Origin of the sequence: Clostridium aestuarii (genome assembly GCF_026735135.1) — a bacterium.
In the GTDB taxonomy this organism is placed as follows: domain Bacteria; phylum Bacillota; class Clostridia; order Clostridiales; family Clostridiaceae; genus Clostridium_H; species Clostridium_H aestuarii.
Window position 1 is genome coordinate 576,714 of record NZ_JAPQER010000002.1, and the last position, 57,671, is coordinate 634,384.

General features: G+C 28.1%; 56 protein-coding genes, 1 pseudogene and 1 riboswitch (2 of these 58 cut by a window edge). Of the genes and pseudogenes, 5 read left to right on the forward strand and 52 right to left on the reverse strand.

The genetic code is table 11. The features are described 5' to 3' along the window. From OW763_RS06955 to OW763_RS06980, 6 genes are all read right to left on the reverse strand, one after another. Window positions 1-398, reverse strand: the 5' portion of a protein-coding gene (locus OW763_RS06955) for a DUF5680 domain-containing protein (RefSeq protein WP_268040361.1). The gene continues 283 nt to the left of window position 1, outside the view; only the first 398 of its 681 coding nucleotides appear in the window; the start codon lies at window positions 396-398; the stop codon falls past the left edge of the window. A 131-nt stretch (window positions 399-529) separates the two neighbouring features. After that, window positions 530-676, reverse strand: a complete 147-nt coding sequence (locus OW763_RS06960) for a hypothetical protein (protein ID WP_268040362.1) — start codon at window positions 674-676, stop codon at window positions 530-532. A gap of 39 nt (window positions 677-715) precedes the next feature. Continuing rightward, complete coding sequence (locus tag OW763_RS06965) at window positions 716-1,093, reverse strand: DUF2500 domain-containing protein (RefSeq protein WP_268040363.1); 378 nt, start codon at window positions 1,091-1,093, stop codon at window positions 716-718. A 586-nt stretch (window positions 1,094-1,679) separates the two neighbouring features. Continuing rightward, complete coding sequence (gene thiM, locus OW763_RS06970) at window positions 1,680-2,498, reverse strand: hydroxyethylthiazole kinase (protein ID WP_268040364.1); 819 nt, start codon at window positions 2,496-2,498, stop codon at window positions 1,680-1,682. A gap of 35 nt (window positions 2,499-2,533) precedes the next feature. Further along, a complete protein-coding gene (thiW, locus tag OW763_RS06975) occupies window positions 2,534-3,037 on the reverse strand; it encodes an energy coupling factor transporter S component ThiW (RefSeq protein ID WP_268040365.1) in 504 nt (167 codons plus the stop codon). Window positions 3,038-3,055: 18 nt separating this feature from the next. Next, window positions 3,056-3,355 (reverse strand): thiamine-binding protein, encoded by a 300-nt coding sequence (locus tag OW763_RS06980; protein WP_268040366.1) that lies wholly within the window; start codon window positions 3,353-3,355, stop codon window positions 3,056-3,058. 203 nt (window positions 3,356-3,558) lie between these two features. Further along, a riboswitch (TPP riboswitch) is annotated at window positions 3,559-3,657 on the reverse strand. Between the two features lie 165 nt (window positions 3,658-3,822). On the opposite strand from OW763_RS06980, the gene OW763_RS06985 reads away from it, so the two are divergent. After that, window positions 3,823-4,314, forward strand: a complete 492-nt coding sequence (locus OW763_RS06985) for a hypothetical protein (RefSeq protein ID WP_268040367.1) — start codon at window positions 3,823-3,825, stop codon at window positions 4,312-4,314. A gap of 528 nt (window positions 4,315-4,842) precedes the next feature. On the opposite strand, the gene OW763_RS06990 is transcribed toward OW763_RS06985, so the two are convergent. From OW763_RS06990 to OW763_RS16975, 5 genes and pseudogenes are all read right to left on the reverse strand, one after another. Beyond that, a complete protein-coding gene (locus OW763_RS06990) occupies window positions 4,843-6,120 on the reverse strand; it encodes an FAD-dependent oxidoreductase (protein WP_268040368.1) in 1,278 nt (425 codons plus the stop codon). Next, on the reverse strand, window positions 6,117-7,100 hold the full coding sequence (locus tag OW763_RS06995) for a sulfide/dihydroorotate dehydrogenase-like FAD/NAD-binding protein (protein ID WP_268040369.1): 984 nt from the start codon (window positions 7,098-7,100) through the stop codon (window positions 6,117-6,119). The genes OW763_RS06990 and OW763_RS06995 overlap by 4 nt, the downstream gene beginning before the upstream one ends. A 173-nt stretch (window positions 7,101-7,273) precedes the next feature. Beyond that, complete coding sequence (locus tag OW763_RS07000) at window positions 7,274-8,092, reverse strand: CPBP family intramembrane glutamic endopeptidase (RefSeq protein WP_268040370.1); 819 nt, start codon at window positions 8,090-8,092, stop codon at window positions 7,274-7,276. A gap of 308 nt (window positions 8,093-8,400) precedes the next feature. Continuing rightward, window positions 8,401-8,988 (reverse strand): flavodoxin family protein, encoded by a 588-nt coding sequence (locus OW763_RS07005; RefSeq protein WP_268040371.1) that lies wholly within the window; start codon window positions 8,986-8,988, stop codon window positions 8,401-8,403. A 104-nt stretch (window positions 8,989-9,092) separates the two neighbouring features. Continuing rightward, window positions 9,093-9,223 (reverse strand): annotated as a pseudogene (locus OW763_RS16975) (methyl-accepting chemotaxis protein); the annotation flags it as partial. Between the two features lie 160 nt (window positions 9,224-9,383). On the opposite strand from OW763_RS16975, the gene OW763_RS07010 reads away from it, so the two are divergent. Then, the gene (locus tag OW763_RS07010; protein WP_268040373.1) at window positions 9,384-10,478 is read left to right on the forward strand and encodes a GerAB/ArcD/ProY family transporter; all 1,095 of its coding nucleotides are present in this window, start codon (window positions 9,384-9,386) and stop codon (window positions 10,476-10,478) included. Window positions 10,479-10,656: 178 nt separating this feature from the next. On the opposite strand, the gene deoD is transcribed toward OW763_RS07010, so the two are convergent. Both deoD and OW763_RS07020 read right to left on the reverse strand, forming a co-directional pair. Beyond that, a complete protein-coding gene (gene deoD / locus OW763_RS07015; RefSeq protein WP_268040374.1) occupies window positions 10,657-11,358 on the reverse strand; it encodes a purine-nucleoside phosphorylase in 702 nt (233 codons plus the stop codon). A gap of 235 nt (window positions 11,359-11,593) precedes the next feature. Further along, complete coding sequence (locus OW763_RS07020; RefSeq protein ID WP_268040375.1) at window positions 11,594-12,526, reverse strand: tetratricopeptide repeat protein; 933 nt, start codon at window positions 12,524-12,526, stop codon at window positions 11,594-11,596. A 236-nt stretch (window positions 12,527-12,762) separates the two neighbouring features. Between OW763_RS07020 and OW763_RS07025 the strand changes: the two genes are divergently transcribed. After that, window positions 12,763-13,110 (forward strand): hypothetical protein, encoded by a 348-nt coding sequence (locus tag OW763_RS07025; protein WP_268040377.1) that lies wholly within the window; start codon window positions 12,763-12,765, stop codon window positions 13,108-13,110. Window positions 13,111-13,186: 76 nt separating this feature from the next. Here OW763_RS07025 and OW763_RS07030 read toward each other — a convergent pair whose 3' ends face one another. The 7 genes from OW763_RS07030 to OW763_RS07060 all read right to left on the reverse strand — a co-directional run bounded on the left by OW763_RS07030 (window position 13,187) and on the right by OW763_RS07060 (window position 22,517). Then, window positions 13,187-13,882, reverse strand: a complete 696-nt coding sequence (locus tag OW763_RS07030) for a transglycosylase domain-containing protein (protein WP_268040378.1) — start codon at window positions 13,880-13,882, stop codon at window positions 13,187-13,189. A 257-nt stretch (window positions 13,883-14,139) separates the two neighbouring features. After that, window positions 14,140-14,595, reverse strand: a complete 456-nt coding sequence (locus OW763_RS07035) for a nucleoside 2-deoxyribosyltransferase (RefSeq protein ID WP_268040379.1) — start codon at window positions 14,593-14,595, stop codon at window positions 14,140-14,142. Between the two features lie 17 nt (window positions 14,596-14,612). After that, window positions 14,613-15,800 carry a VWA domain-containing protein gene (locus OW763_RS07040; protein ID WP_268040380.1) on the reverse strand — a complete coding sequence of 396 codons (1,188 nt, stop codon included), beginning with the start codon at window positions 15,798-15,800 and terminating at the stop codon, window positions 14,613-14,615. Between the two features lie 2 nt (window positions 15,801-15,802). Continuing rightward, window positions 15,803-18,121 carry a DUF5682 family protein gene (locus OW763_RS07045; RefSeq protein ID WP_268040381.1) on the reverse strand — a complete coding sequence of 773 codons (2,319 nt, stop codon included), beginning with the start codon at window positions 18,119-18,121 and terminating at the stop codon, window positions 15,803-15,805. Next, window positions 18,121-19,212, reverse strand: coding sequence for an ATP-binding protein (locus OW763_RS07050; protein ID WP_268040382.1), 1,092 nt, complete (start codon window positions 19,210-19,212; stop codon window positions 18,121-18,123). Before OW763_RS07050 ends, OW763_RS07045 begins: the two co-directional genes overlap by 1 nt. A gap of 31 nt (window positions 19,213-19,243) precedes the next feature. Next, entirely contained in the window at window positions 19,244-21,100 is a 1,857-nt protein-coding gene (locus OW763_RS07055; protein WP_268040383.1) for a HEAT repeat domain-containing protein, read from the reverse strand. 13 nt (window positions 21,101-21,113) lie between these two features. Beyond that, the gene (locus OW763_RS07060) at window positions 21,114-22,517 is read right to left on the reverse strand and encodes an SWIM zinc finger family protein (RefSeq protein WP_268040384.1); all 1,404 of its coding nucleotides are present in this window, start codon (window positions 22,515-22,517) and stop codon (window positions 21,114-21,116) included. Between the two features lie 456 nt (window positions 22,518-22,973). Between OW763_RS07060 and OW763_RS07065 the strand changes: the two genes are divergently transcribed. Then, on the forward strand, window positions 22,974-23,930 hold the full coding sequence (locus OW763_RS07065) for a DUF2167 domain-containing protein (RefSeq protein ID WP_268040385.1): 957 nt from the start codon (window positions 22,974-22,976) through the stop codon (window positions 23,928-23,930). A gap of 154 nt (window positions 23,931-24,084) precedes the next feature. Here the strand turns inward: OW763_RS07065 and OW763_RS07070 are convergent, their stop codons facing one another. From OW763_RS07070 to mnmA, 6 genes are all read right to left on the reverse strand, one after another. Next, window positions 24,085-24,543, reverse strand: a complete 459-nt coding sequence (locus tag OW763_RS07070; protein WP_268040386.1) for a chemotaxis protein CheX — start codon at window positions 24,541-24,543, stop codon at window positions 24,085-24,087. Continuing rightward, window positions 24,543-25,397: a response regulator gene (locus OW763_RS07075; RefSeq protein WP_268040387.1), complete on the reverse strand. Its 855-nt coding sequence runs from the start codon at window positions 25,395-25,397 to the stop codon at window positions 24,543-24,545. The genes OW763_RS07070 and OW763_RS07075 overlap by 1 nt, the downstream gene beginning before the upstream one ends. A 159-nt stretch (window positions 25,398-25,556) precedes the next feature. Beyond that, complete coding sequence (locus OW763_RS07080; protein ID WP_268040388.1) at window positions 25,557-26,873, reverse strand: TolB family protein; 1,317 nt, start codon at window positions 26,871-26,873, stop codon at window positions 25,557-25,559. 64 nt (window positions 26,874-26,937) lie between these two features. Further along, window positions 26,938-28,452 carry a sensor histidine kinase gene (locus OW763_RS07085; protein ID WP_268040389.1) on the reverse strand — a complete coding sequence of 505 codons (1,515 nt, stop codon included), beginning with the start codon at window positions 28,450-28,452 and terminating at the stop codon, window positions 26,938-26,940. A 19-nt stretch (window positions 28,453-28,471) separates the two neighbouring features. Further along, window positions 28,472-29,161 (reverse strand): response regulator transcription factor, encoded by a 690-nt coding sequence (locus OW763_RS07090; protein WP_268040390.1) that lies wholly within the window; start codon window positions 29,159-29,161, stop codon window positions 28,472-28,474. 139 nt (window positions 29,162-29,300) lie between these two features. After that, window positions 29,301-30,386, reverse strand: a complete 1,086-nt coding sequence (mnmA, locus tag OW763_RS07095) for a tRNA 2-thiouridine(34) synthase MnmA (RefSeq protein WP_268040391.1) — start codon at window positions 30,384-30,386, stop codon at window positions 29,301-29,303. A gap of 216 nt (window positions 30,387-30,602) precedes the next feature. Between mnmA and OW763_RS07100 the strand changes: the two genes are divergently transcribed. Further along, window positions 30,603-31,970, forward strand: coding sequence for a YjiH family protein (locus OW763_RS07100; RefSeq protein ID WP_268040392.1), 1,368 nt, complete (start codon window positions 30,603-30,605; stop codon window positions 31,968-31,970). 146 nt (window positions 31,971-32,116) lie between these two features. On the opposite strand, the gene OW763_RS07105 is transcribed toward OW763_RS07100, so the two are convergent. From OW763_RS07105 to OW763_RS07230, 26 genes are all read right to left on the reverse strand, one after another. After that, window positions 32,117-33,253, reverse strand: a complete 1,137-nt coding sequence (locus tag OW763_RS07105) for a DHHW family protein (RefSeq protein ID WP_268040393.1) — start codon at window positions 33,251-33,253, stop codon at window positions 32,117-32,119. Window positions 33,254-33,291: 38 nt separating this feature from the next. Further along, a complete protein-coding gene (locus OW763_RS07110; protein WP_268040394.1) occupies window positions 33,292-34,695 on the reverse strand; it encodes an MBOAT family O-acyltransferase in 1,404 nt (467 codons plus the stop codon). A gap of 44 nt (window positions 34,696-34,739) precedes the next feature. Then, window positions 34,740-35,240, reverse strand: coding sequence for a DUF4358 domain-containing protein (locus OW763_RS07115; protein ID WP_268040395.1), 501 nt, complete (start codon window positions 35,238-35,240; stop codon window positions 34,740-34,742). A 30-nt stretch (window positions 35,241-35,270) separates the two neighbouring features. Continuing rightward, complete coding sequence (locus tag OW763_RS07120; protein ID WP_268040396.1) at window positions 35,271-36,065, reverse strand: GDSL-type esterase/lipase family protein; 795 nt, start codon at window positions 36,063-36,065, stop codon at window positions 35,271-35,273. A 234-nt stretch (window positions 36,066-36,299) separates the two neighbouring features. Continuing rightward, window positions 36,300-38,222 carry a histidine kinase N-terminal 7TM domain-containing diguanylate cyclase gene (locus tag OW763_RS07125; RefSeq protein WP_268040397.1) on the reverse strand — a complete coding sequence of 641 codons (1,923 nt, stop codon included), beginning with the start codon at window positions 38,220-38,222 and terminating at the stop codon, window positions 36,300-36,302. A 294-nt stretch (window positions 38,223-38,516) separates the two neighbouring features. Further along, on the reverse strand, window positions 38,517-39,095 hold the full coding sequence (locus tag OW763_RS07130) for a hypothetical protein (RefSeq protein ID WP_268040398.1): 579 nt from the start codon (window positions 39,093-39,095) through the stop codon (window positions 38,517-38,519). Next, entirely contained in the window at window positions 39,092-39,628 is a 537-nt protein-coding gene (locus OW763_RS07135; RefSeq protein ID WP_268040399.1) for a molybdopterin-binding protein, read from the reverse strand. Before OW763_RS07135 ends, OW763_RS07130 begins: the two co-directional genes overlap by 4 nt. Continuing rightward, complete coding sequence (locus tag OW763_RS07140; protein ID WP_268040400.1) at window positions 39,618-39,980, reverse strand: hypothetical protein; 363 nt, start codon at window positions 39,978-39,980, stop codon at window positions 39,618-39,620. The genes OW763_RS07135 and OW763_RS07140 overlap by 11 nt, the downstream gene beginning before the upstream one ends. A gap of 14 nt (window positions 39,981-39,994) precedes the next feature. After that, window positions 39,995-41,017, reverse strand: coding sequence for a hypothetical protein (locus OW763_RS07145; RefSeq protein ID WP_268040401.1), 1,023 nt, complete (start codon window positions 41,015-41,017; stop codon window positions 39,995-39,997). Between the two features lie 12 nt (window positions 41,018-41,029). Continuing rightward, window positions 41,030-41,404 carry a hypothetical protein gene (locus OW763_RS07150; RefSeq protein ID WP_268040647.1) on the reverse strand — a complete coding sequence of 125 codons (375 nt, stop codon included), beginning with the start codon at window positions 41,402-41,404 and terminating at the stop codon, window positions 41,030-41,032. A 21-nt stretch (window positions 41,405-41,425) separates the two neighbouring features. Further along, on the reverse strand, window positions 41,426-42,655 hold the full coding sequence (locus OW763_RS07155) for a nickel pincer cofactor-dependent isomerase, group 22 (RefSeq protein WP_268040402.1): 1,230 nt from the start codon (window positions 42,653-42,655) through the stop codon (window positions 41,426-41,428). Window positions 42,656-42,780: 125 nt separating this feature from the next. Then, window positions 42,781-44,058 carry a TRAP transporter large permease gene (locus OW763_RS07160; protein WP_268040403.1) on the reverse strand — a complete coding sequence of 426 codons (1,278 nt, stop codon included), beginning with the start codon at window positions 44,056-44,058 and terminating at the stop codon, window positions 42,781-42,783. Window positions 44,059-44,080: 22 nt separating this feature from the next. Beyond that, entirely contained in the window at window positions 44,081-44,548 is a 468-nt protein-coding gene (locus OW763_RS07165) for a TRAP transporter small permease (protein WP_268040404.1), read from the reverse strand. A 78-nt stretch (window positions 44,549-44,626) separates the two neighbouring features. Then, the gene (locus tag OW763_RS07170) at window positions 44,627-45,631 is read right to left on the reverse strand and encodes a TRAP transporter substrate-binding protein (protein ID WP_268040405.1); all 1,005 of its coding nucleotides are present in this window, start codon (window positions 45,629-45,631) and stop codon (window positions 44,627-44,629) included. A gap of 63 nt (window positions 45,632-45,694) precedes the next feature. After that, entirely contained in the window at window positions 45,695-46,714 is a 1,020-nt protein-coding gene (gene pdxA / locus OW763_RS07175; RefSeq protein WP_268040406.1) for a 4-hydroxythreonine-4-phosphate dehydrogenase PdxA, read from the reverse strand. Next, a complete protein-coding gene (locus OW763_RS07180; RefSeq protein WP_268040407.1) occupies window positions 46,701-47,990 on the reverse strand; it encodes a four-carbon acid sugar kinase family protein in 1,290 nt (429 codons plus the stop codon). The genes pdxA and OW763_RS07180 overlap by 14 nt, the downstream gene beginning before the upstream one ends. A gap of 12 nt (window positions 47,991-48,002) precedes the next feature. Next, window positions 48,003-48,764 (reverse strand): DeoR/GlpR family DNA-binding transcription regulator, encoded by a 762-nt coding sequence (locus tag OW763_RS07185; protein WP_268040408.1) that lies wholly within the window; start codon window positions 48,762-48,764, stop codon window positions 48,003-48,005. Between the two features lie 387 nt (window positions 48,765-49,151). Then, window positions 49,152-50,255, reverse strand: coding sequence for a GerAB/ArcD/ProY family transporter (locus OW763_RS07190; RefSeq protein ID WP_268040409.1), 1,104 nt, complete (start codon window positions 50,253-50,255; stop codon window positions 49,152-49,154). 304 nt (window positions 50,256-50,559) lie between these two features. After that, window positions 50,560-51,129: a GDYXXLXY domain-containing protein gene (locus tag OW763_RS07195; protein WP_268040410.1), complete on the reverse strand. Its 570-nt coding sequence runs from the start codon at window positions 51,127-51,129 to the stop codon at window positions 50,560-50,562. Beyond that, window positions 51,122-52,195: a DUF2157 domain-containing protein gene (locus OW763_RS07200; protein WP_268040411.1), complete on the reverse strand. Its 1,074-nt coding sequence runs from the start codon at window positions 52,193-52,195 to the stop codon at window positions 51,122-51,124. The genes OW763_RS07195 and OW763_RS07200 overlap by 8 nt, the downstream gene beginning before the upstream one ends. A 160-nt stretch (window positions 52,196-52,355) precedes the next feature. Beyond that, window positions 52,356-52,778, reverse strand: a complete 423-nt coding sequence (locus OW763_RS07205; protein ID WP_268040412.1) for a PPC domain-containing DNA-binding protein — start codon at window positions 52,776-52,778, stop codon at window positions 52,356-52,358. 154 nt (window positions 52,779-52,932) lie between these two features. Then, entirely contained in the window at window positions 52,933-53,190 is a 258-nt protein-coding gene (locus tag OW763_RS07210) for a GIY-YIG nuclease family protein (RefSeq protein WP_268040413.1), read from the reverse strand. A gap of 31 nt (window positions 53,191-53,221) precedes the next feature. Beyond that, on the reverse strand, window positions 53,222-54,589 hold the full coding sequence (locus tag OW763_RS07215; protein ID WP_268040414.1) for an MATE family efflux transporter: 1,368 nt from the start codon (window positions 54,587-54,589) through the stop codon (window positions 53,222-53,224). Between the two features lie 79 nt (window positions 54,590-54,668). Further along, window positions 54,669-55,103 carry a MarR family winged helix-turn-helix transcriptional regulator gene (locus tag OW763_RS07220; RefSeq protein WP_268040415.1) on the reverse strand — a complete coding sequence of 145 codons (435 nt, stop codon included), beginning with the start codon at window positions 55,101-55,103 and terminating at the stop codon, window positions 54,669-54,671. Window positions 55,104-55,276: 173 nt separating this feature from the next. Then, on the reverse strand, window positions 55,277-56,230 hold the full coding sequence (locus OW763_RS07225) for a DegV family protein (protein WP_268040416.1): 954 nt from the start codon (window positions 56,228-56,230) through the stop codon (window positions 55,277-55,279). A 375-nt stretch (window positions 56,231-56,605) separates the two neighbouring features. Continuing rightward, window positions 56,606-57,671: the 3' portion of an ABC-F family ATP-binding cassette domain-containing protein gene (locus OW763_RS07230; RefSeq protein WP_268040417.1), read on the reverse strand. The gene runs 491 nt beyond the window's last position; the window shows 1,066 of its 1,557 coding nt (coding positions 492-1,557); its start codon lies beyond the right edge, outside the window — the gene reads right to left on this strand; the stop codon is at window positions 56,606-56,608.

Consider the following 57,671-nt stretch of genomic DNA (forward strand, 5'->3'; position numbering starts at 1 on the left):
AATTGTTCTCCGCCTAAATAGGTATCAATATATCTTAAATTTCCTTCAATATACTGTAAATCATGTGAATTAGGTCTAAACGATTCAACCTCAGCACCTTTATCTGCATATGTAGATTTTTTTGCTGTACATAAAAATTGTATTATATCTTCATTTATATAATCTTCCTTATTCTCTTCTATATGTAAACGGCAATTTTCTTCATAATCATTTACCAATTTATCAATACTTACTTTAAAAAAATCACTTAATGCAATTAATCTAGCAATATCAGGGTATGACTGTCCAACTTCCCATTTTGCAACTGCTTGCCTTGATATTCCAATAATTTCTGCTAATTTTTCTTGTGTTAATCCTTTTTCTTTTCTCAATCTATGCAATTGTTCTTGAAAGCTCATTTTAATCACCTCTAAGTCAAGTATACTAATAAAATTATTACACTTCTACCAATCGAACATAACAATTTTGTCAACCAGCAGTTGCTTTTATTTTAAATATAATTTTCTTTATATTATTCAATAAATATATGCTAAACAAAACTTCCTATAACCACCAATATCATTGGAATTAAAAAAATAACACCTATTACTTTTGAAATATTATTATTCTTCTTACATCCTATATAAATTAATAAAATACCAACTAGTGTTATTAATGAAAATATTAAAGTTTTCATTTTTCCACCTCTATACCTTTTTTTACTTATAACAAAAATCTAAATCACTTCTCTCTTAAATTGCTTAAACCATTCACCTTGATATGTAACCATTCCACAATCACCTTCTGCTAACATACCGTACTCTTTACCACTTATAGTTAGCTCTATTCGCTGACCTGCATCAGTTTCAAAAGTAACATAATAATAAGTATGACTGCTACTTCTATGATTATTACTATTACAGTGATGAGTTACACTAGTACGTTTAGTAATTACTTTTCCATGTTGTGTTAATATTGGCGAAGTAGCATTTTTGTGATACCTATTAGCTGAAGTTACTACGCCGTAAATAATCATCCCCATTACAATTAAAAAGAACAACATAAAAAAAGGTGGCATACCGCAAAAAAAGCCTTCATCAAAACCCATTCCCATTATAATACCCCCTATTAAATCATTTAAATAATCCTTATTACAATATATTTTAAAATCTTCTAATATAAATACTTTATCTATTAGAACAATGTTATCTTCATTAATTACATCTACCTAATGTTTTTTTATAAATTTTGATATAAAACTATACACTATATTCTAGTAACGTAATTTCTTTAAATTATATCCCAATTATATTATATATTACATAAATATAGGAATCAGTACCCCTATTTTATTGGTTTTGAAAAAACTATGATAAATACTCTAAACTTATATTATATGATTATCCTAATATCATTAAAAACTAGAGAAACAAAAACGATTTAAGTTTACGAACTACAGCTAAAATTTTAAGAATAGGACCAACCCTCTTAGTAGTTGGAAAAATGGAGTTCATACCATTAATAAAAATAAATTCAAGAAACTAAAGAAAATATTATAAATCAATTAGTAACCTAAAAAAGGAGCTTGGCTCCTTTTAATTAATTCATACTATCTTCTTATCAATCCCTAACTCTTTCTCTAAACATGTGAAATATGGTTCAATAAATTTAGGATATCATCCATATCAAAGATAGCATATCTATATTTCCTCAATATTAATTCCTCCATTTATAATATCTAAAGTCATATTGCTTATACTATCAATTAAAAACATACGAAACATCATAGTACCGCCTTCAAATATTTTCATTTTTTTAAAAGCTATATCTCCACTTATTCCCATTGTTGCTACTGCACATGCTGTAGCTTCTAAGATATTATCTTTATTTGCTCCACAAAAGGTACCTATTAGCGCCGTAGACATACATCCTGTTCCAGTTATTTTTGCCATAATAGGATGTCCATTTCGAATTATATATGTTTTTTCTTTGTCTGATACAATATCTATGGAGCCTGAAATGGCAATAATGCTTCCCAATTTTTTGCTCATCATCTTTGCCATTTCCACTGTTTCTTTAAGATTTTCTTCTGTAACCTTATCTTTCTCATTGGCATCCACTCCTTTTGTAATACCTTTTCCGTTTGCTATTGCTTTAATTTCTGATATATTTCCTCTTATAACAGAAAACTTTATATTTTCAGAAAGATTTATAAATGTTTCATTTCTTAGCTTTGAAGCTCCTATTCCTACTGGATCTAAAACTACTGGATGTTTCAAAGAATTGCTTTTTTCCCCTGCTAAAATCATGGAAGATACTTCGTGCACATTTCCCATATTAAGTACAAGACTTTGGCTATTTTGAGTAATTTCTTCCACCTCATCTTTGTGATGTGCCATGGTAGGAGATCCTCCCCCAGCTAGTATAATATTTGCACAATCATTTACTGTAACAAAGTTTGTTATACAATGAACGATAGGCTTACTGTTTCTTATATTTTGAAATATTGATTCAAACATTTTTGATTTCCTCCTATTTTTTATTTCACTAAAATTTAGTTATCTAAAAGAGATTTTAAACTTAAAAGTACGTTAGATCTATCTAATGTCTTTAATAATGCATAACCTAATACTGCTCCCATAAAAGAAGATGGAATGAAAAATGGAACATATGTAAATATGGACATATCTGGTAAGCCATAAAATATTCTCATAAATGGATATGCAATAATTGCACTTAAGACTCCTGTTCCAATTACTTCTCCAACAACTGCAAATATTAATTTATTGGATATTTTATACAATAAACCTGATAAAAATGCACCCACAACAGCACCTATGACTGCCAAAATAGTACAACCATTTAACGTCATTCTCATAAGTCCAGTCATTAATGCACATGAAAACCCCCAAAATGGTCCTAAAAAAACTGCTGCTATAACATTAATAAAATGCTGAAATGGTGCCATCCTTGGAAAAGATACAAAGGTACTTAGTATATATCCCATGCTTGCTAAAACTGCTGTAAATATCTGTTTTTTAAAGATTTCTTTTTTCATTTTATTTGACCTCACTTCTTATTTTATTTCTAAATGATGTTTTTTTATTTTCTTTTCAATTGTCCATATACCCTTGGGATTATAGTTTATTTTAACGTAAGCCATTACACTTGGCGCTCCCTTATCTATACAGATTTTTTGGCATTCCTTTACAATATCCATGAGTTCATCATAATCCCCTTCGATTGTGGTTTCAAAAGGACCAACGGACATATTTAAGCCTGTGCTCTTAATATAAGCAATAACCTCATCAACAATGCCAATCAGTTCTTCCCCTTCCACCTTTGGTAATACTTGAATTGCTACACTTGCATTCATTTTTTATTCCTCCTATTTTATTTATTAATAAAAAAAAGCATAAAAAGTAAATACACCCAAGGTGGTGTACCCCTTTTTATGCTTTTCTAAATTCACATAAAAGTTATGTTCTTCTTTACATTAAGTTTTCTATTTCAAATTTACCATTTTATTAGCATTAAAAAAATGCTTCAATCGTATAGATTAAAACACCTTTATCTAATCAAGATTCATGCTTAACTCCCTACGACAGTATTAACTGACAGGTTTTTAAGGGTTAGGTTTTAACCTTCTCAACTATATAAGTTCCCCTGCAATTTATATCAAATTTTACTTAAGTATAATACTAATTCATTTATATATCAATACTTTTATTTATAATATCTTTCATTTCAATTAAAAATTGTCTGTTTTAGTAGTAAATGTAACACAAAATATTAAAAATTCATAAGCTATATAGGATATAAATTTTAATAAGGACGGCAAAAATGAAAAATTTTCTATCTTTCAAGGGTGTTGTTACCATGATTATGGATCTGTATCCAGGAGGAAATGATGCAGAAATAGGATGTTATAAATTAATGTCTGTGGAAAATGAATATGGGGCTTTAGTAAATTTCGTTGTGGCACCAAGTACTTACTTTGTAGACCACATAATGGTGGTACCAGGAGATGTGGTAACTGGATTTTATGATGAAAATGTACCTGTTCCTCTCATTTTCCCACCACAATATAATGCCATTGTAATGGCAGAAGATACACCATATCAAAATGTAAAAGTAGACTATTTTAATAATCAATTAGTGAGTAGCGATAATATGTTAAAATTAAACATTGCCCCCTTTACTCACATAATACTTGAAAATGATCAAGCCTTTATCGAAAATCCTTCAAACCGATATCTAATTGTTATATATGGTGCTACTACAAAGAGTATCCCAGCCCAAACCGTACCATACAAAATTATTGTTATGTGTTAGATGTTATTTAATATTTTTTACTATACACACTATGTGATAATTCTCTCAGACTTATAGGATGAGGAAATTATCACATTTCAAATTTCCTGTTCCTTTTAAAAAATGACTTGCTTTCTCTTCTGCAATAATAACCATTTCTCTACCTATACTAAACAAATATCAGTTAGCTTTATATATTTATAACAGGTCTAAAAAACGCTTAAGAAATGGCTCAAACAACATCCAACAATAAAAATTATAACTAGGGATAGAGCTAATACTTATTCAGTTGTTGTAACTAATATTTTGCCAAAAGCCATTCAGCTACAAAAATATATAAAATTATAAAAGAACAAGGATTCAAAGGTAGTTATTCTTTAGTAAAAATGTCAGCTAGTAAAATCAAACGTAATACACGTTGTATAAATCATAATATAAAAAATATTAAAATTGATAAACAAAAGCACCCTGTATACACAAAATGCTTTTGTTACTATAAACATATTTTTATATTCCTAACTTCCTAAACTCTTTATTACGTTTTTTAGTCTATACTAATTTTTCTCCAAATATATTGTTTAATCCTACCTTCTGAATTCTATTTTTAATTTCTGTTTTATCAATAGTATACAACCCTAATTTTTGCATTCTTTCAAAGTAAATAGAACCTGCAAATGTAAATCTGCTTCTCTTATCTTTTTCTTCTAGTAATCTATGATTTGCATAATTAATGATGTCTCCTATTACTGTTTTCTTTGGAAGTTCTAATAATGGTTTATTAATTGCATATCTAACAGCATTGTGCCCCGCAAGAGTCCCTGTACATATAGCTTCAGTATGCCCTACAAATAATCCAGCTTTTTCTCCTGCACAGAATAAATTATCTAGCCCTTTTACTTTCATACCATTATCTCTAGGGGTTATTGCCAAATATCTTATTGAATTTCCTTTACCCCCAGCATATGGATCTAGATATCTAGCATATTCTAATCCTTTAATCTTTCTGAGTTTTTCTAAAGGATAATAAGATGTCATAAGTTTTACATGTCCAGTATCCAAAAGAACTACATTTTCAGCAAATTCTTTTAAAGCATATTGCTGACAAACTTTTATCTTTAATTTATCCATATTTATATCCTCAGAAGGAATCTTTAAAACAGCTACTCCTTTTTCTTCTAATTCTTTAAGTACCTCTGGTGATATACTCTCCTTGCACAACTTACACGAGCCGCTGAAAGCTCCATATACTTCTTCTGCTCTTTCTCCTTGAATATCTTCTATACCTGCTCTTTTACTTATACTTATTCTAGGTCCAAAAGCTGGACATCTCAAAATACACATCGAACATCCATTTCCATATCTTAAACAATTCCCCATAGGACCTGTAGTTCCAGTAGTCTCTACAAAAACATCAGCTTCTTGATAACTACCATCATACAAATATATTCCCTTTATTTTATTTCCTTCTTTTTCAACATTTATAACTCTATTAATAAGTTTTAACTCAATACCCATATTCTTTAAATATTTTCTAACTTCAGGTTCTATTTTGTTTACATCGTAAAGCCATGCATGTTTATGCCCAGGAAAATCTATATTTTTATGTCTGCTGTTTTTATCTGTTAAATTTATCAAATCTCCGCCACCTAAAGCTATAAGCTCTTCGCTAGCAGTATATCTTCCGTTATTTCTCATTATTCCTCCAACATTTCCAAGTCCTAAAAGTAAATCTGTTTTTTCATATACTGTTACATCTGCTCCTGCCTTTTTAGCTGCAATTGCTGCAGCACATCCAGACCAACCTCCACCAATTACAATAACCTTCATATTAGTCTCCTCCCTTCAAAAATGTACCTAGGATCAGTTTGAAGTTTGCATAATCTTTTAAGCTTATGTCCTTTAAATCTAACTGTACATGCTCCACAGGTTCCTTCACCACAACACATTTTTGCATTATTACAGCAAGAATAATTTATATCCTCATCTATAAATTCTAATATCTTATAAATAAGAATATCTACAGCAGAACAATGTATTAAATTTATTTCCTCCTTATCAATTATTTTAGATAATATATTTTTTAATTCTTCTGTTATCTCTCCAGCGTTAAATGTACAACATTCTATAACCTCAGCATCATACTTTTCTAAATACTTTTTAACAAAGTTGTTTTTATAATTAGCCTTATCAAATATAACAGTAACTTTATTACCATTAGAATGTAATTTTCTAAGCACAGGTATCATTGGAGCAATTCCTATACCTCTTGCAATTATAATAGAATGCCCATTTTTAGCATTATATACATGCTTTACTCCTAAAACTCCATTCCAAAACGGACCTTTTACTAAAACATTGTCATTTTCTTTTAATTCATCTATCTTTTTTGTTTTTGTTCCTTTTACCTCTATAGCTACTTTTATTATTTCTGCTGTTCTATCTGCTTCCATAATAGAAATCGGTGAATCATAATATTGATTGCTTGAAGGATTTCTTAGGAAAACAAAGCTTCCTGGGTAAACTAATTCTTGTACTAAACCATGAGAAACTTTTATAGTAAGTATTATCAAATCTCCTTCAACTGGTTCTTTTTTTACTATTCTACACAAATAATTTTTTCTTCCCTCTTTTGCCTTACTTCCATTTAAAATATATTCCTGGTATATGCAAGTACCATTCCAGTTTACACAATCACAAAATTTCTTATCAGAAAGTTCTGAACATAAAATACAATCTCCTGTTTCTGCTAAATGACAAGGACAGTACTCAGTTCCAGCATCTATACAATCAATTATTTCACATTTCATAATTCTGCCTCCCTTAACCACTATAATATTAAAATATTTTGATATTATGTCTTTTGTTACAATACAAACGATAAAAACTTCTAATAAAGTTAAGTTTTTCGATTATAAATAAAAAACACCTACTTATTTGTAGATGTTTTCTCATAAAATAAAAAGCTCAGATTAAATCCTATTTAGGATAAATCTGAGCTACATATATTAAATTTTGCATTTTTATTGTACCATAGACATGCAATAAGCATAAATATAGCTCCAATAATTGTTACTGTAGATTGAAGTACTAAAGTATTTCCAAATCCTAGTTGTTCTATTATGCTACCAATAATAATTCCAAAAGAATTATTAATAAAATGAGCAAAAATGCTTAAATATATTGATTTTGTTTTTATATAAATAAATCCAAATAAAATACCTAGGAAAAATGTATTTATACCCTGAATTAAATTCATATGCATTACAGCAAATAACAAAGCTGATATAACAACAGCAACTTTAATATTGATTTTTTTAGCCAAGCCGTTTAGTATAATTCCTCTAAAAATCATTTCTTCATATATAGGTGCAATAAAGACAATTGAAATGATTAAAACAATAGGTGAAATCGCAAGTTCTTCGAATGCTTTTTCAATTATAGGATTCATTTTTATATGTCTAGTAATACCTCCTACACTATATTCATAAAATAAGCGATATCCTATAACCATAACAAAAATATAAATATAATATTGTAAACCTGGAGCATTATATTTATACTCTTCTGAAGATTTTCTGCTAAATAGTTTTAAAATCACCAACAACGCTAAAAATTTAAATATCACATCAATAACAAGTTTCATATAATGTTCTGCATTTCCCAAAGTGCTTGTCCAACCATCAAAGAAAAATCCACCTGTTTCTATAAAAATTGAAATAACTACAACTAATAAAGCTTTTAAAATTCCCATTCTATTGATACTTTTTTTTCCTGTTTCTATACTTTTTACAAGATTCAAAGTTTTCCCTCCCACGCTACTTAAAATTCAGCATAAAAAATTATAACAATTAGTTCTTAAATTGAAATTAAATTATTATTAAATTTATCTTAAATATATTCTAGTCATTCTGTTTACTCTATTAATATTCAATATAACATATGCTTAATAAATATCAAAACTTATATTGGTGTTTATAGTGATTTTGTGTCCGAAAATATTTGGAATAATATTAAATTTTATTTTTTTACAAAGTAAAACTCTGCTGAATATATTTCTGCAGAGTTTTACTTTGTAAATGCTCTCAATATCTTTATTGTACTATATTATCATAAAATAGTTTGTTTTTTTACCAATAAATTTATTAATTTTTTTATATCATCCTTTGTACATTCATCTAATCTATTATCTCCCATATCTCCTGAACAATGCATCATTCCATAAGCTGGATAACTTTTTTTAGAACTTAAATTTGCTGGAATGGGAATTGGTAGCATCCCCATATGCTGTGCAAAAGTATTTATTGAACGCAGACAAACTTGTCCCCCACCTTGAGGATCACCACATGAGGTAAAAGCAACCAGTTTTTTACCAAACAATTTTCCATCAGACCATAAAGGCGAAAAAGAATCCATAAAAGCTTTCATTTCAGCAGATACATTTCCAAAATAAGTTGGAGAACCTAAAAAGATGTAATCACTTTCCAAAATAGTCTCTAAATCTATAATTGGTATTTGTAAGATTTCATCTAAGTACTCATTAATTATTGGATAATTATGTGAAAGTTCTTTTAAATCATCATCTTTTACTCTATATATTCCAGCATCTATTCCCTTTCTTAAAAAATTTTTATAAATTTCTTTTGCCATAAGATATGTGTTTCCACATACACTATGGAAAACAACAGTTACCTTCATAGTATTTATCCCCCTTAATTTTACTAAATTAAAATAATTTTAAAAATTATCAAAATAACTCCTTTTATAATTATAGTATAAACTTATTTATTTCTTCATGTAAACTTTTTGATATCATTTATTTTTTGTCTTATTTCTTCTGTAGAAATAGATGTTTGTTCTGAAAGCTTTCTAATCTCATCAGCAACTACTGCAATTTTTTTACGGTTTCTCCTACTCTTGCCGCTTCTATTGATAAATAGTTAATACGGTTGAATAATAATTAAATATTATAGTAGGAAGAAATTTACTATAATATTTAGTTATTTGGTTAAACTATTTAAGTAAATATATTTAATTATTTTAAATAAAATAATTATCAATTTACTCAATAATTTTGATGGGTGGAACAACTAATGAATAAAGAAGTTATTTCTGATAAGCAAGGTATATCTCTTATTGTTTTGTTTATAATAGGTGAATCTTCAATACTGGTAATGGGACTTGAAGCTGAAAAAGATTTATGGCTAGCTATTATTTTAGCCATTTTTATGGCATTACCTATAATGGCTGTATATTCGAAAATCCACTATCTTTTTCCACATAAAGATTTTTTTGATATTATAGAATTTTGTTTTGGTAGGTTTATTTCAAAAGCAATTATAGTATTATTTACTTGGTATATGATTGATTTAACATCTTTAATTTTAAGGGATTTTGGTAATTTTATTAAAACTGTTTCACTTCCTGAGACACCTATAATTATCATAATGATGAGCCTAATAATACTATGTATTTGGGCAGTAAAGGAAGGAACCGAAGTTATGGGTAGATGGGCAGAATTTTTCCTACCTATAGTTATTATTGTTATGTTTAGTATTGTATTATTATTAATTCCTAATATGAATATAAATAATATTCGACCTGTTTTATATAATGGTATAAACCCAGTTGTAAAAGGAGCATTCGGACCACTTTCAATACCTTTTGTTGAAACTGTATCATTTACAATGGCTTTTTCTAAATTTAAAACACAAAAATCGCCTTATAAAGTTTATATTATAGGTTTATTGCTAGGAGGAATAATATTGCTCATGACCTCTTTAACTAATACTCTAGTCTTAGGAATAAATTCGTCTTTAACATTACATTATCCTTCTTATTCCACTGTTAAAAAAATAAATATTGGTGAAGTTTTACAAAGATTAGAAGCATTAGTTGCTCTGGTATTTATGTTAGGAGGCTTTATTAAAATAAGCATAACATTGTTGGCTGCCTGTAAAGGATTTACTAGAATTTTTGGATATAATCATTACCAATTTATTGTAACTCCTATAGCTTTATTTATACTTAATTTATCTTATTTTGAATTTGATAGTGTAATGGATTATATGGAGTGGAATAAAGGAATATATCCATATTACGCCTTCCCATTTCAAGTGATTTTTCCAATTGTTATATGGGGTATTGCTGAAATAAAAAAGAAACGATTAGCAAATCAATTCAAATAGAATTCTTGGAATTAGAATAGAACTTTAAAATCTTAATTGATTTTAGGGTTCTTTTTTATTGTATAACGAATACCACAGGCTATGCCTGTGGTTATAAAAAACTTTTTTAATTATTAAGATTTATACTTATACATAATAAGTTTTTCTACAAATAACTTTATTTTACTAATTTATCCATTTATTCTGCTATTTCAAGTGCAATTTCCATCATCTTTGTAAATGAAGTTTGACGTTCATATGAAGTTGTTTCTTCTCCAGTCACTAAACTGTCACTAACAGTTAAAATTGTAAGAGTATTTACGCCATATTTTGCTCCAAGTGTATACAAACCAGCAGTTTCCATTTCTATAGCTAATGCACCAAAATCTGCCCATTGTTTCCATGAATTTGGATCATCATTATAAAACAAGTCGCTAGTAAGTACACTTCCTACTTTAACGTTAACCTCTTTGCTTTTAGCAATATCATAAGCTTTCTTTAGCAAATCAAAGTTAGCTGTAGGAGCAAAATCCATTCCTTTAAAACGTATTTTATTAATACCTGAGGTAGTTGAAGCACTCATAGCTAAAATTACATCTCTTACTTTTACATCTTCTTGTATAGAACCACAACTACCTACTCTTATTAGATTCTTAACACCATAGCTTTCTATAAGCTCATTTGCATATATAGATATCGATGGAACTCCCATACCTGTTCCTTGAACTGAAATTCTTTTCCCCTTATATGTTCCTGTAAACCCATACATTCCTCTTACTTCATTGTAACAAACTACATCTTCCAAATAATTCTCTGCAATATACTTTGCTCTCAACGGATCTCCTGGTAATAAAACGGTTTTTGCTACTTCATTCTCCTTTGCTCCTATATGTACACTCATTTGTATACCTCCCTTTTTCTTAACATGAAATTATACCTTATTATACCATATAATAAATTTGATATACATATATCTAAAATTCTCTTTTATCATAAACCTTTCTAGATATCTGAAAAGAAATAAATAATACTGCAATAGTTACAATTAAAAATATTAAACTAATTTTATTAGTCTACTATACAATCATATGAATATTCTTACATAAAACTAGAAAAAGAACCCCATAACATTGCGGTTACAGACGCTCTTTATTATTAAAAATTTCTTTATATTCTTTCAGTTTCTTTACTGGATTTAATTCATCGTCTTCTTTTATATATTTAATAAACCCAGGATAAAGTTCAACTGCTTTAATAAGATCATTTAGTGAATGTTCTAAAAGATTTTCATGTACATAAAAACAAGCCCTATTATAGTATAAAAAATCCGTTTTTAAATTATATTTTATGCCTTCACTAATAACTTCAATCGCTTTTTTATAGTTTTTCTGCTCCTTATAAAAAACAGCCAGATTCAAAAAACTAGATGGGTAATGAGGATTTTTTTCAATAGCCTGCTTATAATAACATACAGCTTCTGAGTTACAACCTAATTTTTTCAAAATCACTCCCATGTTATACAAAGCCATATATTGGTCGGGAATAATTTCTAAAGCTTTTTTCATAATTTCTAAAGCTAACTCATTTTTATTTAATTCTTCATAAATAGAACCTAAATTTACATAAGCCCAAAAATCTTCTGGTTGAAGTTCTATTACTTTTTTATAATATGTAATGGCTTTATCCTTTTCTTTAATTTCATCATAAGCATTAGCTAAAAAGAAATAAGCTCTATCATAATTAGGATTAATTTCTATAGCTTTTTTATAATAATCTATAGCCTTTAAGTATTTCTTTTGATTATCATATAGAACTGCTAAACCATAATAAGCCCTAGCATCTTCTGAATTAATAGCTAACACTTCATAATATTTTTCTTGTGCCAAAGTATAATTTTCAAGTTCATCATGTAATAACGCAATATCTAACAGTAACTCAACATCTCTATTTCCTTCTTTATAGGAATATGCCTTGTCATAAAATTTCAGTGCTTTCAATAACTGATTTTCTTCTTTAAATTTTTCAGCAATATTTTTATAGTTGTTAATCATATATGTTTTATTATTCATTTTATATTACCTCTCTAGTTATACTAAGTCTTATTATCACAACAAAATCACTTTAAATTTTATATAATTATAATATTAAATCTTTATCCCCATATTTTATCATGTAACTCTATACTTTTCTAATTGTATTTTTAATCTTTTGCTGATAAAATGGATTTTGTGTTTATTTATGTATAAATATAATTAAATTAATATAGAATATACTTCACTAAATATATAAAGGAGTGACAAAAACAATGGATGAAAACTTCGATGGGATTCAGTATAAAGAGGTTAATACAGCTGTAATTAAGGAGTTTAAAAAAAGAAAAAAACGTCAGGTGATAACTACTATACCAGTAATAGCTATAATATTAATAGGATTTATTATAAGAATAACTCATCCTGAGCTTAGTAATGCTCGAATTGATGAAACTTCTTTTTTGGGAATTCCTGGAATAGTTATTTGTATTATTGTTGGAGTAATTATTATAGGTTCTGTAATATTTTCATTTTTAAATTGGAGATGCCCTGCATGTAAAGCATATTTAGGGAAAAATACTGATATTAAATTTTGTCCAAAATGTGGGACAAAATTTGAATAAAACAAATAACATTAACCTAAAATACCCTTCATATTAAATGAAGAGTATTTTAGGTTATAAAAACTTGTATTTAAAATTATTCAGCAGCTAATATCATTTCCTTTTGACTTTTTTGTTCTACTTGATTATCAATAAAACCATTTTTTCTCATTAAAGCTAGTACAATTTCTTGTCTTTTTTTAGCTCTATCATAATGTTTATTAGGATTATAAGCACTCGGAGCCTGAGGTAACCCTGCTAACATAGCACACTCTTCTAATGAAAGTTCCCATACATTTTTACCAAAGAATCCTTTACTTGCATTTTGAATTCCATATTGTCCCGAACCATAATAAATAACATTCAAATACATTTCTAAAATTTGATCTTTTGTATATTTATTTTCTAACTTGATTGCTAAAATTAATTCTTTAAACTTTCTAGACATTTTTTTGTCTGCTGATAAAAATAAATTTTTAGCTAACTGCTGAGTAATAGTACTTCCTCCTTGCTTAAATTTACCTTCTTTTATGTCTTTATAAACAGCTCTTGAAATTGCTAAAACATCAAACCCATAATGCTTAAAAAACCTTTTATCTTCAACAGATACAATAGCATTTTTTAAGTTCTCTGGAATCTTATCTATTGAAACATAGTTAGGTATATTATCAGAAATTTGTTTAACTAAATCTTCATTCATAGAATACTTATTGTCCTTAATTTGATATGCGGAGCTGCTTATTCCAATAAGCAAAATAATTGGTATTATTGAACCAATAATCACTTTTTTCATTTTTACTCACTCCTTTAAATGTTCTTTTGTTCATCTTTAACTTTATTCTACAGATAAAACAAAACACAATCCATTCAATTAGATTACAATAATACTGTTTATCCTTACATTTTTGTAAGATTGTTATGTACTCTATGTAAAATACCTTTTTATTAAACTAAACAAAGCTTGTATAATTGTTGAAATTATACAAGCTTTGTTATTATTACTTTTTTATTTCATTTATTATCATTTAGTTCTAAGTTTTATATAAGAACTTATTTATTTATTATTTTTTCTTTTAGAAATTTTAATAATTCAGGAACACTTTCAACAATATAGTCCATAGATGCTTCTATCATTGGATTTAATTTAGAATACAAATATGCAGCTCTTTTATCAGTTTGTAACCCTATCAATATTCTATTCTTATTTATAAGATTTTTGTGCATATAAACCATTCCTAATGCAACACAAGCTCCTTCATCTGGTATTCTGCCATCAAGTACAAATAAAAATATATCAGATTTAAACATTTCCTTTTTATCAATTTCAAATATAACTTTAGCTTTTTCAGAATTACTCATATTTATATATGGTTCTTTATCTATAATAGCTCCATCCCCCTGAGGTAAAAACACTTCATATCCTAATTTTTCAATTTGTTTGGTTAGTTTTTTATTAAACTCTTTTTCCGCATTACAAAATAAAGGACCTGCAAAATATAATTTCATATTAATCATCCTTCCTTTTATTTCTTACCAATATTTTTAGTAAGTTCTCCTAAATCCTTATTTTTTAGTACTCCTTCTATTAATTCAGGAAGTACATTAGGAGTAGCTCCAAACGTAGGTATATTCATTGATGCAAATTTTTTTGCCAATCTTTCATCATAAGATGGAACTCCATTGTCTGATATAGCTAATAAACATATAACTATTACCCCTGCATTCTTCATTTCTTTCACTCTTCTTATCAAATCCCGTTGGTTTCCACCTTCATAAAGATCCGAAATAAGTATGAAAATAGATTTTTGTGGTTCACTGATTAGTTCTTGACAGTATGTAACAGACTTATTTATATCAGTTCCTCCACCTAATTGTATTCCAAAAATCATATCTACAGGATCATTCCCACATTCTTCACTTAAATCCACCACAGAAGTGTCAAAAGCAATGACATGCGTCTTCAATGCTTTTATACTGGCAAATATTGATCCTACTATTGATGCATAAATAGCTGATTCAGCCATAGAACCACTTTGGTCAATATCTAAAATTATAGTCCAGTTATTAGATTGCTTTGCTCTATTAAAATAGTAAAATTTCTCTGGAATAATCTTTTTATGTTCTAAATTATAATTTTTTAAGTTTTTACTTATTGTATATTTCCAATCTATTGCTTTAAGTGATGGAATAGGAGAATGCTCTCTTTTGTTTATTGCTCCCGCTACTGCTCTTTCTATATCATTTTTCAATCTTTCTTGTATATCTTCTACAAGTTTTCTAACCAATTCTCGTGCTGTATCCTTTGTTTCTTCAGGAATCTGATCCTTAAGTGCTAAAAGAGTTGAAACCATAGAAATATCAGGTTTAACATCTTTTAAAATTTCTGGTTCAAATAATAATTGTGTTAAATTTTTTCTTTCTATAGCATCATTTTGTATTACAGCTACTATATCTTCTGGAAAATAGTTTCTAATATCTCCTAACCATTTTGCCAGTTTAGGGGCTGACTTTCCAAGACCTGCACTTCTTCTTGAACCATAACCACTATTAGAAGTACTTAAAGAAGTATCATCATATATAGCAGCTAATGCTTCGTCCATAATTTTCTCATCACTATCTAAAGCAAATCCTTCATTATTATAATTCTGTAAACATTCTTCACTTTCACTTCCTAATATCAATCTCCATCTTTTCAACTTTTTTTTATCCATAATTATATATCTCCAAAATCAAAATCATCTAAATCCTCAAAAGCTTCCTCATCTATCTCATCTAAAGATTTCAGAATTTCTTCTTCTGATTCATCATTATTTGTGTTCCACATCTCTCCTAAATTTTCACTGATACTTCGCTTATGATCAGAACTAAATTCACTAAAGGTTCTTCTTAAAAATACCAGTGCTTTAGTAAATTCCTCATCATCTAATGAATTTATATATTCATCTAATTTTTGTAAAATTACAATTTTCGAAACAAGAGTATAATGATTTCTTGCAGCTAACCCTTCAAACCAACCTGCACCTAAATCTACCTCTACACCTGGACATAGTCTACGAGAAATTTCCTGTGATAATTTTTCTTCTGATATCTCATTTTTCTCAAGCAAAATTCCTGCAGCGTATCCTGAAAGTTTAGGATTTCTATCATCTCTATCTGAAAGTTCTATGAGCTTTTCTTTCCAAATTTCATAATTTAATTTAATAATATTATCTGAAACTATTAAATTTATCTGTGATATTGATGCAATAATTTCCTTTGCTCTATCATCATTGCAATTACATGAATCTATCATCAAAAGATTTAATTTTAAAAACAATTGCTCTACTATTTCTATTAAATTATCAGTATTAATTTTTCTTAAACTTCCAAAATTAATAACCTGATAAATATTTCTAAGTGCCTTAGTAATTTCAACAAAATCACTTGCATCTGCAGATAATCCTTGAACTATCCTTCTTCCATTATCAACAGCTTTTTCCATTCCACATTTACAAGCTACTAAAACAAGTTCCGAAGCTTCCGAAATATCTTCGCAAGTTTTAAGAATTTCATCTAATTTAAATGCAGTGGCAAGTTCTATACTATTTCCAAGCAGAACAGCTTCCACTAGCTGAATCTCTGATTCTGGAGTCCATCTTAAAACCCATTCTTCTTTCCAAGTTGCCTTATCTTGAGAAGTATTCTTGGGTGTAGCAAAGTCTATATTTAAAAGCTTAAGCTTATTAAAAAATTCCGCTCTTCTCAAATCCAAAAAGGCTAAATTCTCAGATTTAACTCTTCTATTTTCTCTAATATCTAAAACTAAATCCTGTGCAACTGTGCTTTTATACTTTTCAAGCTTTAGTTTTTTCAATTTTCTATAAAAATCATCTTGTATAGGAGTTTGACTTATACCTTCCTCAATATGTCCAATTTCTATTCCAATTTCAGTTCTTACCATAGCTTCAGCAACTACTGACTTTTTGCCCTGACCTAAACATGTACTGCTAGCATCTTGAAGATCTATAAGTGTTGGTATTTTACTTCCATGCAAATATGCTAAAGACTTTGCAAGTCTAACCCCTTCTATTACTTCTGCTGGTGATCTATATGTACCTTTATCTCTTAAATATTTTACTAAATTCGTAACATACATTGCTGGGAGTTTTTCCAAATCATTTTCAGTTAAACATTCCCACATTAACTTATAATAAAAAGGTGCTTTATTACCTGCACCATATCCAGCTTGACTAGATAATCTATAATAGGAATACGGCATTAAGGTAATATTTGTTTTAGTTTTAGGCAACGCTTTTATTTCATCATCACTCATAGGACTTAAATCCATATTCAATGCGGAAGCATGATATGCACCAGTTACAACAACTATTTTTTCTGGTTTATGACCAGCCTCTATAACATCTTTAATTTGCCTTCTCATAAAAGCTTCCCTAACTAGGTTTCTAGCATATTCTTTTCTGTCATGTACAGCCTCACTTTCTTCTGTAAGCTGTCTCATATGCACACAAAATTCATAAATCATATTTCTATAGGAATCTAAATCTAAATTATGCTCAAAATTTCTTTCCCAATATGTTTCATAATTTGGTTCATCGGAAAGCTCTGCAATTCTTTCATATAAAGAATTTCTGTTATATATGTAAGCTGCATCTATTTTCTTTTTTATAATATTCTCATCATGCTCTACTTCAACTTCTTCATCTACAGTATTTAACATCAAAGATATATCAGATGGAAGATCAATAAATGCTGAATAGGCATTATTTTTGTTTGCCCAAACTAAAGCTTGATATTCTGGAGAATAGGATGCTATAGGATATAATATAGTCTTCACAGGTATACTATCTGTATATGCTAATATTGCTAATGGAGCTTTATTTTTAGGATTAACAATTGAAGAAATATGTTCATTGGCATCACATAAACCTTCAATTAATACTGCTGTAGGTTTTATTCTTTCTAAGAATTCTATCAAATGATATGAACTACTAGGTGAAAGATGACGTACTCCAAAAACATTTACATTATTCATTATCCATTTAACTCCTTACATGCCTTGTATAAATCCTTCCACTCTGAGCCTCTTTTTCTCATTACATTCTCTAAATATTCCTTCCAAACTATTTGATCTTTTGATTCATCTTTAACTACTGCACCCTGCAATCCTGCTGCAATATCAACATCTTGAATCTCTCCATTTCCAAAGCTTCCCGCAAGAGCCATACTGTTTGTTAAAAGTGAAATAGCTTCGGCTGTGGATATTACACCACTAGGACTCTTAAGCTTCATAGTCTTATCAAAAGTAGTTCCCTCTCTAAGCTCTCTAAATACTGTTACTATTTTAGCTATAGAATCTTCTGTTGGAAGCTGTGCTTGTAAATCAAGACTTGTTGAAATCTCTTTAACTCTTTTTCTTACAATTTCAATTTCAGTTTCTATCTTTTTAGGTGTAGGTAACACAATAATATTAAAACGTCTTTTAAGTGCTGAAGACATATCATTTACACCTTTATCTCTTGTATTTGCTGTTGCTATTATGGCAAATCCTTTTTTAGCATAAATCTCTTTATCTAACTCTGGAATAGATATATTCTTTTCAGAAAGAATAGAAATCAATGCATCCTGAACCTCTGATGCACATCTTGAAATTTCTTCAACTCTTGCAATTTGTCCATTTTCCATTGCTCTAAATACAGGTGTTTTAACTAATGCCTCTTCTGTTGGTCCATTTGCAAGTAGCATTGCATAATTCCAAGAATATCTAATCTGTTCCTCAGTAGTACCTGCTGTTCCTTGAACAACCTTAGAAGAATCTCCATGTATTGCTGCTGTTAAATTTTCTGATAACCATGACTTTGCGGTTCCAGGCTCTCCAATTAAAAGAAGTGATCTATCTGTCAACAATGTGGCAATTGCAATTTCAACTAATCTTTGATTCCCTATGTATTTAGGAGTAATTTGAGTTCTACCTACCTTACCTCCTAAAATAAAAGTTCTAACAGATTTAGGTGACATCTGCCATCCTTCTGGAATGACTTCTGTTTCTGCCTTGATTAAAGCTTTGATTTCTTTTTCGTATAGTTTTTCTACTGATAAACGCATTATCTTATCATTTTTTTTCATAGTCATCAACTCCTAATCTTTTGTCTGATTATTAATTTTTCTCTAAACGTGTTAAAACTCTTTCTATGTTTTTAATTCCCCTCTCTAAATATGCATTATCAACTGAAGTATCCATATTTTTTAACTCCAATATATATTTTTGTATCTCATCTATATAGCTTGAAGGAAGATAAGGTATAAGCAATAATATTTTATCAAATTTTAAATTATCCCCAATTGTCGCTTTTACATATTTTAAAATCACTTCATAAGCTTCCTCATATCCTATTTTTACCATCCCAGTAAGTATACCCATTAAATCATCCGAAAACTCTCCAAAATTTTCTCGATTATATTTATTCAATTTCTCATATTTTTTCATACTATTAACCATAAACTCTACTGTACTAGTATCATTTTCATTCAATGTATATGAAAGCATATAATATATCTTGTATTTTTTAAATATATCTATCCATCGTTTATCAAAATCTTTATAGACAGGCTGAAGCACATTTTCTATATCCCCTTGCGTTAAATTTCTATACCAAATGTCTCTACCTACTTTCCAATTTGTTGGATCACATCCTAAGTATTCTGAAAATATACGCATTGTTTTATTTACCATCTCTTTTTTGATTCTTCTATTTATAAAATACGGACTATATATTTCATATATTTCCTCTTGAGTTCTACTTTTTAGAGAGATTTTAAAAACTAAATCAAAATCACTATAATTTTGGTTCTCTTTTTTACTCTCAATTATATCTCTATCTTTCTCTGAAAAATCTTCATATTCTGCTATACACTTAACTACACAACTTTGAAATGTTGTATAATAGTATCCTTTAATTTCCCAATTATCTATTTTATCATCTTCTAAACATTTAACTAAAAATTCAAATACTTCTTTACTTTTATGCTCTTTTATTTCATATAGAATATCAACAATTTTTTGGATTCCCTTTTCACTCTGCTTTTTAGTAAGCTTTTCATAAGAGTCTTTTAATCCTACAAGTAAAATATCTGTATAATTTTCTTCATTAGAACATTCTATAGCTGATAGAACAATATCATAATCCGTTTTTTTAATAGCTTTTTCTAATTCTTTTCTTACTTCATGTGAATTTATTTTTACAAGACCGCAATAAGCTGCCTTCCTAACATCTTTACTTTTTGATTTCACCTGCTCTAATAAAATATTTTCTGTATCATTTAAGTTACCTAAAATATTCACAGCTTCAACTTTAATATCTTTAGAACTATCTTCTAATAAATCGATGCAGAATTCTCTTATATCTTCTCCAAGAATTTGTGCAATAAGACTTAGTCTAAATGCATCACCTTTTTTACCTTGTCTATCAAAACTTTCTTGTAAAAGGGGAAGAAACTCAGAATTGTTCACATCCTTCAGCTTATCATAAATCAGCTGACCTATTTCACCGTATTTATCATCTAATCCCTTTATAAGTAACGGAATTAATCTAAAATCTGAAATTACCTCCTCTTTAACTGCTTCCTCAATAACATTATAACGACCCCCACCTGTAGTAGTTAATGCTCTTGCTACTGGCAAGATAATATGACTTGATACATTTGCATTCATATCACCAGAAGTTCCCTCAATTACTTGAATTTCTCCTTCAATATCAGTTTCAGCTTGCGTAGATAATATAGCATTAACTAGGTTTAAAAGAGATATTAAATTATCTTCACTTTCATGATGTTTTGAATTTAATAAAGTATTAATTCTCTCTGCAACCATTCTAAAGGGCTTTATTTTTTGTCCTAGCTTTTCAAATTTGGGCAATAATTTTTGGAATTTAATATTATCTATGCCAAGGTTACTTCCAGCCATCCCAAGTTCAATACATTCCTTTTGTAATTCTATTAATAATTCTTTACTCACAGCAACCTACCTCCTAATAAGTCAATCTAACTATTTTTTCTTTACTAATTATGCTAAGTGGATAAGCTTCTATTCTTCTTGCCTCTGTATCATAAATAATTTTTACTAAAATAGCTTTATTTGTCATATAATCAGCATTAAGCAAAGATAATAGGCTACAATCGGCTTGATTATAATCTTGTTTCAAAACTAATCTTTTTCCATCTTCATCTTCTATTACCCACTTACCATTTACTTTACCAATTTTAGAATAATACAACAAAACACTAGGAAGAACATTATTAAGTGGACTTTTAATATAATTTTTAACCCTTTTTATAACTTGAGTATATGATTTTTCTGCATAATTAAAAGCTTTTTCATAATCAGTAGTACCAGCTTCTTTAACAATCATTTCTTCCCATCTAATTCTTGTATTTGAATCTCCAGGATATATGTATAGAGTAGGAATTTCTAATAAAGCTATTACTGGATATTCACCTTTCATATCTGACTTTCTTTTTATAGGACGATAATTATATGTATTTTGAATTTCTCCAGTATTCAAATTCAAAAAGATTCCTTCGTCTACATTTTCTCCTCTAGCATCATCTTCCCAAGAATTAAAAGAAAGCTGAATCAAATTAATATCTTTTTTAAATTGACCTAATTCCTCTAGTTCTGTAAGCTTCCAAGCATGTCCTAATAATTCTTCTATATTAGAATCAACAGCAAGATTCAGCTCTTCATCTTCTAGTCTATTTATCAAATGTTTCTTTCCCTCTTTTATAAGAGCTTTTAAATAAATTATTTGCTGCATAATACTTTCATTGCTTTTCTTTCCAGCTTTAAGCATTAATATCAATCTCTTGAGTTCTGATTGAACACCTGATATGTAGTAATTTCCTAACTCTTTTACTTGGGAATCTAATTCCTTTATGTCTTCCTTAGTAATAGCTGCAAAACCCTGTTTTAAAATACTTTTAACTACCTTATCTAAAAGTTCAATTCCTTCTAATTGAGCATTTATTTTCTTCTTTAATGCTGTTTTATTTTTCTTTTTAGGTGTTTTCTTTTTTTCAGCTTTGGTTTTTTCTTTTTTTTCTTTCTTTTCTCTTTTTTCTAAAATATCTTCTGGAATATCTTCTATTGCAAATTCTTTCCCCGCTGCATAAGCATACATAAGTCCTAAGGTATGCTTACACGGAAATTGTTTGCTTGGACAATTACACCTAAACACTGGATTACTCATATCAAGGAAATCAGCAGAACATAAATAATTTTTCTTTCCACTTCCTGTGCATTCTCCAAAAATTATTGACTCATCCTGTGATTTATTAAGTTTAACGAAACCTGTATTTCCTAATTCTCTTCCCTTTTTTATAGCATTTGCATTAGTTGCAAGAGAATCTATATATTCTTTATTAAGATTTATCATTATCTTAACTTCCTTTCATTACATATTTTATAAAATTCGCTACATTCATTATAGTTATGACATATTTTTCTACATAATACCATTAGAACATATGTTTGTCAAAAATGAAAAGCATATATGAAAAATATTTTTGTTCACTAAATATTTAAATTTCCTTTTCATTAACTTTATTTTAATTTTATCAACAAATTTTATTTTAGTTAAAACATTTAATGCTTAACGATTTTCAATAATTGCAACTTTCGTCTCATGTATAATCTATAATTTAATTTAATTTAAATTTAAATTAAATTTATTATTAAGAAATATTGACCCTTTATACATAATTATGTTAAAATATACAAGCTAATTGTTATTTTTACAAAAATATCATATTATAAAAAATATCATATTTTTATAGTTAAAAATTTCTTAGCATTATTTTAAACTTAATATATTAAATTTGGAGGTAACTTTATGTACAAAAAATTATCATATTTCTTATTAACTTTAATTTCAGTTCTATTTATTTCTCAACTTGCATATGCGGATGAGAATACTAAAATAAATATTAATTGGATTGTTGGTCCTGCTACTGTTGATGTAGGCGATAACTTAGCAGAATTAAATTTGTCTAGTGAGTATGTCTTTGCTAATGATAAAGATACTAAAACACTAATGAAGCAAATGGATAATTCTATTAGTGGAATAGAACAAGGAATAGTTCTTTCAAGTGATCCAGAACAAGATTGGTATGTTTTATTTGAATACGACCCTATAGGATATGTTAGCGATAATGATGCAACAAAAATAAATGCAGATAAATTATTATCATCTATAAAAAAAGGAACAGAAGAAGATAATAAAAGAAGATTAACACAAGGTACTCCTACCTTAAATATACTTGGTTGGGATGAAAAACCACATTATGATTCCAAAACTCACAACTTAGTTTGGTCCATTTTAGCTTCCTCTCAAGGAGAAAAGATAGTGAATTATAATGTAAGAATTCTTGGTAGAAAAGGAGTAACTTTAGTTACTTTAGTTGCAGATAAAGGGAAGATGGACAAGGTTAAACCTCATTTACAAAACATAATTAGCAGCTACTCTTATAAAAAAGGAAGTAGGTATACCGATTATGTAAAAGGCGAAGACAAAGTTTCTAAAGTTAGCTTAGTAACATTAATTGCAGGTGGTGTAGCAGCATCAAAACTAGGATTATTAGCAAAAATACTACTTATATTTAAAAAAATATGGATATTAATCATACTAGGTATAGGTGGACTTTTCAAGAAAATACTAGGTATATTTAAAAAGAAACCTGCTGGTATAAAAAGCAATACTCCTTATGTAGAAATTAATACCTTAAATGATTCTAATTTAGAAGCATCTAATGAAATTTCCGCAACATCAGATAACATAAAAAATGAATAATTTACATAAATAATTTTTCATCATAAACAAATAACAGTATCAAAATATTCCATTTTAAAAAGGAAGTAGATAGATTTGTATAAAAGCAAATCTGTCCACCTCCTATATACTTTGTGTGTTTCCATTCATTTAAATGCTATTAAAAATTTATATATTATGTAAAAGCGATATTAATTTCAATAGGTATATCATCAACAATAACCTCAACATACAAGATTTTATCTGTATTCATTTTTACTTGAAAATCTTCTCCATACATCAATGCTGGAGTTGAAATATTTGTATTTATTCCAATATTAGAAAAATTGATACTAGCATTGGCAGTTAACATATTTGTAAGCTCTGATATAGCACTTTGAGCCATATCATCCAACTCATTAACAGGCATTCCCATCATCATTTTGGAAGCAATTTTCTTTGCACTTTCTACACTTATGCCATATATAACATTCCCCTTCACATCACCTACAACACCCAAATTTATCATTACACCTATACTTTTAATATTTTTATTTCTTACAATAATTTCTTTTTTCTTTATATCATTAAATCCTATTTGAGGCATTATATTAAAAAAAGCCTCAATAAAAGGATTTACTATTTTTACATCCATTATTCTTCACCTCTTTTAAATCCTACATTCAAATACATTTCTCCAAATTGTGTTTTTGCTGCTACTGAAATTGTATCCAGCGTAGTTTTTGATATATTTAATGATTTTCCATGAAATATTGTAGGTGGTGCTACACGCAATCCCAAAACTTTGTTTTTACGATTTAATATTGAACAAGCATTTCCTGCAACTATATTTGCAAACTCTCCACTCATAGCTAAACATTCTTTTATATCTTTCACTTCCCTTTTTAACGCAACCGTTGCCATCTTCTTAGCAGTTTCATAAGACAAATCAAATATCATTCTTCCAGAATATTTACCTATAATTCCCACCACTACAGAAATTCCTCTAGATTTTTCAGTATTATTTAATCTAACTTCTCCAGCATAAGATGGTGTTGTTTTTGTAAGCTTATTAAGGTTATTGGAGAAACTTTCTTTAAATACATCAAAGTATATTTTTTCTAGCTCATCAAATAATTCTTCACCAGCCATTACACTTTTTATTACAGTATTAATTTCTTCTGGATCTACTGGTTTTTGAACATAACCTGAAGCTTTATTTTCTTTAGCCTTTTTAACTATTTCATCATCCATCATAGAACTTACAATTACTACTTTAATATTTCCATCTATTTCATGGATTGCTCTTGTGCATTCTAAACCATCGGTTCCCGGAATGGTCATATCCATGGTTACCAGATCAGGTTTTTTATCCTTAACCACTTCAATAGTTTCTTCCAGAGAACTAGCTTGCCCAATAACCTCAAATCCTTTTTCCTCCAGAATATCTTGAAGAATACTTATTGAAAAAAGAGAATCATCAACAATAACAATTCTTGTGTTTCTCATAATCTACACCCCTTATGTTTTAAATTTCTGTATTATTTGTTTTATCGTTTGAATTTGCAAATAATTTAGCTATTTCTCATTTTTCAGATTTTAAAATCAAAAACTGGCATGTAGATTATTTACCTCAATTCATCTCACATACCAGTTATTTGTTAAAATTTATTTAAAAGTAATCATATTAATAATATTTCTATCAGATATATTAAAATCATTTTTATTATATTCACTATTTTGTTCAAAGAATATTATTTTCTTGCTATTACTACTCCACTGTATCATATTAGCAACTATTCCACCTAAATCTATATCTTTACATAAACTTATTCTATTTATTAATTTATTGCCACTTATTTTTGCACCATATAAATTCCAAAATCTTTTATTACCTTTTTTTCGTGAAATTGTATAAATCACTTTAGCTTTATCTGGTGAAAGCCAATATGAAAATGCAACTCCTTTTTCTGGAGAAGCAATTAACTTATGAAATCTTTTACTTTCTATATCATAAATAAATATCCCATCTTCTTCATTTAATCTACCTTCAAATATTATCTTTTTTTCTCCATCAATTAAATTATAATCATCATATATACGATTTTTATTTCTTCTAGAACCTTTTTTATTATTAAAATATGGCAAAAGCATTACCGGTTCTACTTTTTCAGTATCAATATTTACTTTAAATATACCCTGTATTCTAATACTCACATTATCTTCTTTTGATTGCTCACCTAAAAAATATATTTTCTTTCCATCTTCACTGTAAAAATTCATACAATATACAAATACTTTATCATCTATGTGAATCTTTTTTATGATATTATTTTTCACATCATATACATATAAATTATTAGATGACTCATTTGACCCAAAAGCTACTCTATTTATAATAAAATTTCCATCCTGTGACCATACACCACACATTTCTCTGTTATAATAACTTTTACTTGTATCGTTCTTGATATCATAAATATATTGTTTTTTATTAAATGTATATTCAAATTTCGTTTTATCTGGTGAAAATCCTGCTGTAACGTCTTCAGCATCTACAATGTCTTTTCCATTCTTCAAAGGAATCTTTTTTAAAGTCTCTAAATCAAATTTATATAACTTACCATGGATATCATTATAAGCTTCATCGTTTTCCTCATCACTCATCTCGGTACGCTTTTTATCTTTGTATTTTTTTTCAAATTCTTCCTTACCAAGTCCTATTCCAACAATAGCTTGATTTTTTTCATTAAATCCAAATATATCATGCAATCCACTTATATCTGCTATTTTTCTTCTTTGAACTATTTGTAGCGGCTTATCATCAGATATATTTAATTCAGATGCGTCTTCACAAACAACTACAGTTTTATCTGACGCCACTAACGTTTTAGTATTAAAAATCCATGTTATGCTAATACACCCTACAGCTAAAATTACCGGTATACCAATTTTTAATGCAAATATTTTTTTACTTTTATTCATATTCAATTCCTCCTCAATATTTTCTTTCACTGTAATTATTGTACAAAATAGTTATTACTGTAATTTAAACAGATGTTGCCATTTTGTAAACAATTAGAGGAATTTTTATATAAACTTTTGTACCTATATTTTCTTTACTAACTATATTTATTTCGCCTCTGTGTTTTTCAACAATACTTTTGACAATAGACAATCCCAATCCATTGCTTCCTTTTTCTCTTGAACTTACTTTATCTACCCTATAGAAAGGTTTGAATATCTTATCCAATTTGTCTGTAGATATTCCATGCCCCTTATCTTCAACAATCATATTGCAGTAATTTTTATCCTTAAACATCTTAACTTTAATTGAAGATTTTATATCACCATATTTAATTGAATTATCTATTAAATTAATCATCATCCTTCTTAATTCATTTTCATTTCCTAAAACAAACACGTCTTTATCTATATGTTTATCTATTAAAATATCGTATTTATCTGCCCTTATCCTCATATCTTCACAGGTTAAATATATAACTTCAGATACGTTAATCTTCTTCATTTGATCTGAGCTTACTTTAGATTCAACTTTTGATATTTCTAGTAATTCCAATACCATATTATGCATTCTATCACTTTCATTTTTTATTTTGACAACAGCTTTTTTAAAAAACTCTTTATCTTTAAAATCCTTTTGGAGGATAATTTGTGAATACCCAGATATAATAGTAAGTGGTGTTTTCATTTCATGTGTTACATTGTCAAAAAAAGCTTTTCTATGTTTTTGAATTGTTTTTAAGTTATCTCTATCTCTTTTTATTGTTTCAATTTGTTTCTTAATTTGATTTTTCATTTTATTGAAATTGCTAGTAAGTTCTCCTGTTTCATCTCTTGAATTTACAATTATATCAGCATCAAAATTTCCTTTAGCAACTTCCTTTGAAATTCTACTTAATTTTATTATTGGTACTGTTATTTTAGTAGCTAATAAAATTGAAAATATAAAAATCAATCCAAATACTAATGATATAGATATATTAATTACTCTTAATAAATTTTCACTTGAATTAAATAATTCTGTATAATCTCTGTTACACCTAACTATACCTAATTTCACATCATCAATAAAAATAGGGCATGAAAAAATAACCATATATTTATTATCAATAGGCACTATTGTATACGCTGATTTATTATTAACAGCTAATTTTAAGTCTTTATTATATTTTTTATGTTCATTTATATTATTTACCTCTTCATAAATAGGTATTTTACCATTTTCACAAGCAGAATCAGATAAAAATCCACCTTTTCCTGAATAAACAACCACCCTGTCATCAATTTTCACTGCTAATACTGCTGCAATATCCTGTGCATTTTTTTCAAATTCATTTTCATCTAATGCTATTTGTTTTAATTTTAAATACTGATTTAAATATATTGTTAAATCCTTTTGAAATCTTAAAAATTCTTTGCTTATTATTTTTTCATTATTTTTAACAATTATTTTATTTATAAAAAAACTTATAGAAATAAAACTTATACAAAAAATAACTAAAAACCCTATAACAAATTTATATCTTATAGACAACTTCATTTAGTTACCATTCCTCTCGTTACAGCATCTTATATCCAACTCCAAAAACTGTTTCTATTATTGAGCTTTCTTTAATATCATCTAGCTTTTTCCTTACTCTTTGTATATGAACATCTACAGTACGACTATCACCTTCAAAATCAAATCCCCATACCTTTTCCAGAAGTTCATTCCTTGAAAATACTCTTTTTTTATTTTCTGCTAATATTAATAAAAGATTATACTCCTTTGGTTTTAACTTTATCATCCTATCATTTTTAAAAATTTCATGCCTGTCCTTAAATATTTTTATATTGTTTTTTAGATCAATAGTATTTTCTTCTTCAAAATTAATTTGCTTAAGCTGTTCTATTCTTCTTAAGCTTACTTTTATTCTGGCAATCACCTCTCTTATATCAAAAGGCTTGGTAATATAGTCATCTGCTCCAAGTTCTAATCCCAATACCTTGTCCACTATATCATTTTTAGCAGTAAGCATTATTATAGGGATTTTATATTCAATAGATATTTTTTTACATATATCAAACCCACTTATATCTGGAAGCATCAAATCCAGTATAATTAAATCAATCTTCTCATGCTTTACTAATTTCAAACCATCAGCTCCATTAGAAGCTTCCTTTACTGAATATCCTTCATTTTTTAATGAGTATAAAAGTATATCTCTAATAGAGTCATCATCTTCAACTATAAGTATTGAATTATGCATAAAACTCATCCTTTCTTTCAAATAAAATACTTTTACTTAATTAACATAGTTTATCATTTATATTATATATTATATTTGTTGCCAAATTGTATCTAAAAAGTAAAGGCATCCACATATTTGTAGATACCTTTTAAAGAATTCACTTTATCACTGATTCAATTGTAGCTCCACCTATAACTTCATTACCATGATAAAACACCACTGCTTGTCCTGGAGCAACTGCTCGTTCACTTTTGTGAAACATAACTTTAATCTTTCCATGTCCTAAATTTGAAATAGCAACAGGTAAAAATAATCCCCACTGACATATTTGTGCTTTTGCTTTAACCTCTTCTTTTAATTCATGATAAATCGTAAAGTTTGCATTCTTAGCAATTAATCCTCTTGAATACGTATGTTCATCATTTCCAAGTATAACTTGATTTTTTTCAATATCTATGTCTACTACATACATTGGCTTTCCAAAATCTTTTCCTAAACCTCTACGCTGTCCAATAGTATAGCTTACTATTCCTATATGCTCACCTAAAATTTTTCCGCTTATATCTACAAAATCACCTTTTATAGAAGCTATTTTAGATACAGATTTCAAATATGATATATGATCCCCATCTGGAACAAAACATATATCAGTACTATCTGTTTTTTCTCCAATCTTAGGATCAACCTTAGTAGCAATTTCTCTTACTTCTTCTTTTGAATGATAATTTCCAAGAGGTAATATTAAGTGTTTTAATTGTTCTTGTCTTAAAAAATAAAGTAAATATGCCTGATCCTTTCGCTCTGCCCTTCCCCTATAAATCCTGTATCTATTTAATTTATCATCGTAATGAATATTAGCATAATGCCCTGTAGCAACATAATATGCCTCCAAGCTTTGAGCAATTTCTATAAGCTTACCATATTTTATTATCTTATTACATGTCAAACACGGATTCGGAGTCCTTCCTTTTAAGTATTCTTCTACAAATTCTTTTTTAACAGTTGATTCAAACATCTGGCAATATTCTACAACATAATGAGGAATATTAAGTATTTTTGCAACCCGCTTAGCATCTTTAACAAACTGAGGCTCAATTATACTACCTTTTTTATCATATTCATAAAAAAGAATCATAGTAACTCCTACAACCTCATATCCCTGCTTTTTAAGAAGATACGCTGCAGCAGTACTATCAACTCCTCCACTTAAACCAACAACTACTTTATTTTTATTAAGTATCATTTAATCACCTTTTCCATATACCATTTAAGTAAATCACATAATTAAAAATTTCAAAAACAAACATATTATATCACACAGATAAATCACTTTCATTATTTGATTTAAAAATTATATACTCTCTTCATTTTTAATTTTAACCATCTTGATAAACTTATATTTATACATTATAATGAATGTTGCTGTATAAATATTTACAATACACAAAGGAGATTAAAAATGAGTGAACTAAAAGAAAAAATAAATATTAAACCTTCCTCAAAAAATTTATTTCAATTTTTAATACCTTCACTATTAGGTATTTTGTTTTTTATGACTCCTATTTTACATAATGGGAAAATCACTATACCTATTGCACTACTTTCAAATCTTGTACTAAATAACCTTTCAAACATTCTACCACAAATCATGACAATTATTATATGTACTACTTTTTTAGGTACAATAGTAACTAAAATATTAAAACCTAAAAATGTTTTAAATAATAATTTCTTAAACACATTGTTTAATGTATCACCACTATGGTTTTATGCTAGAATTATTGGGACTATATTTGTAATTTCTACATTTTTCAAGGTAGGACCGAACTGGATATGGTCAGAAAAAACAGGTGGTCTTTTATTAAATGACCTTCTTCCAGTTTTATTTTCTGTATTTCTTTTTGCAGGAATGCTTTTACCACTGTTATTAAACTTTGGCTTGTTAGAATTTTTTGGAGCTATACTTACAAAAATCATGCGTCCTATTTTTACTTTGCCTGGACGTTCTTCTATAGATTGTATTGCATCATGGCTTGGTGATGGAACAATCGGTGTACTGCTTACAAGCAAACAATACGAAGAAGGCTATTATACAAAAAGAGAAGCAGCAGTTATTGGTACAACCTTTTCTGCGGTTTCAATAACCTTCAGTCTTGTAGTTATTTCTCAAGTAAATCTTGGACATCTTTTTATTCCTTTTTATTTAACTGTTACTTTATCAGGATTAGTAGCAGCTATAATACTTCCACGTATTCCACCACTTTCAAGAAAGCCTGACACATGTTTTAATAATATGAAAAAAGGGAATTCAGAAATAATTCCTAAAAACTATACTCCCTTTAAATGGGGAATAGAAAAAGCAGTAGAAAAAGCTAGTAAAAACACTAGCTTAAGTGATTTTATAAAACAAGGAATCAAAAATATACTTGATATGTGGCTTGGAGTAGCACCTGTAGTTATGGCAATGGGAACCCTTGCTCTTATTTTAGCTGAATACACTCCTATATTCAAATGGATGGGACTACCTTTTATTCCTATATTAAAGCTTCTACAAATACCAGAAGCCAAAGAAGCATCTCAAACACTTATTGTAGGCTTTGCAGATATGTTTCTTCCATCAGTTATTGGTGCTACAATTAAAAGTGAATTGACACGCTTCATAATAGCATGTGTTTCAGTTACCCAACTTATTTATATGTCTGAAGTGGGCGGATTGTTATTAGGATCAAAAATACCTGTTTCTTTAAAGGATTTAATTATAATATTCATTCAGCGTACACTTATTACTTTACCTATAGTTACATTAATGGCTCATATAATATTCTAATTTTATCAAATAAAAAAGGTAACAAACGAGATTATTCTATATCTCTTTGTTACCTTTTTAGTTACTTGTAGAAATTGACTAATTAAAATTTTCAAGTGCAAAATATAAGTTTGAAATCATGAAACTTCCTCAATCATATAATTTTCTCACTTGTAAATATTATTAATTGATGCATCTTTACAGAAAAAATTAACGTTATAAAGAATTAACATATCATTTATTTCATTAGACTTTATTAGTATACTTAAATCATCAGTATAATATCTAAGATCCACAACATAAATCTCACTATAATATCCAGTTAAAAATGGAATGAAACAGTTAGCATATGAGTCTTTAACTACTACTAATTTTTTTTTATTATTAACATTAGTTTTTATTTTTATCAATGAATGATTTCCACCTGAAAATACAGTATATTTATCCTTTTTATTAATGTTATCCATATTATAAAAAGAATTTGAAATCTCATTTTTATCATAATACTTTACATTATATTCTTCATCCACCTTGGGTATATATAATTGAATGCTGTCAGGATTTATTTGTCTAAACCCACTTTTTGAATATAGTGAACCATAAAAACTATTTGTAATATTTTTAACTTCATAATCTTCTTCATCATGAGGTATAAATCCCATTTCTTCAATAAGCTTTGTATAAGTATAATATGCACCTTTAGTTGTCCAGTGATGATCTGTTTTGTAGAAAATATACTCATCTTTTTTTGAGTACAAAGTGCTATATACATCAACAAATTTTATATTGTTACTAAGAGTTTTTTTTACTTTATCAATGTAAACTAGCTGATTTTCATCATCAGCATAAACAGGAAGCTTATCCTTTAATATACTTACAGAATTAGGTACCAACATAAAATATTTATTAAGATTAGGTGTTGAAGCCGCAAAAGAATTTATTGAACTTATATTTTTTTTAACTCTCTTAATATCTGGAGTAAATTTTTCTATTAAGAAGCCATCTTTGCCTAAATAAACTCCATTATTCTCTTTTTTACCAATAGATCTTTCAGACTCTGACTTAACCCCTATCCAAAAATCCCTAAAAGCAAATTGATCAGAAATATATTTTTCATAGTTTGAAGTAAACTTACCATTAATAAGATGTTTTAAAGAAAACCTTGGTGTTTGTTCAAGCATCCTATTCTCTAATTCTGAAAATGTTTTATCTGGAAGTATTATATTGAAAACCGCTATACTTCCAATATATAGTACAAGAAGTATTCCTATAATGTATCTACTTATATTGTCGTATTTATTCAAAGTTTACACCTCTTTTAACTCTAATTGATACATATATTTTAAAATTTAAAATATAAAAAAGGATTATAAGTTTCATTTACTAAATAAGCAGTAACAACAAATATTAACAGCATATATGACACCGGAATGGCTATAGAACCCACCATTTTTAATTTTTTTCTAACGTTTAATACAATATATTTAGTTATTGGCGTTGAGCAAATTATAAGTACTATAAACAGTATTGCATTGGTATGAAAATAATATAAAGCTTTATTATTAAATAATAAGTGTTGTCCAAACCCAAACATAACTTTAATAAAGGCAATACATTTAGTTATATCTTCAAATTCAAACAAAACCCATCCAATAATAACTACAAGCATCGTATATATATGACCTGCCATAGGTTTATTCTTAAGCCACTTTAATAGAAATATTTTTTCTATAGTTACAAATACTCCAAAATACAATCCCCAAAAAATAAAATTCCAATTTGATCCATGCCATAATCCTGTTAAAAGCCATACTAAAAGTAGGTTTCTATACTGCTTTAATCTTCCTTTTTTATTTCCACCAAGAGGAATATATAAATATTCTCTAAACCAAGCTCCAAGTGAAATATGCCATCTGTGCCAAAATTCTGTTACACTTTTAGATATATACGGATAATTAAAGTTTCTTATAAGATTGAATCCAAACATTTTCCCAAGGCCTAATGCCATATCCGAATATCCACTAAAATCAAAATATATTTGAAAAGTAAATGCAATTATTCCAAGCCATGCTGACAGTATTGAAATCTCCCCAATTGGAGTAGCTTTTACATTATCCCATAAAAGTCCTATATTATTCGCCAAAAGTACTTTTTTAGCTAGTCCTATTATAAATAACTCTGCTCCCTCTCCAAACATAGCTAAACTTTCTTTTCTTTTATTTAGTTGTTTATCTATATCCCCATATTTAACTATTGGTCCTGCAACAAGCTGAGGAAACATAGTTACATATGTACCAAAAGATATGATTTTTTTTTGCACAGACACCTTTCCAATATACAAATCAATTACATAAGACATAGTCTGAAAAGTATAAAAAGATATTCCTATTGGAAGCGGTAAGTTTGGTGTATCTATATTTACATGCATAAGGCTGTTTATATTATATATTATAAAATTATAATATTTGAAAAAGCAGAGTATTCCTAAATTTACAACCATAGAGTTTATAAAAACTAACCGTGCAATTCTTCTTCTTTCCCTAAATTTATGAATAAGCAGTCCATTTGTATAATCAAAAACAGTTGAAAATATCATTATAAATATGTATATTGGTTCACCCCATGCATAAAACACAAGACTTGCTATAAGCAGTATAAAGTTCCTAAAATTTTTAGGAACTATATAATATGTAATAATAGTTAATGGTAAAAATACAAAAATAAATATAAGACTGCTGAAAACCAATTCTAGTCCACCTCCACTAAGAAAGTATTATCCTTTAATGTCATTTATTTAAAAGCTTCATCAAATATATCTTCTATTTTTTCTGCATCTTTTGATACAGTAAGAAGAATATAATTACCATTATCTTTTAATACATGCTTTTCTATTAAATAATATTCTTCTGGAAGATAATCTTTAAAATTTGAACCCTGCTGTTCAATTCTTTTAGATATTTTTTCTTTAATATCATCAATTTTATCAGAATCCTTAACCTTCATTATTATCAATTCATCAGCTTTTATATTTGATGGAGGAGTATAAAAAACAAATTCTTCTAAATCTTCAGGATTAATATCATATAATTTCTGAAGCTTTTCACCATCGCCTTCTCTCATTTCTGATACATCAATAGTTTGTTTTACTTTTTCATTTATATCTTTAACTGATACATTTTCATCCGCTGAATTCTTAGAATTTGAGCACCCTGCTAAAAAACTTACAGTAGAAATAAGTAAAATGATAGTAATAAAAATATTTTTGTTTGTTGCTTTTAAGATTTTTGTCATTTTTAAATCTCCTTTTCTTTTTAATTTGCTTTATATATTATTTTTTAAATAATTTAACCATAATTTATAAAATTGGTATTTAACGTGTACCCCATCTGGCTCATACAAATTTTTATCAGTATTTTTTAATATTGATGTTAAATCAATAAAATTTATATTTTCCTCTTTAGTCATGTTTTTAATAGCTTCATTAAATTTATTTATACGTAAATTATTAAGTAGTGGTTTTTTCTCTTTAACTTTTTCAGAAACTGGAAGAATAGACTGAATATAAACTTTTGAATCTGGCAACTTTTGCTTAATACTATGTATTAATTCTTTATATTTATCTACAAAATAATTAACACTTATATCATCTTCTAAATCATTAGCTCCAAGTAATATAAAAATATTCTTAGGATTTTTTTCCACTAGTTTATCAATTTTTGTATGTGCTTTTGAAAGTAAAATTCCTATAATACCAACAACATTAGATTCATCTAAAATTTCATAAAAAGATAAACTATCTGTAATTGAATCTCCAAAAAACACTGAATCTTTAAAGAACACCTTATCATCAATTTTCTTGTTACTAATATCTTTAGAACTATTTTTCATTTTTCTAATATCCTCTTTTTTATCTTTAGAAATACTTACGATATTTTTAGGAATATTTTCTACTTTATTACTGTTACATTTTGATTGTATGGTAAATGCTGAGATTTCTTTTACTATTATTGGCATAACTATAATTAAAATAATCGTTGTTAATACTGTAACAAATCTTTTTCTATTTTTAACTTTTATACATCTTCTACGTCTTTTTTTTCTTGTTACTCTTTTCATAACCTTTCTCCTTTGCTTTCTTAATAATATCAAAATTTCTATTTACACTAGCTATTAATAATATTCTTATAAAATAACCCAAAATAACATACATAAACCATTATATTATATATTTTCAAGAAAAGATTAAAAAAAAGTAACAATCAATTACAAATTTAATAATTATTTTATTAAACAAAGGCTCATTTTAGAAAATAAAAAGCATCTGCAGCTTTCTTGCAGATACTTTTATGTTTAAGTCTCATATACTTTTACTCTATTTCTCCCCGCTTGCTTAGCTATGTAAAGAGCTTGATCTGCTCTATCAAACAGCTTATCTACACTGTCCTTGTCAAAATTTAATATTTTAGATACTCCTAAACTTACTGTAACAAGTATTTCACCTTTATGAGTATTTACTGAACTATTCATTATATCTTTTCGTATTGTTTCTGCTATTAGTTTAGCTTTATAAATATCTGTTTCAGTTAAAAACACAGCAAATTCTTCTCCACCATATCTGCAAGCTACCCCAGAATCTTTAAGTGAATCAACAATAGCATTTGCTACAGAGCATAAAACTTTATCTCCTATTGCATGTCCATAATTATCATTTACTTTTTTAAAATGATCAATATCTATCATAATTGCACACATAGAATATTTATATTTTGTACATTGTTCAAATTTCTTTTGAGCAAGCATAAAAAACTGTCGTCGGTTTAAAATATGTGTTAGTGGATCCTTTTCAGCTAAATCTTTTAGATCTTTTTCAGCTTGTTTACGTTCTGTAATATCTCTTATATACGCTAATATAGCAGGACGTCCATCATAATTCATAACTGCCGCATTAACTTCTACATATAATTTTTCACCATTTTTGCAAAGTAAAGCTGATTCATATCTGTTACCAACACTGTCCCCTGATAAACGAGCTTTATAATTTTCTTTAACATTTTCTCTAAATTCTTGTACAATAAACTTATAAAAAGGATTATTAACTATTTCTTGATAGGAATAATTTATCATATCTAATATTTTTTTATTTACATATTTAGCATATCCATCTTGTACAATAGCAATACCATCATTAGCAAGTTCTGATACATTTCTATATTTTTCTTCACTAGCTTGTAAAGCTCTTTCTAATTTTCTGTTTTTAGTAATATCATTAATTACAATTAACCATCCATTATAAATATTTTTCTTATTAAATAAAGGTAAGATTTCTACTTCATAGATACATTCTTCATCATTTTTTCTTTGACAAATTTCTAATTTCTTTTGTTTTAATTCATCTAATTCTTTTAAAATCCCTTTAAAATCATAAAAAATATTATCAATTGGTTGTCCAATAGCCTTATTGATTTTAACATTAAATATATTTTGTGCTAATATATTTATATCTACAATTTTGTTACTAATATCCAGTACAAGTATTCCCGCATTTATTTTTTCAAAGAGAATTTCTCTAGCAATTGGAACTATATTTAAAAGCCTATACCTATATATACTAAAAAATATACATAAATTCAAAATGGTAAAAGTAAATGGAGTAGGATCTCTCATATATTTAGGCGTTAAATCTAAAAAAAACAATATGTAACCACCAGCAGTAATTGTTAAACCACTTATAATAGTTGCAAGCTGTTTACGAAATAATGTGTGCGAACTAATAAAAAACTTAATAAGTAAGATAATAAACAAAATATACATAACATAGCCATAAATAAAATCAATCCACGATGCAATTCCCACATCATAAATAAGTACAGTAAGTGTTCCTTCTGTATAAAGGTATGCATTATCTCTAAATAATCCTGTTAAATTTAGCACTGCTAAACTCCACATAATCACAGGCTCAATTACTAACAAAATCCATATTTTTCTCTTAAGATACAGTTCTTGTTTAGTATATTGTAACGCAAAAGCAAAACAACTACTTCCTAGTGCTCCTCCTAGCATTTGAATATTATCCCAAAATATTTTTTCACTTAAATTTGGTGAAAGAAGCTCAAAAATATACCCTAAAGACCATAATCCCATTATTAAGGACATTACAAATAATGCTGTAGCTCCTGGAACAATTCGTCTTTTAAAAATATATACTGAAATAATTATGGAGAAGATTAAAGTAATCCACAATGGTATTGTATATGACAATGCATTCCAATTCATCACTTTTCCTCCTAAATATTTTACCTTTTATTAAATCATATTTAAAAGCTATTCTTTATTATATCATAAACTTTTTAACAATTTGGTAAAAAAACAGTATATATATTTTATCGGTATTTTTTTGAAAACTTTTATAATTTTTAATGTATGAAGTTATACAATTTTCTTAATTAATTACCAATAATAAAAATAAAGTAAGCAATTACTATTGGAACTAATCGTAACTACTTACTCCATATTTAAAATATTTCTTTTTAAAGTTTTTTGTGTAAATACTACCTCTAACATTAATACTCATTTACTTAAAGTTAATTTTTCTGTCTTATTATTATATAAGGTCAACGCACATCCACTACTTTTTATACCACTTCCATCACATATCATAATAGCTTTATTTATACCCAATGCTACTGCTTTGTCTTTCATCAATTCCAAAACCTTCATACCGCTCATTTCTTCCGATGCCGCTCTTAAAATTTTCTCTGCATGCTCAATGCTTCCTTCTATTATTATCCCAGGACCTCCAGAATATGCCGCAGTACTCAAACCATGTCCAATATTTTCGCTTAATCCTTCAGCAGAAGTAGGATTCATATGAGGGTTTCCAATAACTCCACCTGTGTTTTTTATTATTCCAGGAATTTTAATGGTCAATCCCACTCCATAAATAGTTTCAGCACAAACCTTTTGAAGATGTATCGCTAGAATATAATCAATATAAAACGGATCATCTTTTACTTTTAATTTTATTTTCTTTATTTGTTCAGATAAATTTTTTATATCTTGCTCTGCATATTGCGAACAGATTCCAGTACATAAAAATTTGTATCCCTGTTCTGTAACTTCATTAAATAAAAAACATTTTAACTTCATATTGTTTTTCCATAAACTGGATATTGTTTCAAAACAGCCTCTGCAATTTTTCCAACTAACTCTTCTAGTTCTATTTTATCTCCTACATTTTTCACATAATTCATACATGCTTTTGCAGCCTCTACCGCTTCAACATATGGTCCAGGTACATTTACTATTATACTTTTATCTTTTTTTCCCGCAATTAATTTAGACCATAAATGACCGTTATATCCATATATTTCTTTAAACTTAATTTCATTCAGATATTTAACAAGGGCACTATGAGTATAATCTTTTCCCAAACCCTTAACATAACGATGTCCTCCCCCTGAACCACCAATAAAAATTATTAAATCAATATTGCTACAAATACATTTCTCTAGCTTATTTATTATTTCTTCTTCATTATCTTTGCAAGGCTTTAATCTTGTTATTTCACATTGTGGAAATTCTTCAAGTATTATTCCCATTATAGCAGGACTGTTGGTATCTATAACAATACCATTTAATATTTCGTCCCCAGTTGGTAAAATAGCAGCTTTATTTATCAATGTCAATCCACCTTTCCCTTGCACAACCGTAATTAGTTCCTTTTGGAATATCTTCTATATCTACTTCCAAAGCTTTCTCAGCTGAATCAATCTTGGTAACCTCTGAAGCAGTTATACCCTCTACTATTGAAATGGTTTTTATTATTCCTTCTTCGTTTTTCAAAATTGCTTCGGGTTCAAGCCCATACACGTCCATATCGATAGAATTTCCTGTAACTCCAATAACTCTTAAATGCCTTCCTATAATTTCGGTTAATCTTTTTTCAATCTCAAAAGGTTTGATGCCCTTTATTTTAAGCCCTTTAATTTTTACAACAGTTTTGTCAATATTTGCAATAACATATGTGTCCATTAGATCACCTCTTTTTAGATCTCTACTTCAACCTTTTCAATTAACTCCTCTGCCTTAACTAATATTGGATTATCAACACCTGGTATTATTTTATCAGCTTTTTCTATTATTTCTTCTTCTGTTAGTTTTTCTGATGGTGATTTTAAATATTCTATATTCAATCCTACGCTTGAAAGTTCTACCTCAGCCTTTTTAGTTATATTTTCAAAATCTATCTCAGCACCTAAAGCTTTTGCTACAGCAAGTACTGCTGGAGAACATCCTATATGCCTAGCTGGTACCATACCACATTTAAGTGCTTGTATAATATATTTTGCTAAAACACTTTTTGGAGCTACTATGCATGGAATATTTTTTTTCAATGTTTTTGCATATTCGCCTGAACCATGAGCAGTTTCACCTGCCTTAAATTGTCTTGTTGGAAATACTCTGCCGTATTTTTCCGCAACGGTCATTCCAATGCCAACTGAAATAAATTCTCCTGTATTTCCCATTAAAACAGATTTGTCCTTCATTAGCTGGAGCTGACCAAAAATAGGTAAAAGAATTTCTTCCATAGTAACAGCATTCATCATTTCTGTAGCTGAATTATTATTTACTGCTTTCCCTGTCATTACTACATTATGGACTGGTATTAATTTTTTCTTAGGATCAGGTCCTCTGAATAGTTTTTTACCTTTATAGTATTCAGTCCACTGCTTTAAATGAGGCTCTTCTTTAATAAGTTCTTCACTATAATGCATTTCTTCCATATATAATATTCCAAATTCATTATGAACTTTTCCTACATCTCCCGCTCCCATAGCAATTATAGTACCTTCAAGCATAATGCCATCACTACTTGTAGTAACTGCGTCAAGATCAAAAATATTTATACCAACAGGTCCATTAATTTTTTTTGCAATTTTCCTAATTGCTTCTTCAATAGTTAAATTTGCATCTAATATATCTTTTTTATCTACTAATGCAATATTAAGTGGAACTTGCCCTTTAGGTCCAGCTCCTTGTTTTATCAATCTAAATATAAACTTGCTCATTATTCTCCCCCCTTAGTGTTTACCTAGTGATGGTCTTCTATCATCAATTTCTTCACATCCTTCTAATTCCACTTCTTCAGTAGGATGAAGTATATTTATAACTTCTAAAATAGCTTTTTTAGGTTTACCGTCTTTATCAATTCCCTTTACTACAACAGTATGCATAGTTTCAGGTACTCTTGGCATTACTACTAATTCTACTTTTTTAACATCATTATCATTAGCAATTTCCTCTACTGCTGACTCAATTCTTCCTGTGCGCAACGACTGCATTTTCGCAGTTTTCAAATTTTCAAGACCTTTAATATCTATTTCCTTATCTGCAAAATGTTTAGCTACTGCTCTTTTCATTTTTAGAATAAATTCTGGTAATTTAGTATGCATCATTTTCACAGCTACTCAGCTCCTTTATAATTTTATATTTCCTTGATCATCAAATTTTAAGCTAACATCACTATTTAAAATTTGAATTTTATCTAAATCCTTCAAAACCATTTCTGACACATATAGCTCCTCAAGTTGTAATGTATTATCTATAATTGCTATCTTTGCTTCTTTCGGAATAACTGAACCAATTGTCTCAAAGGCTGTTTCTATGGCTTTTTTGTCATTTATCATTGTAATAGGTATTTTTGCCCTACTTAAAAATGTAGTTGGTATTACATTTGCATACATAGCATCAAAATCAATTTTATCAACTAATTTTTTAGTAGTTATGTCAGCTAATCCAATGCCTAATGCATTTCCATAAGACGAATCTGATAAATTTAATATGACAATTTTTTTTATCACAGGCTTTTTAGGTTCCTCTTCTCCAAAAACCATCATTCTTCCTATTACTTTTGTATCGACCCCGGTACCACTGAACATTTTCCCCATCTCTTTAATAATTAAAATATCATAAAAATCTGATGGTAATTTGGGCACAATATTTTTTACTTCATTTAAAAGTTTTTTTTCTACTTTTTCAAATTCATCAGGAAGAACAGCTTTTAACTTATACGTTTCATCCTTTGAATTTTCTAGTATAGCTATTCCAAATAATATAGGAGCTTTATCCATAGCAATTTTTGCAGCTTTAGGTATCGTTTTCCTAAGTCCATAGGTATGCATAGATGAACAACCTTTAGCCTTACCAAGACCTACTGATATCATTTTTAACAATCCACTTTCAGTATCTCCATTAAAATCTGTGTGTGGTTTTATACGATTTACTACTACAATTCCATCTGAATAATACGCATTTTTATCCATATACACTGGTGCACCATCTTCAGTTTGCTCAAGAAATATAGTTTCCATATCTGAAAAAATTGGATATCCCATACTTTTTTCTGTAATTCCTAACTTTTTTAAAACATTTACTTGACCATTAGCTGAAGCCCCACCATGACTACCCATAGCTGGTATTATAAACGGATGAGCTCCTAAATTTTTTAAATAATCACAAACTATTTTAATAATTTCTGAAATATTAGAAATCCCTCTACTTCCTGCTGTAACAGCAATTTTCATTCCTGGTGTTATTTTTTCTCCTATATTTATTAATCCGCACTCTTTTATTATTTCTTTTTTGATATCCCTAATCTTTGAGTTATCAAAATTTTGTCTCACCTTATACATTTTAGGATACTCCATAATATCACCCCATATATTATTTCTCCACCAACTACAAATTAACCTTTATATGTCATTTATAAAAAATATCTACAAAGCCTTTTACTTTCACAAAGCTTTGTAGATACTCTACTTTATCAAAACTACTATTTAAGAATGCTAGGTAAAAACAAAGAAATTTGAGGGAAATTTGTTATTAGTAATACAATAACAATCTCCGTAATCAAGAAAGCAAGTATTTTTTTACTAATTTGTTCTACTTTTAATCCCGATATTCCACAAGCAACAAATAGATTAACTGCCATAGGAGGGGTTATCATACCTACTGAAGTATTAACAACTATAATTATACCTAGTAATATTGGGCTTATTCCTAAACCCGTCATAAGCGGTAATAATATAGGCGCTACAAGTAATATAATCGCTTGAGTTTCTAAAAAACTTCCTAGGAACAATAACATTATGTTAATAAGTAGCGTAATTACAAAAACATTTGATGTTAATCCCATCATTGCAGTAGTAACCTTTGCTGGAATTTGAGCACTAGTAATTATCCATGAAAAAGAAGCTGATGTAGCAATAACAAATAATACTACAGATGTACTAGTTGCAGCCTTTACTATTATAGGTGATAAATCTTTTACTTTTATTTCCTTATATATAAATACACTTACTATAAAAGCATATACTACAGCTACAGCAGCTGCTTCTGTGGGAGTAAATACACCACCATATATTCCACCCAAAATAATTATTGGCATTAAAAGTGCTAAAATTGCTTCTTTAAAAGCAGCAATAATTTTCTTTATATTTGTAGGTTTTCCTTTTGGCAAATCTAGTTTTTTTGCATAAATAGAAATAACCACCATTAATCCTATAGCTAAAATAATACCTGGTACAATACCTGCTATAAATAAAGTACTTATTGAAACTCCTGCAACAACACCATACGTAATCATAGGAATACTTGGTGGAATTACAACTCCAAGAGTACCTCCTGCAGCTGCAACCGCTGAAGCAAAATCTTTTGGATACCCCGCCTTAACCATAGCTGGAATCATAATACCACCAATAGCTGCAACTGTTGCTGGATTTGATCCTGAAATTGCGCCAAAGAACGCAGAAGCAATAATAGTTATAATAGCAAGGCCTCCTCCAACTGTACCAACGCATGCCTCAGCAAATTTTATTAACCTTTTTGAAATACCCCCATGTTCCATGAGTCCTCCAGCAAGCATAAAAAACGGTATAGCCATAAATGGAAATGAATCAACAGACGTAAACATTCTTTGTGCAACAACTAAGGATGGCGTTGGCATATCACCAAACGTAAGCGCAGTAATAGATGCTAATCCCAACGAAACCCCTATTGGTATATTTAAAATTAATAATATAAATAATGTTCCAAATAATAATAATGTCATATCCCCTAACTCACCCCTTTCGTTATTCTTCTTTACTTGTATTTTGCTTTATTACTATCTGTATTGAGCGAATACACATCATAAAGCTACCCACAGGTACAGATAAATAAGCAACCCAGATAGGTATACCCATAGCTGGAGAAAGTTGTTCTATTTTAATTTGATGCATTATAATTTTATAAGAAAACATAATAACTAAAACATTAAACAATAGTATTATTACTACTCTCAATATTCCTGCAAATTTTTTTAACCTCTCTGGAAAAAGATTCACTATAACTTCAACACCTAAATGAGCACTTCTTTTTACTCCTAAACTAGCACCTATATAAGCCATCCAAGCCATTATATATCGTGCAAGTTCTTCTGACCAAGGCATTGATACAAGGTTTAAATATCTTGATACAGTTGCTGCAAAAACTATTAATGTCATAAGTGGAAATAATATTATAAGTATATACTCTTCAATCCTATCAAAAAATCTTACCAATCCTTGCCACCCCCTAATTCAAGTTAAATTCTTATACAACGACGACTCTTATTTTATAAGAGTCGTCAAGTATTTGCTTTATTTTACCAATGCATTAATAACATCTTCACCAATTTCATCTTTAAATTTATCATAAACAGATTTTGTAGCTTCTTGAAGCGCTTTCTTATCAGGTTTTGTAATCTTCATTCCTTTTTCTTCTAATTTAGTAACTAATTCTTTTTCTAACTCCTGACAATAATTTCTTTGCCACTTTCGTGCCTCAACTTCAGCCTCTGATACAACTTTTTGTAATTCTGGTGATAAGCCATCAAAGAAAGATTTACTTATTAAGAAAGCAGCCGGTGAATAAAAATGTCCTGTTAAAGCTAAATTCTCTTGAACTTCATTAAATTTACTAGTATCTATTATAACTAACGGATTTTCTTGTCCATCAACAGTTTTTTGTTGCATAGCTGTAAATAACTCACCGAAAGGCATTGGAACGGGCTGTGCTCCTAATACTTTAAAAGTTTCAACATGAACTGGGTTTTCCATTAATCTTATCTTTAATCCTGCAATATCTTTTGGTGTATTGATTCGTCTTTTACTATTTGTAAGCATTCTAAATCCATTTTCCCAGAATCCTAAACCTTTTATACCTTTGCTATCAAGTGAACCAAGCATATTTTTACCCATTTCACCATCCATTGCAGCGAAAGCTTTCTCTCTATCTTGAATTATAAATGGTAAATCAAACACCATGAATTTTTTAGAAAAGTTTGCCAATGGAGCTGTAGATGTCAATGTAGCTTCTAATGTTCCTAGTGATATACCTTCAATAGCATCTCTTTCACTTCCAAGTTGAGCACTATGAAACAATTCAACTTTTAGTTGACCACCTGATTTTTCTTCTAATAACTCTCCAAATTTTATTAACCCTTTATTATAATGCGAATCAGGAGCAAGTGTATGTGCTATACGCATAGTTTTTACTTCTTGTTTTTTATTATCTTCTGAATTTGTACTTGATTTTTCACTACCACATCCTATTAAAGAAACCATAAGAGCTAAAACCATAATATAACTAAATACCTTTTTCATTAACAACCCTCCATATTTTCATAAAATTTTGACTATTCTCTAGATAGCAAATACTATATAATATTACTCCTCCTTTCTTTTCGAAATATACGCTGGTGAATAAATTGCTGCTAATTTTATTGCTTCTTCCATACTTACTGAGCTTGCTATATTTTTACCTGCTATATCAAAAGCTGTACCATGATCAACTGATGTTCTCATAAACGGCAACCCAATTGTTACAGAAATAGTTCTTTCGAAATCCACCATTTTTGTAGCTATATGTCCTTGATCATGATATAGTGATAAAACACCATCAAATAAACCATTTAATGCAATATGAAAAACGGAATCAGCTGCAATAGGTCCTACTATATCTATTCCTTCAGCACGTGCCTTTTTAATTGCAGGCTCTATTTGTTCACCTTCTTCATTTCCAAATAATCCATGCTCACCACTGTGAGGATTCAATCCTGCAACAGCCATCTTAGGATTGGTAATACCTAAGTCTTCAAGTGCACGACTGCTTCTTTGAATATATTCTAAAATTCTATTCTCTTTTATCATTTCAACTGCTTTCTTTAAACTAACATGTCTAGTTAAAAAGAACACTCGTAAATCATACACTTGAAACATAGTAAGAGGATCATAACTATCTGTAAGTCCTGCTAATATTTCCGTATGACCAATATAATTTATATTAGCAGCTTTTAGTGCTTCTTTATTAATAGGAGTTGTAGCTATCCCTACAATTTGTTCGTTTTTACATAATTTAACTGATTTTTCTATAAATTCAAAAGCTGCTTTCCCTGCCTCTGCCTGTATTTTTCCAAATTCAACATTGCTTATATCTACATTTTTTAAATCAATTAAATCTATATATCCCAATTCATATTTTCCATTTTTAGTATCATTAACTACATTTATTTGCAGTTTTTCTCCTGTTACTTCTATTACTCGTTGTACTGAATTATATTCTCCAATTACAATTGGTTTACATATATCATATATTTCCTTTTTAGCTAATGCTTTTACTAAGATTTCAGGTCCTATGCCTGCAACATCTCCTAACGGTATTCCAATTATTGGTCTATCCACACACATCTCCTCCTTTAGATTTTTCTTCTATATAAGTAACAATATCGTCTAATGTACTTTTCTCCCCTACAAGCCCTCCTTTCGTAACTACCTTTATTCCATCAAATTTTCCTTGAATCAAACTTCCATATACTGCAAGTGGAATAATTTCATCAACTATCTCTATTGCCTTCGCATTTATGCTCTCTATAAAACCTAAAGCAGTATCTCCTCCACTGAGATAAACAGTTTTTATATCTGGTTGTGTTTCTAAAACTCTGGTTGCAACTTTATTTATATTACTGGATAATATCGATGACAACTGGTTTAAAGTTGTATTCTTAATTTCTGCTGATTCTTTTAAGTTCAATATATTTTCTTTTTTCAATGTAGTTGTAAGGCATATATATTTATAATTATCACAATTTGATAGTATATATTTACAGGCTTTCTCTGCTTCATCTTCAAAATTATCTAATAAATTATCAATATCAAAACAATATATAAGCACTTCTCTTTTATTGAATAGGTATTCCATTTGATTTAGTGTTAACTCAGAAGCACTTCCTATTACCATTAATATTTTATTTGTCTTCTGTTTTTTTCTTATCATAATATTTGAGGCTATATGTTGAGTAAAGGGACCTGGATCTACACAAATAAATTTTATTTGAGATTTGATACATGCCTTAGAAATAACATCTATATCTTCCTCGGAAATAGCATCTATCACAATGATATCCTCTTTGATTTCTTGTAATTGTTTACATAGATATTCTCCTCCTTTAAACACATCTTCTATTGGAATATAACCAACTTCTCTGTTTGTCTGCATTTTTACTATTTCCAAGATATTTGATGATGTAATAGGGGTTTTAGGGTCTTTTGCTACACCCGTTTTATGAAGTGGAACACCATTTACCAACAAATATCCGCCTACAGCAATTCTTCCTGATGCTGGATAAACGGGCACTATTATAGCTTTATGTTCTTCACTAAGTCCATCTAGTACCCCATCTATCTCACTTCCTATATTTCCTCTTAAAGTACTATCTATTCTCTTACTAATAATTTTAGCTTTATCACTAAAGCTTTCAGTTATTTTTTTAAAAAGCTTATATGCATCTTCTGAATTTGAAGCCCTAGTATCAGTATTAATACATAAAACTTCAGAATCTCCATCATAATCATCAACATTATCATAGCTTAAAAAAGATGTTGCCTTAAAACCATTTTTTTTTAATAATACTCCTGTTGCATTAGCCCCTGTAAAATCATCAGCAATAATCAGAATTTTATCCACGTAATCCCACCTTTATACAATAATAAGTTTAGGTATTATTTTTTCAATTTCTTGTCTCATTTCATAAGTTATTTTATTATCCGTTATTAAAATATCTATATCTTCTAATTTACAAATTTTAGCTAAAGATCGCTTATTAAATTTACTGCTATCTGCTAACATAACCACTTTATTAGCACTATCCATCATCTTTTTCTTTAAAAATGCTTTTTCAAAGGTTGGTGTTGATATAACAAACTCATCATCAATTGTAGAAACACCAATAAAGGCATAATCTACGTTTATACTCTCAATAAATTTTTCAGCATAATTTCCAAACATCGCTCCTAAATTAGGTTGTACAAATCCTCCTGCACAAAAAAGTTTAACATCCGGATAATTATACACAATACTTGCTATCTTTATATCATTAGTTATTACAGTTATATCTTTGTTAGAATTTAAATTTTTAGCTATTTCTAAACAAGTTGTCCCTGCATCTATTATTATTGATTGTTTCTCTAAAATCAGTTCTACAGCTGCTTTCCCGATTTTTTCTTTTTCTTCTTTGTTTATGCTTTCTTTTGATAAATAAGGAATCTCATAATTTTGAACTGGATTGCATATTGCTCCTCCATGAGTACGAACAATCAATCCTTTTTCCTGCAAATATGCAAGATCTCTTCTTATTGTCATAGCAGATACATCTAATTTTTTTGATAACTGTTCAACCTCTGCCTTTCCATGTTTTTGTAAATATTCAATTATGTTCTTCCTTCTTTCTTCAAGCAACATACTAAAGTCTCCTTTTTAATAGTTTTCATTTTAAATACCATTAAGTGTTTAAAATAAACATTTGATAGTATTTGAAACTTATAAAAGCTCATTAAAAGTTTATTTATGTTTATTATAAACAAACTTTGTGAATTTCGCAAGACTATTCTTGCATTTTTCTAAAAATTTCGATTTTTTTCACTGTTTTTTTCAACAAGTAACGTTTTAATATTGTTATTAACACACAAAAGTTGTATGAAAATAAAAAAATACAATATACTGTGCAATTTTCAAATTACAAATCAGTATATTGTATTTAAAATTTATTCTTAGATAGCCCCTTTTTTAATTATATTAATAATTTTCAACAAAAGTTATACTTTCACTTTCTGTCAAGATTAAGTTTTCCTATAGCTTTCTTGGCTTATAGAATATCTTTCTAATATAGTGTAATATAAATGTTAACAATGGAATAACTATTTGAAAGATTGTATGTACATACTTAACGACAAATTCTAAGCCTATTTCTATATGCTGTAAATAACTTTCTGCTATAACTAGGGATAGAATAAAAATTATCATTCCAAATATTAATGAAAAAACTTTTATATTTTTTATTTTAGTTATTTGTACTGTTCCCAAAACTGCAGCATACATTAATATAGTAATTTTAAAAAAGCCTCCTATAATTAAAATAATTACAAATATTATATCTAACCTAGTTAAAAACTCAAAAACACTTATTCGTTGAACAACCTGAAAAAAAGGACAAATACTTATTACTGTAAGATCAACTCCTAATCCACATATAAATAATATATTTACAAAGGACAGTATTATACCTTCAAATATAATAGAACCCACAGCTACCTTCTTTATTTTTGTTTGTTCATTTATATAAGGATAAAACATCGTAAACACAATTGTTTCACCATATGGAAAAAATATAAGAGGCCACCCATTTTTTATTACTTCTATAATCCCATCTTGCAAAATAGGTTTAAGATTACTAATTCTAAATACATCTTCTGATAATATTAATAATACCCCAACTAATAAGGGTAAAGAAATTATAGCAATAAAAAACGCTTGTGAAACACTGGCTATGGTCTCCACACCTCTGCTTACACCATATATTGTTACTACCATGAAAGTTGCCCCTATAACCCACATAGGTGTATATTTAAAGCCAGTAATATTTATCAATTCCAAAAAATCTCTTACCACTCTTGAACCTATATATGTAAAATATAATATATATAATATTCCAAACACATTACCTAAAAATTTTCCATATATTTTGGGTAAATATGTAATCAACGTATCTTCTTTATAGCTATTATACAATGATATATATAGTAATTGGAGAATAATTCCACTTAATGAATAAATAATCATAGCTATCCATGCATCTTGTTTATTTTCAGGAGCTAGAAAAAATAGTACTGCACTACCATAAGGTAGTAAAACCATCATTATAAAAAATTGATATGTACTTATTTTCGGTTTCATATAACTCCATCCTTGTAGATAAAATATTTTTCATAAGTAATTAAATACTATATATTCAAACTATATATTCTCTCTTTAAAGTATTATTTATACATAGAAGTATAATATAAGCTACTATAAATACTATATTATTAACTACACTATATTACTTAATATTAATAACTCAAAATATATACTAATAATTCAATATCTAAAATTCACATCACAAATTTTCATAATTATACTAAAGGAACATCCTCGCCATCATTGGCATGGATGCTCCTTTTAAATCAACTATTAACTTTTATTTTTTAAGGAAATTTTCTCAATCAACAATCTCTTTTAAATAAGAATAACCTTTATACACCTTTATCTTTGCAAAAACTTCTCCCTTTCTAGCTTTTTCTTCTAATTCTTCTCCTGTATTCTCAGGTACAAAATATTTATCTAATGTATACTTAACCCTTATTCCATCTAATTTATCTTTCTTGTTATTATGCCAAAGAGAATATTCATATTTACCCTTAAGAAATACTCCTTCTTTAGGTTTTTTTAATGTTACTTTATCTACCTCATAACTTTTCACATTCTTTTTTAAAGATACATACAGTTTATTTTCTTTTAAAGCTTCAAAAGGATAATATTCATTTTCACCTTTTAGTTTTAATATTTCTTTATCTAACTTTTCTGAATCTATATCATTTATCTCATAATTAAGTTGTACATAATCACCTCTGAATAAATCTCTTGGATCAAGAGGTTTTATTTTAATAAGTATTTCTTCTCCTAGCATATTTGTCATTATTGGTCGTACTGTCATAGAAGTTAAAATAAAAAACAATATAAAAAATGATGCTAAATATTTAAAGCCTCTTCTCTGAATTAATTTATTCATCTAGTTCACCTCCAAGGCTTTTCCTAAGTTTTTCAAAGTAATAACCAAATCCTAGGAGGATAAGTCCCCCAACAACAAAGAACAATGATTTTGGCATAAAATTATATAAAGTATCAAAATAATATCTTAAAATCAAAATACAGATAAATACTAAGGGTATTAAAAGTCCTTTTCTAACTAAGCTCAATAAATATATCAAAAGTAGTATACCAAACACAACTGCTATTACACTTCCACTGTTTATAAACGGTAGTTCTTGCCAAACATATTTATAAGTTAAAACCACTCCATTTATTCCTATTAAAATAAGTCCTTGGAGCTTAAATATACTTAAATTTAAATTGTGCTTTATATAATACATTCCTAATCCTATTAACAAAAATATAATAACTCTATAGCTATTATTTAAATTCATATAATCCAATAAATACAATATAAAATTCAAAGTTGCGGCATTATTAAGGAATGTTATAAACTTATCATGATTAAAATATTTATTACCAATATAGAAAATACTAATAAGTATCAAAGGATAGATTATTATATTTTCTCTAAAATTTCCGTTTATATATATAATTAATAATACATGTGAAAACATAAATAGTATTTTTTCCTTCATTATCAGCGAAATTGCTAATATTCCTACTGCCCATAGCAAAAAAGCTGTTGTAAATTCTCCACCATAGTTAAATATTTGTCCTATCAAAAATATTCCTGAACCATATATTAATGCACTCAAATATAATAAAGCTTTTGATGTCTTTTCATAACTACTCTCCAGTTTAAACGATGTAAACATAGATATTCCTAAAACAGATATAATAATAATAATTTTTGATATTTTACTGATATAATCCCAGTTACTAGCTACAAAACTTAAAATCCCAAGCCCTATTAAAATTGCTCCTATAGTAACAAGTATTCTTATAAAATTTACACTTGATACCTCTTCATAAGAATTGACAATTCTATTAAACTGTTCTTCAGTAATTATCTCTTTTTCTCTTTGATACATTAGCTCCTTTAAAATAAATTTATAATTTGATTTACTTAATGGTCTCTTCATTTGTTTTTATCCTCCAATTTCTAAAATTTCATAGCTTTATGAACCTTTAGAAAATATATTATAAAAAATATATTCCTTAATATAAATATTATATCACAGCTAAAATGTCTATTTATATAAACATAAAAATCTAATTATTACATTAGATGGCTTAATAAAACTACAAGTCCATTACATTTATATTTAAACTCTCTTCATATATCCTTTCAATATCTTCATGGATAACATTAATCACCAATTCACATGTAGGCATTATTATAGCTGATTCTAGATGTCCCCCAAAGCATCTGAATTCTTTATCGGCTAATGTTACATGAATATGAATATATGGTTTATTATCTTTTGTAGTAATATTCCCTTCTAAATTTGTCATCTCAAAATTTTTATCAAATTTTCTTATTTTATATCCTTTTATACTTGGTCTATAAACTGCAAGAACAACTTTTTGCACAGCACCAATTCCACTAACACTAGCAGCTTTAATATTATTTATTCTGGAAAACAGCTTCAAGCTTTCAACTATTTCTTCTCCAGCTTCCAACCTTAAAACAAAAGTATTTTCATCAAATTTTTTAAATTTCATTTATACCTCCATAAAAAATTTATATTTACACTTACTATCTTATGTACGAAGTAAAACAGAAATTATAAGTTTTAACCTATAATTTCTGTTTTACTCTTTATTATATGTAAACATAAATGTAATGTTAAATTATTAATTTAACATTTGGATTTACTCAATTGGAAGATAACTTTTTTTCAGTAAACAACTTTATTTTATCCTTTCTGGACATTTTTTTTATTTTATATTCTCTTTTCATAGCCTCTTGTTTTGTTTCAAATTCTTCAAAATATTTTAATACTACTGGACGTCTAGCTCTAGTATATTTTGCACCTTTACCTTCATTATGCTGATTTATTCTTCTTTGAATATTTGTTGTCCACCCTGTATAAAGTGTTCCATCATTACACTCTACAATATAAATATATGCCATATTCAACAATCCTTTGTTTCTATTTTTTAATTTAACATACTTCTAGTTCTGTATTATCCAAATTGCCTATATCCAGTTTCTTAACTTCTTTCCTAAAAAGAATCATTGTTATAAAAAATGAAATAACATCTGATACTGGAGAAGCAACCCATACGCCAATTAGCCCTAAATATTTAGGTAAAATTATTAATAACGGTATTAAAATAACTACTTGTCTCAACATTGAAAGTATTATAGAAATCTTAGCTTTTCCTATAGCCTGAAAATAATTAGAACCTATTATTTGGTATCCTATAATTGGAAGCATACACAAAAAAATTCTTAATCCTACAGAACCTATTTGCATTAGTTTAGGCTCTGAATTAAACACTCCAATTATGTGCTCTGGGAATAATTGAATTATTATATTTGATACAACACCAAGAGCAACTGCACCAGTAACAGCTAATTTTAAAGTCTTTTTAACTCTGAAATACAATTTAGCACCATAATTATAACCTATAATAGGTTGAGCTGCTTGTGTTATAGATATTATGGACATTATTATGAGCATGGAAATACTATTTATAACTCCCATAGCCCCAATAGCAGAATCTCCACTGTATATGATTAACTGTTTGTTTAATAAAACATTCACAGCTCCACCAGCTACTTGAACTGCAAAAGGAGCCATACCTATTGCGATAATTCCTTTAACAATTTGAATATTTAATTTTAAGTTTTCTTTCTTAAGTTTTAATATACTTCTATTACTTCTAAAATGTACAATAACCCATATTGTGTTAACTGTTTGAGAAATAACTGTAGCTATGGCTGCTCCTTTTATTCCCATTCCAAAAACAAATATAAATATTGGATCTAAAATTATATTTAATACAGCACCAATTATCATAGTTGACATAGCAATATTAGCATTGCCTTCAGAACGAATAGAGTTGTTTAATCCAAATCCTAAATTTTGAACTATAGTTCCAAATAAAATAATCGATAAATATTCTTCTGCAAACTTAAGAGTATTTTTACTTGCACCAAAAGCTTTTAATAATGGAGTTTTTATTATAAAACACAATATACTTACTGCAATTGACGCAATAATAAGCAATACAAATGTATTTCCTAACACTTTTTCTGCTTTATTCTGGTCTTTTTTCCCTAAATTAAGAGATTCCAACACTCCTCCGCCAATACCCATAAGCATGCCAAATCCAGAAGTAATTATCATAATAGGAAATGCAATGCTTAATCCAGCTAAAGCTAAATCTCCTACTCCTCTTCCTATATATACTCTATCCACAATATTATATAAAGCATTTACCACATTACCAATAATAGCTGGTATAAAAAATCTCAATAATAGCCTTGCTACATTCTCTTCTCTCAATCTTACTGTTTTATCCATACCCCTACTCTCCTTTTTATATAAATATTTAGCTATCTAAACATTTATATATAACTATTCCTCTATGATTTTATTTATATTATTTCTGAAAACTTTCTTGCATTCTTACAAGAAAAGATATTAATAAATACTTCTCTTCTTGTGAAAACCCCTCAACTAGTTGTTCCTCCATTTTAAATATTATTTCCCATGTCTCTTTCTCAATTTTTTTCCCTTTTGAGGTTAAGAAAATCAAATTATTTCTAGCATCTCTCTCATCTTCTCTTCTCTCTACTAAGCCTTTTCCCACTAAAATATTAATAAGCTTAGTTAAAGAAGATGGTTTAATATTAATTTGCTGTAATATTTGTTTTTGAGTGATTCCATCTTTATTCCATAAACATCTCATTACTTTTATCTGAGAACAAGTTATATTATATTGTTCTAATTTTTTATCATATTTAAACCGAAAATCATGTGCTATCTGATGTATTAAATATCCTGGAAGTTTATTTTTATCTAAACGTGATTTCACTATTAACACCTCAAACTCATAAATTATTTAGCTATCTAATTATTTAGCTAACGAAATTCATCATACACCTTACAATTATTAATTTCAAGTTTTTTATTTTATACGTAGAAAATTTGCTAATTGAGAAAATTGCATGTATCTATGTAATCTAGAACTCATGCAATTTTCTCAATCTATTTATTGTGTTTAATTCTTTCTAATAATTCATTTTTCTTTTCAATAATTTCATGCATTTCATTTATTAATAAATTGTCTTTCTTATGCCCTTTTTCAATAAAATACATGGAAATAGCACCTAATCCAACATGTGTTCCTACTGCTACACCCATTTGCATAATAAATATATCACCTATAAAATCTGTCTCTTTAATAATTTTATGTTTTAGATTTTCAGCAACCTTTATATCTGAAGTATAACCAATTATAATAAAATCTGTAATATTCCAATCATTCCTATTAATAAATTCATTAACGTAATGTTTAAATACTTTTTTTAGCCCTCTCTCTTTGGCAACAATTGCTCCTTTTCCTTTTTTCATAGTCATTATAGGCTTAAGTTTTAGAATTTTACCTACAAATGCACTGGCATTTGTTAATCTACCACTTTTCACTAAATGGTCTAAATCATCTACAGAGAGAAAATGTTTCACATTTGTTTTATATGTCTCATTAAACTCTATTAGTTCTTTAAAACTAACCCTTTGTTCTATTAATCTTGCACTTTTTAGAACTAACCATCCACTGCCATGACTCATGCACTTTGAATCTAAAATGTGAACTTTGATAATTGATTTGGGGTCTTCTTCCAAAAAATATTCTTTAGCAATCGTAGCAGATTGATAAGCACCACTTGTGCCACTAGACATACAGATACATAATATTTCTGTGTAACCGTCTTCAACCGCCTTCTTTATTATATTTAAATATTCAGTAGGACTTGGCATTGCAGTAGTTGGATATTCATCTAAGTCCTCCATAATATTGTAAAATTCATCTGGTTTAATATCTATTCTATCCCTATATGCTTTTCCTGCTATATTAATAGTTAACGGCGCTAAACTAATATCATACTTTTCAATAATCATCTGAGACAAATCACATGTTGAATCCGCTATAATTTTTATCATATATGTCCTCCAATAATTTAAACTTTGCAAAAACAAAATTATACTTTACTGTCAATTCTTATCTTGAATAAATTTTAATTTTAAAAATTTATCATTTATAGTGCTGTTAGATAACATATTACCACAATTTTAAGAAATATTAAAAAACTAATATTGCCATTTCTTTTAAAATTAGTATTTCTCATTTTTAAATCAATTATCTATCTACTTAAAATATTTAACTCCTATTTTTATTAATAATTATATTTATAATTATCGTCGATATTATACCAAATATACTCCCTATAAGTGCTTCTATCCCTCCTATTATAAAAAAACCAAATGCGTTGGTGAGATCATTTTTACTTTCTCACTCAACGCATTAAATATTTTTAATTAAACGATTTTAGTTGTCCATTCTTCGCAATTCCAAATATCAGTCACTATATCTCTATAAAATTCTGGTTCATGACATACTAACAATATGCTTCCCTTGTACTCTTTCAAAGCTCTTTTCAACTCTTCTTTAGCCTCCACATCTAAGTGATTAGTAGGCTCATCTAATATTAATATATTAGTTTCTCTATTTATAAGCTTGCATAATCTAACCTTAGCTTGCTCTCCTCCACTTAAAACACAAACCTTACTTTCTATGTGTTTTGTGATTAATCCACATTTTGCTAAAGCTGATCTTACTTCATATTGAGTATATGAAGGAAACTCTTTCCAAATTTCTTGAATACAAGTGCTATAGTTAGCTTCTTTTATTTCCTGCTCAAAGTATCCTAAAAACTGATAATCTCCAAGTTCTACTTCTCCATTCAAAGGCTTAATTTGACCCATTAAACTCTTTAAAAGAGTCGTTTTACCAAGTCCATTAGCTCCTACCAGAGCAATCTTTTGACCTCTTTCCATGATTAAACTTAATGGTTTTGAAAGTGGTTCATTATACCCTATAACTAAATCTCTTGTTTCAAATATAAGCTTTCCTGAAGTTCTTCCTTTTTTAAAGTTAAACTGTGGTTTTGGTTTTTCTGAAGAAATCTCTATTTTATCAATCTTATCTAGTTTCTTTTGTCTAGCTTTTGCCATTCCAGTAGTCGCAGCCCTTGCCTTATTTCTTGCTATAAAGTCTTCAAGCTTTGCAATTTCCTGCTGCTGTCTTTCATATGCAGTTTCAAGCTGTTTTTTCTTGACTTCATAGATTCTCATAAAATCATCATAGTCTCCAACATATCTAGTAAGCTGTCTGTTTTCTACATGATAAATTAAGTTTATTACACTGTTTAAAAAAGGAATATCATGTGATATTAATATAAATGCATTATCATAATTTTGAAGAAATCTTTTAAGCCACTCAATATGTTGCTCATCTAAATAGTTAGTAGGCTCGTCTAATAATAAAATATCTGGCTTCTGTAAAAGCAACTTTGCAAGTAACACCTTAGTTCTTTGTCCACCA

Excerpts from the sequence above, each read along its gene's own strand:
- OW763_RS07160 (WP_268040403.1), bottom strand. The coding sequence starts at position 44,058 with ATGACATTATTATTATTTGGAACATTATTTATATTATTAATTTTAAAT.
- OW763_RS07205 (WP_268040412.1), bottom strand. The coding sequence starts at position 52,778 with ATGAAATTTAAAAAATTTGATGAAAATACTTTTGTTTTAAGGTTGGAA.
- OW763_RS07085 (WP_268040389.1), bottom strand. The coding sequence starts at position 28,452 with ATGAAGTTGTCTATAAGATATAAATTTGTTATAGGGTTTTTAGTTATT.
- OW763_RS07200 (WP_268040411.1), bottom strand. The coding sequence starts at position 52,195 with ATGAAGAGACCATTAAGTAAATCAAATTATAAATTTATTTTAAAGGAG.
- OW763_RS07190 (WP_268040409.1), bottom strand. The coding sequence starts at position 50,255 with ATGAAACCGAAAATAAGTACATATCAATTTTTTATAATGATGGTTTTA.
- OW763_RS07080 (WP_268040388.1), bottom strand. The coding sequence starts at position 26,873 with ATGAATAAAAGTAAAAAAATATTTGCATTAAAAATTGGTATACCGGTA.
- OW763_RS06985 (WP_268040367.1), top strand. The coding sequence starts at position 3,823 with ATGAAAAATTTTCTATCTTTCAAGGGTGTTGTTACCATGATTATGGAT.
- OW763_RS06960 (WP_268040362.1), bottom strand. The coding sequence starts at position 676 with ATGAAAACTTTAATATTTTCATTAATAACACTAGTTGGTATTTTATTA.
- thiM (WP_268040364.1), bottom strand. The coding sequence starts at position 2,498 with ATGTTTGAATCAATATTTCAAAATATAAGAAACAGTAAGCCTATCGTT.
- OW763_RS07090 (WP_268040390.1), bottom strand. The coding sequence starts at position 29,161 with ATGCATAATTCAATACTTATAGTTGAAGATGATGACTCTATTAGAGAT.
- OW763_RS07100 (WP_268040392.1), top strand. The coding sequence starts at position 30,603 with ATGAGTGAACTAAAAGAAAAAATAAATATTAAACCTTCCTCAAAAAAT.
- deoD (WP_268040374.1), bottom strand. The coding sequence starts at position 11,358 with ATGAGTGTACATATAGGAGCAAAGGAGAATGAAGTAGCAAAAACCGTT.
- OW763_RS07005 (WP_268040371.1), bottom strand. The coding sequence starts at position 8,988 with ATGAAGGTAACTGTTGTTTTCCATAGTGTATGTGGAAACACATATCTT.
- OW763_RS07050 (WP_268040382.1), bottom strand. The coding sequence starts at position 19,212 with ATGAAAAAAAATGATAAGATAATGCGTTTATCAGTAGAAAAACTATAC.
- OW763_RS07170 (WP_268040405.1), bottom strand. The coding sequence starts at position 45,631 with ATGAAAAAGGTATTTAGTTATATTATGGTTTTAGCTCTTATGGTTTCT.
- OW763_RS06995 (WP_268040369.1), bottom strand. The coding sequence starts at position 7,100 with ATGAAATGTGAAATAATTGATTGTATAGATGCTGGAACTGAGTACTGT.
- OW763_RS07125 (WP_268040397.1), bottom strand. The coding sequence starts at position 38,222 with ATGAATTGGAATGCATTGTCATATACAATACCATTGTGGATTACTTTA.
- OW763_RS07210 (WP_268040413.1), bottom strand. The coding sequence starts at position 53,190 with ATGGCATATATTTATATTGTAGAGTGTAATGATGGAACACTTTATACA.
- OW763_RS06965 (WP_268040363.1), bottom strand. The coding sequence starts at position 1,093 with ATGGGAATGGGTTTTGATGAAGGCTTTTTTTGCGGTATGCCACCTTTT.
- OW763_RS07075 (WP_268040387.1), bottom strand. The coding sequence starts at position 25,397 with ATGAGAAACACAAGAATTGTTATTGTTGATGATTCTCTTTTTTCAATA.
- mnmA (WP_268040391.1), bottom strand. The coding sequence starts at position 30,386 with ATGATACTTAATAAAAATAAAGTAGTTGTTGGTTTAAGTGGAGGAGTT.
- OW763_RS07035 (WP_268040379.1), bottom strand. The coding sequence starts at position 14,595 with ATGAAATTATATTTTGCAGGTCCTTTATTTTGTAATGCGGAAAAAGAG.
- OW763_RS07215 (WP_268040414.1), bottom strand. The coding sequence starts at position 54,589 with ATGGATAAAACAGTAAGATTGAGAGAAGAGAATGTAGCAAGGCTATTA.
- OW763_RS07120 (WP_268040396.1), bottom strand. The coding sequence starts at position 36,065 with ATGAAAAGAGTAACAAGAAAAAAAAGACGTAGAAGATGTATAAAAGTT.
- OW763_RS07030 (WP_268040378.1), bottom strand. The coding sequence starts at position 13,882 with ATGAAAAAAGTGATTATTGGTTCAATAATACCAATTATTTTGCTTATT.
- OW763_RS07070 (WP_268040386.1), bottom strand. The coding sequence starts at position 24,543 with ATGGATGTAAAAATAGTAAATCCTTTTATTGAGGCTTTTTTTAATATA.
- OW763_RS07045 (WP_268040381.1), bottom strand. The coding sequence starts at position 18,121 with ATGAATAATGTAAATGTTTTTGGAGTACGTCATCTTTCACCTAGTAGT.
- OW763_RS07225 (WP_268040416.1), bottom strand. The coding sequence starts at position 56,230 with ATGATAAAAATTATAGCGGATTCAACATGTGATTTGTCTCAGATGATT.
- thiW (WP_268040365.1), bottom strand. The coding sequence starts at position 3,037 with ATGAAAAAAGAAATCTTTAAAAAACAGATATTTACAGCAGTTTTAGCA.
- OW763_RS07065 (WP_268040385.1), top strand. The coding sequence starts at position 22,974 with ATGTACAAAAAATTATCATATTTCTTATTAACTTTAATTTCAGTTCTA.
- OW763_RS07020 (WP_268040375.1), bottom strand. The coding sequence starts at position 12,526 with ATGAATAATAAAACATATATGATTAACAACTATAAAAATATTGCTGAA.
- OW763_RS07140 (WP_268040400.1), bottom strand. The coding sequence starts at position 39,980 with ATGGACACATATGTTATTGCAAATATTGACAAAACTGTTGTAAAAATT.
- OW763_RS07130 (WP_268040398.1), bottom strand. The coding sequence starts at position 39,095 with ATGAAGTTAAAATGTTTTTTATTTAATGAAGTTACAGAACAGGGATAC.
- OW763_RS07145 (WP_268040401.1), bottom strand. The coding sequence starts at position 41,017 with ATGAGCAAGTTTATATTTAGATTGATAAAACAAGGAGCTGGACCTAAA.
- OW763_RS06990 (WP_268040368.1), bottom strand. The coding sequence starts at position 6,120 with ATGAAGGTTATTGTAATTGGTGGAGGTTGGTCTGGATGTGCTGCAGCA.
- OW763_RS07195 (WP_268040410.1), bottom strand. The coding sequence starts at position 51,129 with ATGAATAAATTAATTCAGAGAAGAGGCTTTAAATATTTAGCATCATTT.
- OW763_RS06980 (WP_268040366.1), bottom strand. The coding sequence starts at position 3,355 with ATGAATGCAAGTGTAGCAATTCAAGTATTACCAAAGGTGGAAGGGGAA.
- OW763_RS07060 (WP_268040384.1), bottom strand. The coding sequence starts at position 22,517 with ATGATAAATCTTAATAAAGAATATATAGATTCTCTTGCAACTAATGCA.
- OW763_RS07010 (WP_268040373.1), top strand. The coding sequence starts at position 9,384 with ATGAATAAAGAAGTTATTTCTGATAAGCAAGGTATATCTCTTATTGTT.
- OW763_RS07040 (WP_268040380.1), bottom strand. The coding sequence starts at position 15,800 with ATGGATAAAAAAAAGTTGAAAAGATGGAGATTGATATTAGGAAGTGAA.
- OW763_RS07115 (WP_268040395.1), bottom strand. The coding sequence starts at position 35,240 with ATGACAAAAATCTTAAAAGCAACAAACAAAAATATTTTTATTACTATC.
- pdxA (WP_268040406.1), bottom strand. The coding sequence starts at position 46,714 with ATGTGTGTGGATAGACCAATAATTGGAATACCGTTAGGAGATGTTGCA.
- OW763_RS07185 (WP_268040408.1), bottom strand. The coding sequence starts at position 48,764 with ATGTTGCTTGAAGAAAGAAGGAAGAACATAATTGAATATTTACAAAAA.
- OW763_RS07150 (WP_268040647.1), bottom strand. The coding sequence starts at position 41,404 with ATGATGCATACTAAATTACCAGAATTTATTCTAAAAATGAAAAGAGCA.
- OW763_RS07155 (WP_268040402.1), bottom strand. The coding sequence starts at position 42,655 with ATGGAGTATCCTAAAATGTATAAGGTGAGACAAAATTTTGATAACTCA.
- OW763_RS07025 (WP_268040377.1), top strand. The coding sequence starts at position 12,763 with ATGGATGAAAACTTCGATGGGATTCAGTATAAAGAGGTTAATACAGCT.